Here is a 57671-nt window from a genome sequence, read left to right as displayed (position 1 = left end):
ACAATGCTTGACCGGCTTTTACCGTGTCGCCCCCTTTTACATATTTTTCAACAACTCGACCGGATACATTCGCTCGAATCACAATAGAATTTTGTGCCAATACAGTACCATTGAAAGATTCTTGTACATTTGTATCAGTAGCTGTGATTTTATAGGAGTTAACCTCCGTTGGACCTTGCCCCGGAGCTTGTCCACCACAACCAGATACAAGTACAAGGGCTGCCAAGCTAGCTGCCACTAAACCATTATACGCTTGTTTTTTCATTCATTTCACCCTTATTTGTAATACCCTGTAATATAACTGAAATAACCTTTGGCATATATTTATAAATATCCTCATGATGATTGGAGCTTTCAAACACAATGCGTCGTACAGCACCTTGCAACATCATAATGATAATATCAACATCCACATAGCGAGCAATAGTTCCTTGCTCTTGTTGGTGTAGTAAATAGTGTTTAAGTAAGTCCCAATCTTTCTTGAACAAAGTTTTCAACGTTTCTTGTAGTTGCGGTATATATAAGAAGATTTATATGAAAGATTCTCCACTGAAAGCCGCATACAAATTTGATCGTACTTTAAAATACCTATCTAATACTTCTTCTACAGTAAGACTTTTATTGTTCACAATATTCTCATGCTGTCTGTAAAAATCTTCTGCCCCATGGACTAAAATGGTTTCTACAATTTCATGTTTAGAACGAAATTGTTCATACAACGTACGTTTACTGATAGTCAGTGCTTTTGCTAAATCATCCATGCGGAATGATATGCCTTGCTCTTCAATCATTATGGCCGCCGCTGCTAAAATTTTCTCTTTAACCGTAACCAATATAGCCCTCCTTTCATACTCTCTTTTATATCTATTAAAACTCAAAGTATACTACTCAGTACTACTCTTTAGTTTACTTAAAATAGGAACAAATGTCAAACTAAGAAACTCATCAATTCGATGATGTCTATATACCCCAAACTTTCATTTTTAGAAAGTTTAGGGTATGAATAACCCAAACTTTTATTTTTAAAGAGTTTAGGGTATGAATAACCTAAATTTGCAAGCAAAAAATGCCACGCCTTAGCGCAGCATTTCTTTGAAAGCAGATTAATTATCCCATACTTTAGGAATATAATACTCAGTAAATAGTTTTATCGCATAGTTATCTGTCAGACCCGCCACATAGTCCACAATATCTTGGTCTGTAATGGGATTGTCATGATGGATTTCATGGCGAATCGCCTCGGGATGTTCTTTATAGTACATAAATAAGTGTTTTACCACATAGTCACCTTTATTCCGATCTGGAATTAACGACGGTGCCCGATAGACACGTTCAAACATAAAACGACGGAAAATATTCATAGTTTCCACACCACGTTCTGACATAGAAATCACCGGTTGATCCATAGAGGATGTCACCATATCTGTGACCATGGCAGTAATCATTTTGGAATGGGTATCTCCGAAGACCTGTACCACTTCTTTCGGTAAATCATTCACCCTGAGCATATGTGCTCGCAACGCATCATCAAAATCATGACACAAATAGGCGATACGATCAGCAGTGCGTATAATCTGCCCTTCCAAGGTAAGAGGCATATGAGAGCCTGTATGCCCTAAAATACCATCACGAACAGCAGTTGTTAGGTTAAGACCTTGTCCATCCTTTTCTATACTTTCCACCATGCGCAAGCTTTGCTCATTATGATTGAAATGACCTACCATATCACGAAGGGCGTATTCCCCCACATGTCCAAATGGTGTATGTCCCACATCATGCCCCATAGCGATAGCCTCTGTCAAATCTTCATTCAACCGCAACGCCCGTGCAATGGTACGTCCAATCTGTCCCACTTCTAAGGTATGTGTCATACGAGTCCGATAATGGTCCCCTGGAGCAATATATACTTGTGTTTTATGTTTTAATCGACGGAAACATTTGCTATGTAAAATACGATCTCGATCTCGTTGAAAATCCGTCCGATATGGATCAGGCTCTTCCTTACGATCTCTTACAGATTCTCTACTTTTAGCCGCATAAGGACTTAACATAGTATATTCTCGTTCTTCTAGCATTTCACGAATACTCATATGACACCTCCTAGCTTAGCGTGTATCCATGACACGATTTTTTTGAATGATTTGCATCACCATACCAGCTGTTTCTTCGATAGATTTATTAGTTACATCAAGTACTGGACAATGCAACCGTCTCATCACAGTTTTTGCATAATTTAACTCTTCTTCAATACGGCTTACATTCGCATAATTAGCGTCCGCATGTAGTCCCATGGTACGAAGACGTTCTTCACGAATATTGTTCAATTTGAAAGGATCAATAATTAACCCCACAATCTTGCGCCCTGGAATTTGGAACAATTCTTCTGGTAACGGTACTTCTGGTACCAATGGTAAATTGGCTGCTTTTATTTTTTTATAGGCTAAGAACATAGATAATGGTGTCTTACTAGTACGAGAAATACCAATAATGACAATATCTGCTTTTTCAAAGCCTTTTGGATTTTTACCATCGTCGTATTTCACGGCAAATTCAATAGCCTCTACCTTTTTGAAATATTCTTGGTCTAATTTATGAATCATACCAGGTGCCAATCTAGGCTCTGTATCTGTCATAGTTCCTACTGCATCCATAACAGGGCCCATAATATCTACGGCTTGCACACCCTGTGCTTTACAAGCTGTATCTAAATAAGACCGCAATGCTGGTGATACAATGGTATGACAGATCACATGTCCGCCGGTAGCAGCTTCTTTTACCACTTCATTTATTTGTAATTCATCATTAATATAGGGCACACGAACGATATCAATCGTTTCCTTATCATATTGACTTGCCGTAGCACGTGCCACTGATTCAGCTGTTTCTCCTAGGGAGTCAGAAATTGCATAAATAATTTTAGCCATAATTACTCCTATCGTTTTCCACAGTCCCAAAATAAACGGGTCACTGTGGTTTTAGAAATACGACCTACTACACGATATTCTTTACTTGTCTCTAATAATACCTTATCTACTACCGGTACGCAATCGATTTCAAAATCAATCATCCGTTCTACTGCTTCCACAACAGGCATATCGGGATATGCCACTACGACTTTACTAGTAGGTGTCATGATCATGGAAATAGGCATAGTATTTAAATCAGACCCACCAAGAGAGGCACGCAATAAATCTTTACGAGAAACCACTCCTTTTAATATACCATCATCGCAGATTAAGATAGTTCCTACATCTTCTGTGAACATGGTAACAATTGTGTCATACACAGATGCTGTGGAACTGACTGCTACCACACTTGACATAACTTGTGCCACAGTAAAACTATTAATCTCAGCCGCTAAGGGATTATTTGCCACTTTACCAACATAGTAATACCCTACCTTTGGCCGTGCATCTAAAATACCCATCATTGTCAGTACCGTTAAATCTGATCGCAACGCAGACCTCGTTAAGTCTAATTTTGTAGCGATAGCTTTACCAGTGATAGGCCCTTCTTGTTGTACAATTTGTACAATCGATTCTTGTCGTTTTGAAAGATTCATATTGTTACCTTTCTATGAAAAAGGAGGCTCCTTCCAGAGCCTCCTCATCTATTACCAATCTAAAGCTTCTGTATTTTGACGACCTTTGCCTGTCAAAGCATCTAACATAATGCGTTGTTCTAATTGTGCCACCATTTTTTTCGTAGACACCACAGCATCTGGATTTACAGAAATAGAGTCAATACCATGTTTTACTAAGAACTCACAGAACTCTGGATATACACTTGGCGCTTGTCCACAGATGGATACTGTTTTGCCATCTTTGTGTGCTGTTTCAATTAAATGTTTAATAGCACGTTTTACAGCCAAGTTTCTTTCATCATAAATATGTTGTACAGTTTCATTATCTCGATCACAGCCTAATACAAGCATCGTTAAGTCATTGGAACCGATAGAGTAACCATCTACATATTGATTGAATTGATCCGCCAAGATAATGTTCGCAGGGATTTCAGCCATCAACCATACTTTGAAGTCCGCATTACGTTGCAAGCCGTGTTCTGCCATAATACGAGTTACTTCTGCTGCTTCCTTCACAGTACGACAGAATGGAATCATAACTTGCAAATTTTTAAAACCGAATTCATTGCGTACTTTTTTAATGGCTTCTAATTCTAACAAGAACGCTGGTGCATAGCGTTCATCATAGTAGCGAGAAGCACCACGGAATCCAAGTAACGCGCTAGATTCTTCTGGCTCGTATTTATCACCACCATTTAAATCACGGTATTCGCTAGATTTGAAGTCACTCAAACGCAATACAACTTGTCGAGGGGCTAAGGCTGCACATACTTTACGCATACCTTCGGCTAAGGTATCGATGGCAAAATCACGACGACCTGTTTCGATTAAATGCATTGGGTGTTCATGAATAAAAGTAGTCCAAATGAATTCCTCACGCATTAAACCAATACCATCACAAGGTAATACGCCATATTTTTCAGCCAAGTCTGGATCGCCTAAGTTCATGTAGATTTTAGTAGCTGTAATCGGTGTTGGCTCTACATATCGAGCTTCTGCTGCCGGTTCTACTTTTTTAGTAGCCTCTTCTAAAATTCCATCATAGACAATACCATTTGTAGCATCTACAGTAATCATTTGACCGTCAGAAATCGTTTTCGTCGCCTCTTCACTGCGAGATTTTGTACCTACAATACAAGGAATCCCCAACTCACGACTTACAATAGACGCATGACAAGTCATACCACCTGCATCTGTGACAATAGCTTTAGCTTTTTTCATTGCCGGTACCCAGTCAGGTGCAGTCATAGTAGTAACAAGGATTTCTCCTTCTTTAAAATCATCGATATCTTCTGGATTTTCAATCACATGAGCACGACCTGCTGCTTTACCAGGGCTCGCAGGAAGACCTTTTACAACAATCTTACGTTCTGTTGTAGTCGCTTCCACTACAGTTTCTTCTTTTTCTTTCTTTTGAGAGAATACAGTTTCTGGACGGGCTTGTAAAATCCATACTTTTCCATCGCGCTCATCGATGCCCCATTCCATATCCATATAGCAACCATAATGTTTTTCAATTGCTTTTGCATAAGTTGCTAATTCGATAACTTGTTCGTCTGTGATAACTTGTTGACGAGCTTGGTCTTCAGGAATTTGAATTTCAACGCAATCCCCTTCTGGTTTACGTACTAATGCAAGATTTTTATCATTAATCATACGATCGGTAATTTGCATTGTTGCTTTATCTACAGTGAAATTATCTGGTGTCACTGTACCTTGCACTACATACTCACCAAGACCCCAAGATCCTTCGATAATAATGGATTTATCATCACCATTCATAATATTCACAGAGAACATAACGCCTGCAGCTTTAGAGTATACCATCATTTGGATGGCTGCTGACAAGGCTACTGTCATATGATCGAAACCTTGTTTTACACGATAGTAGGTAGCACGGTCAGTGAAAGTAGATGCATAGCATTCTTTTACTTTAGCAATGATCATATCTGCACCACGAACATTTAAGTATGTATCTTGTTGACCTGCAAAACTAGCATCTGGCAAATCTTCCGCAGTGGCACTAGATCTTACCGCTACAAATGGGTTCTCTTCCCCTACTTTACGTGCTAATTCTTCATAGCCTTCACGAATAGCCTCAGCTAATGGAGCTGGCATTTCCTCATCCATAATCATTTGACGTACTTCTGCAGTCACCTTACGTAACAACGCAGAGTTTTCCACATCATGCAATTCTTCCAATTTAGCTTTAATTCGATCTACTAAACCAGTTTCTTCCATAAAATAACGATAGCCATGGGCTGTAGTAGCATATCCATAAGGAACAGGTACATTCGTAGAAGAAGTCATTTCTCCTAAAGAAGAAGACTTACCACCAACAATATCCACATCCTCACGATGCAATTCATCAAACCAAAGAACATATGCAGTATCACGACTCATGATTATCCCTCCATTAGATATAGTGTTCATAATTTAACTATATAGTACAACACATATAATAAATAGTCAAGCATTATTCTATATGTATACCTAATTTAGTTAGCAAATTAACGCCATTTTTGAAATATAGAGGAATATATATTGCTATACTAAGCCTAATCTTTTTAAAATATCTCTAAGTATTATAAATGCCATCATAAAGTATACAGAAATGACGATATAAAGATGTAGAACTAATAAAAAAGCACCCTATACGGGTGCTATCAATAAATTGACTAGGTGGGAGTCGAACCACACGCTTATCCACAGAGGAACGCAGTTAGACGTAGTAGCCTTGTGGCGTCTCTTACTACCTAAATCACTCAAACACAAGAAGACCGTAACATACCCCTGAACAAACATAACCACTGTATAGTTTGAGAAGGGGTGTGTTACGGTCTTCCCTTTATCTTATTTAGTTAAAAACGCCACAGCCTACATAGACTAACAAGAGACGATTTTAATGAATTTACGTTTCCCAACTTGCAACACCATACCATCTTTCAATACGATATGTTCTTCGTTGCATTTTTCACCATCGATTTTGAAAGCTCCAGCTTTAATAGATCGTCTTGCTTCCCCATTACTTGCTGTTAAGCCTGCATCAGATAATAACTGTGGTACAAACACAGGTTCTTCTGTGATTGCCACTTTATATTCTGGAATATCTGTTGGCATCGCATGTTTTTGGAACACACGCACAAACTCATCTTGTCCAAAATTGGCAGCTTCTTCTCCATGATATAGACGAACGATAGTATGAGCCAATTTCATTTTTACATCTCTAGGATGGGCTGCACCAGACTCTAAATCCTTACTAAGTTGTTCTTGTTCTTCAATGCTCATGTCTGTTACCAACATAAAGTAACGCATCATCAACTCATCTGGAATAGACATCGCTTTACCATACATTTCAGATGGAGCTTCACTAATACCAATGTAGTTGCCAAGAGACTTACTCATTTTTTGAACTCCATCAAGGCCTTCTAAAATTGGCATTGTAATAATGGTTTGCTCGGGCATCCCCTCTTCACCTTGTAAATGGCGTCCCATTAACAGGTTAAATGTTTGGTCAGTACCACCAAATTCCACATCAGCTTTCAAAGCGATAGAATCGTAACCTTGCATCAATGGATACATGAACTCATGAATACTAATAGGACGACCTTCTGTATATCGTTTGTGGAAATCATCTCGCTCCAACATACGAGCTACTGTATATTTGGAGGCTAACTTCAATACATCCGCAAAATCCAATTTACTTAACCATTCACTATTGAAACGAACTTCTGTTTTTTCAGGGTCTAAGACTTTAAAAATTTGCTCTTGGTATGTTTTCGCATTAGTAATCACTTGTTCTTCTGTCAACGGTGGACGAGTTACGCTTTTGCCAGTTGGATCACCAATACGAGCTGTAAAGTCACCAATTAAAATGATAACTTTATGTCCAAAATCTTGGAATAATTTAAGCTTACGCAAAACAACAGTATGGCCCAAATGAATATCTGGAGCTGTTGGATCTAATCCTAATTTGACAATCAATGGCGTATTCGTTGCCACGGATTTTTCTAATTTCTTTTTAAATTCATCTTCTGGTAAAAGATCAGCTACCCCATGGGAAATGAGGCGAAACTGTTCTGCTGCACTAATCATGATTATCTCCTATGTTACTGTGAATTTTTAGATGATCTAGGAGCAACAACTGGCTCCTTCCCTTTATTACTTTTAGATTTAGATGGGCTTTCATCATTGGATGTTGTACTAGTATCCTCCTCTACATCTCCATCTTTTTTATCTTTTTTGTCTTTCTCATCTTTTTTCTTATCTGTAGCTGGGTTTGTATTGCCTGCATAAGCCTCAGGACCTACCCCCTCTGGCACTGTAAAGTTAGATGCTGGAGTATCTGCTAAAGCTGCTTGCATGTATTGTCTCCAGATGATAGCTGGTGTTTGACCACCTGTGGTACCATGTAAAGTTTCAGATCCACTATCATCACCCATCCAAACCACTGTCACTAAATCAGGCGTATAACCTGCAAACCAAGCATCTTTTTCTTCATCGGTAGTACCAGTTTTACCTGCTACTGGACGACCAAAATAAGCATTACCACCTGTACCAAATTTAATTACAGATTCAAGCATATTTGTCATCATATATGCATATTTTGGCTCTACAACACGAGTTTCCTCAACAGAACCTTCCTCTACAATATTACCATTACGATCTATAATTTTCGTAATAGCTACAGGCTTAACTTTCACACCGTTATTGGCAAGCACCCCGTAGGCTACCGCCATATCCATAGGTGTCACACCTTTTGTCAAACCACCTAATGCAACAGCTAAGTTATCATCACCATGTTTATCTAATGTAGAAATCCCCATTTTCTCAGCTAGGTCCAACACATTTGACATACCCACCTTATCTGCTGCTAATACAGCTACTACGTTATTAGAGTGAGCTACTGCATTACGCATTGTCATAGCGCCTGAATGTCTACGAGAATAGTTTTGAGGCTTCCAGCCATTAAATTCAGATGGTTTATCTACATATACTGTACCTGGAGTATCTCCATTTTTCAAAGCTGCCAAATATACAAATGGCTTAAAGGCTGAGCCCGGTTGACGTACCGCCATAGTAGTACGATTAAAGGAATCTGTACCACGGCCACCCACCATAGCTACGATATGACCATTATGAGGATTAATAGAAATCAATGCCCCTTGTGGCTGCTGTAAGCCATTTTCATCCGTATAATAATTTGGTAAGTTTTCCATAGCCTGTTCAGCAGCCCTTTGTGCCTTCATATCAATGGTAGTATAAATTTTCATACCTTCTTTATAAATTGCATTATCACCATATCGTTCTGATACTTCATTAATAACATAATCTACAAAGTAACTCATTCTGCCATATCCATTAGAAGATTTTGGTTTATCTAACAAGTGTAAGTCCGCATTTTTGGCTTCTTCTGCTTGATCAGCTGATAGATAATCATATTTCACCATCTGTCCCAATACAACAGCCTGACGCGCTTTAGCTGCTTTTAGATTATTAAATGGAGAATAATAATTTGGACTTTGCGGTAAGCCCGCTAAAATTGCCATCTGCGCTAATGACAGGTCCTGCACATCTTTATCAAAGTATACATGAGACGCTGTTTGTACGCCATATGCACCTTGACCAAAATAAATTTGGTTCATGTACATTTCTAAAATTTCTTGTTTTGTATAGTGTTGTTCAATACGCAATGCCAATAAAGCTTCCATAATCTTACGTTTAAAGGTACGATCCTGTGTTAAGAAAGCATTTCGTGCTAACTGTTGTGTAATCGTAGATCCACCTTCTGCAACACCGTCATGAATAATATTTACCCATACAGCGCGTAAGATACCAATAGGATCGATACCATGATGGCTATAGAAACGATTATCTTCTGTAGCAATAAAAGCATTCTGAAGGTTTTTTGGAACTTCTGACAACTTCACAGGTAATCGATTTTCTTCTGAATGGACTGTAGTAATTAAATCACCATTCGCATCATATATTTGTGAAGATGCTGCTGGTTTTACATTAGCCACGTCCGGTAAAGAAGACATAGTGGCACCTAAAAATCCACAACCTGCACCTGCTACAATCAATATAAATAAGATAAAGAAAATCCAAAAAGAACGTTTCCAAGATGATTTTTTCTTTATCGGTTTCTTTTGCACTACCCGTCTCCTAGGAGGAATGGGTCTTGATGAACTAGGATTCATATGTCACCTCTCTAAAGCTCATTATTTCCTATAGAACTCCCTTAATTATACTCTATTGCAGATTTTTGCACAAATTAGAATTCCATAAAGGATTCATTTATAGGATTACAGTCGTCGCTCCTGCACCACCTTCATCTAAACTAGCTAGGTCATAACTTTTAATACCTGGCAAGGTCCTTAAATAATCATGAACTCCAGACCGTAAAGCTCCCGTTCCTTTACCATGAACAATACGCACCGAATTTAATCCAGCTAGTATAGCTTGGTCAATGAATCTTCCTACTTCTACAATAGCTTCATCCACAGTTCTACCAATAATATTTAACTCAGTAGAGGCTTGTTGTTGACGAATGACCGCCATACCAGATCGTTTCCGCTGACGATTGGACATAGGTACAGGATTTTCTTTACGCAATAAGGCACTGGCTTCCTCACGAGTGGCTGCTAATAAATCCTTTTCTTTCACAGTCACTGTCAGTCCATTCATGTCAACTTGAATCCGTTTTCCTTGAATAGCCAATATAGTGCCTAAAGATTGTAAGTTATCTAGGAACACAACATCGCCTACTTTTACCTTAGTCACATCTAAAGGATCTCGTTTTTCAATAGTCCCTGTTGGAACAGCTACATTGGATACGCCTTTTCTAGCTTTAGATATAGCATCCTGACGTTTTTGCTTGTCCGTTTCATTAAAAGAACCTTTTAACTCTTTAATGATTTGTTCACTTTCAATACGAACAGATCGTTTCATATTTTGCGCTTCTTCTCGAGCTTTTTCTAAGATGACCTTTTTCTTATCTTGTAATGCTTTTTTATCACGCATCACTTGGGTACGCATACGGCGCACTTCTTCTTGTTCTTTTTTCAAAGCTCGTTCCCGTTCTTGCGTTTTTCTAAGCTCTTGATTTAAGTCACGAAGCATATCTTCCATAGCACTACGTCCATTCAGTTCCCATTGTTTGCGAGCTAAGTCCACCACATCTTGCGGTAATCCTAAGCGTGCTGCAATGCTAAGTGCATGTGAACTACCTGCTACACCAATATGTAATCTGTAGGTTGGTCGCAATGTACGTTCATCGAACTCCACATGACCATTTTCGACACCTTCCGTTTGATACGCATAGGTTTTCAACTCATTATAATGCGTGCTCACCATCATGAGTGCTCCTTTTTTACGGAAGTATTCAATGATTGCAATCCCTAAGGCACTTCCTTCTTCTGGATCCGTACCAGAACCTAATTCATCTAGTAATACTAAATCATTTGGTCCTACCTTTTTCAGTATCCGAATTACCTGCGACATATGGGCAGAGAATGTACTCAAACTGGCTTCAATGCTTTGTTCATCTCCAATATCTGCATAGATATGGTGAAAGATTGGTAAAGCAGATCCGCTGTCAGCTGGAATACATAAGCCACTTTGATTCATTAACGCCAACAATCCCAATGTTTTTAGAGACACTGTTTTACCACCAGTATTGGAACCTGTAATCAACAAAATACGATACTTCGTCCCTAAAGTGATGGTAGTAGGAACTACCACATTCGGAGCTAGCATAGGATGACGCGCTTGTAGTAAGTTCACTTCTCGACCTTGACTAATGATGGCACGGACAGCTTTCATCCGTATGGCTAATTCTGCTTTTCCATAGACAAATTCTACATGGGATACACGTTTACATGCATCTAATAATGTGTCTGCATGAGTTCGTACCAACTCTGTTAACTCTTTGTAAATACGAAGTACTTCTTGTTCTTCTGCCAAGATAGCTTCTTGTAATTCATTATTTAAGTCTACCAACCGCATCGGCTCAATATATAAAGTGGCACCTGTAGCAGATCTATCATGAATAAGACCAGGAAATGCTCCTCGATATTCTTGTTTTACAGGAATGACGTAACGATTATTACGCATAGTAACGATAGCTTCTTGAAAGTATTTTTGATTATCCTTATCCTGTAATATTCGCTGTAAATCATTTTTAATAGCATTCTTTGTACGACTCATGGTCATTCGCAACTGTTGTAGTTTAGGTGTAGCGCCATCCAGTAACACACCATAGGCATCAAAAGTTCGTTCAAAGCGCTTGGTCAGCTTATCATGACTTGGCAAATCCTGTACCCACAAAGATAATAATGGGTAGAGCAGATACTTTTCTTTAAAAAAACGATGCATCCGATTATATGCCAAGATAGTAGTATGCAAGTCCCAAAGCTCTTCACGAGTCAAAATAATTTCTTTACGACTTTTCGTACAAGTTGTACGAATATCTTTCGTGCCACTGATGGGTTGCTCCACTTCTTGCTCTAAGGAGCGCATAGCTTCCACGGTTTCATCTAGGGCATCTTCAATTTTTTGACGGTTGTGCATAGGTTGCAAATTCAGTGCATATTCTTTAGCTATGGCAGAGGAACACACATCTGCCAGCTTTTGCCGTATATGTTGAAAGTCTAAGACTTGTTCACTATTCATTATGATTCCCCTAATATTCCTTTAAAAAAATGTCCCCGTGTGATATGAGTAGCTCCTTCTTTGCTCGGTGCTTCCACAGCCCCCTCTAGTAATTGACGATACATACTCACCTCTTTAGCAATCCATTTAGGACTTCGTTGTCTTCCGTCAAGGACTAGACGTTGTAACCTAGAACGTCGTAAGTCATCGATATAGCTTTTCATATCTAACTCACGGCTATTCATAATATGGGTACGACAGAATGGATCTGTATAAATTGGAAATAGTTCACCCTTTCTATCCTGCAAAGCATAGTCTTGTTTCGTACACACCACAGGACAACCTCGTTTATAACCTGTACCGGCAAAACTGCTGATAGGACAATACTCAGAAATCATCAATTCTACACGGCCTTGCACAATAGCTCCAATAGGCATAATATTTTTACTTGCCATCGTATTCATTTGATGTAAGGTAGCCTCTAAGGACACATTGACAGTACTAAATCCTAAGTCATTAAGTATGCCCAAGGTGTGAGAGTTAAAGATTTGCAATCCTGTATCACCTTCCACCACACCTGTATATCCCAGTTGATGTAATATTTCCAAAGCCCCCAAGAAATGTACTCGAATCCCATCTGGATTGGCTTGTACCATATGGGCTACCATATCCCTAAAGGCTGTACTTTCATTATCCTTAATCACCCTTGGAGTACTAAATATAATTTCTTTATTAGCCTCACGGCACATTTGTACAGCTTCTTGATATACAGGATATGCTACTGGGATTCTGTGTAATGGATCGCCAAACACAATACGGTCTACTGGCGTCATGATTGCCTGCTGCAGACCTTCTAAGGAATCCACTAAGATTTCTAATTGTTTTGTATTAGATTCTAGGGTATGCGCCTGTGTAAATCCTAACACCTGCCCCACAGTTTTTGTCATGTCTCCTAATAATTCCATCCCTGTGGGCAAGTTCGCTTTACGTGCTTCCCATGATGCCACGTATTGTTCTATTAGCAATTCTTCCATAGCCTCCACAGCATGTCTACGAAGACTATTTAAGACACTGCTAGGCCACATAAAAGAACCTTCTGGAACCGTCACATGATCTAAGTCAAATAAAGTATTCCCTAATCGACCTAATTGTTCTGTAATTTTCTCCACAGAAGTAGGTTTATGATTAGCCATTTGTAATACATATTCATCAGTGACTGTTACCGTTTGACCAGAATCTAACATCATCGTCAATGACACAGTACTACCTTCTTCACCATGTAAGAACATATAGGATTTGTATTTACGAGTAAAATCTTTTAAGCCTCGTTGTTTCGTATATCCCCCTTGACTGGCACGATAGACCTTGCCTGCACTAATAGTTTCTGCAAGTGGAATGCGATATATATTACGATCAAAAGTCATATCCGCCGTCACCGTAATGTAGTGCACATCTCCCGTATGGGCGATAACTTTCAGTAAGTCGCCTTCTGCTACAGCCTCCTTAGTGCGCAAGACCAGCATACGGCCTTTTACCTGACCTTCTCCCAAGTATTTTCCTAAATGATTAGGCGCACTGATAGTCATCATAGACTTGGAACCATTATTTTCTAAATAAGCCGTAGAGAACCCACGATTAAACCCTTCTTCTAAGCGAGTAAAATCTGCCTCTGTGGCTTGTCCAGATCTATCGATGATAGTCCGATACGTACCGATGACTTCATGCACATAGGATACCTTTTTCATGCGTCCTTCTACTTTGAATGAAGCTACGCCTGCTTCGATGAGCTCTTTCATATACGCACTATAGTTTAAGTCCTTAGGGCTCATGATATAGGTCTCTTTATCATGAGTAATTTGTTTACCATCTAAAGTAACCAATTGGTATGGCAAGCGACATGGTTGGGCACAAGACCCACGGTTGCCACTACGTCCACCAATGAAACTACTCATCAAACATTGTCCAGAGTAGGAAATACAAAGCGCTCCATGAATAAACACTTCAATTTCAGCCTTCGCATGTTTACAAATATGACGAATTTCATCTAAGCTCAATTCTCTAGATAAGACAACTCGAGTAAACCCCAATCGTTCTAAAAATTGTACAGTCTCCAAATTAGTAGCTGTCATTTGTGTACTACCATGAAGCTCTAAGGTAGGCGCTACTTGACGCGCTATTCTTGCAACACCAAGATCTTGCACAATAATGCCGTCTACACCAATGCATTCTAGCTCCCGTAGATGCTCTGCTAAGGCTTTACTTTCACGGTCACCTACCAAGATATTCACCGTTACATAGATACCCACCTGTAATATATGGGCTAATCGCAAAGCCTCACGCAATTCATCATAGTCAAAATTTCCTGCATGAGATCGCGCATTAAAGACCTTACCGCCTAAATAAATGGCATCAGCCCCTGCTTCAAGGGCGGCCATAAAGTTTTCCATTGTCCCTGCTGGGGCTAATAATTCCATCACAACTCCTTATAATAAATCGGTCATCCCATAAGAGAGATGACCGATTGTTACATCCCGTAGGATTTACGTATTATCGTAAAGTGCAACCTTTGTCTGCTAATGTTGCTAACATCGCTTGGATTCTATCTTCAATATCAGCATCTACTAATGTACCTTCATGAGAACGGAACGACAAGGTATACGCCAAGCTACGATATCCTTCTTGGATATGTTCCCCTTCGTATACGTCAAAGATACGAACACTCTCAAGATATTCGCCGCCTTCTTGTTTCATCACTTCTAACACATCAATAGCTTGCACATCTTTTGGTGCTACAATCGCTAAGTCACGACTAGTACCAGGGAATTTAGAAATTGCTGTGAAAGAAATTCCTTTGCGGTTCACTTGTAACAATGCTTCTAAATCCATTTCAAATAAATATGCTTTACCACTAATGTCATAATGACTTGCTACTTGTGGATGTAATTCACCAAAGCGTACAATTTCAACACCCTCTACGGAGATACTAGCACTCACACCTAGATGTAAATAATATTCTTTACTACGGCTAATTGCATAATTTTCAACACCAAGATTAGCGAGTACAGATTCAATAATACCTTTTAAATCATAGAAATCTACGTTTCTAGCCTGTACATTCCATTCTTGGCGATTCCATTTTCCTAGGATAACCCCTGCTGCCATCATCCGTTCGTTTGGTAATTCTGTAAGCGGCAATGCCTTAGGTTCGTACACAGTAGCCACTTCAAAAACGGCTAAATCTAAATTCTTTTGAGCTACATTGCGTTTTGCTGTTTCTAAGACGCTAGGTACTAAAGTAGTACGCATCACCGGAAACTCTTCGGAAATTGGGTTTAGAATAGGAATCGCTTGATGTCTGCTATCTGTTTCAGGAATTAACAAATCTTGCAAACTATCTTTATGCATGAAACTAAAAGTAATAATTTCATCTAAACCCGATTCAGCCAAAGCATGTTTCACATCGTGTACTAATGCATGCATAGGAGATACTGTACCCGTTTGGATTCGTGCCAATGGCGTAGTAGGTACAATATTATCATAATTATGAATGCGTGCTACTTCTTCCGCAATATCCGGCATGCCTGTTACATCATCACGCCAAGATGGGATAGTAGCCACCAATGTCTTACCATCAACTTTCACGCCGAAGGATAAGGTAGTTAAAATACTAACCATCTCTTCTTCTGCAATATTCGTACCCAAGTACGCATTCACAGCTTCACTTGTGAAAGATACTGTACGTACTTCTTTCGCAGTTGGATATACATCGATTACACCTTTTGCTACCGTAGCACCTGGTGTAATCTCCAATAACAATTGTGCTGCTCGATCTAAAGCTAGTGGTGTCACTTCGCTGTTCACACCACGTTCAAAACGGCCAGATGCTTCAGAGCGTAAACCTAATGCACGAGAAGTACGACGAATGGATGCTCCATTAAATACAGCAGCTTCCAATACAACCGTTGTTGTTTCATTGGATACTTCACTATCAGCACCACCCATCACACCAGCTACCCCTACAGGACGGTCAGCATCAGCGATAACAAGCATAGTATCTGCTAATGTGCGATCATTGCTGTCTAAGGTTTGAATTACTTCTCCCTCTGTAGCCTTACGAGCTACTAAACTATGTCCATGAAGATGATCATAGTCGTAAGCATGCATTGGTTGACCTAATTCTAACATCACATAATTTGTTACGTCCACCACATTATTGATAGGACGAATACCGCAATTACGCAAACGATTTTGTAACCATAATGGAGATTTTTGAACTTTTACATTTTCAATCAAACGTCCCATGAAACGAGAGCATAACTCTGTATCAGCAATAGAAATATTCAAACGACCTTCAATAGATGGTCCCTCTTCTTGTACGGTTACAGCTGGGAATGTAGCCTCTGTTTTATCTAATACGGCAAACTCACGGCTTAAACCAACCATGGAGAAACAATCTGCACGGTTTGGTGTTAATTCAAATTCGTAGACTACGTCATTAAGACCTAGCACTTCTTTTACATCTTGGCCAATAGCTGTGCCTTCCGGGAAGATATAAATACCAGTAGCTTCTTCTGGCAATACAACATCTGTAGATAAGCCAAATTCTGCTACAGAACAGAACATGCCTTCTGATGTTTGCCCACGAAGTTTACCTTTTTTAATTTCTGTACCATCTGCTAAACGAGATTTATGGTATGCCACAGGAACGATTTGTCCCACTGCCACATTGGTTGCGGCTGTTACGATTTGTTTCGTCACAGGCTCCCCTTCTTCTGTTAGGCATTCCACCTGACATACTTGTAATTTATCTGCATCAGGATGTTTTGTAATTTCTACAATTTTCCCTGTGTATATCTTTTTAATACCTGTATCACAGTTGATGACTTCTTCTACTGGAATCCCTGCTTGTGTTAAAGCATCTGCAAACTCTTGAGGATTTTCGCCGATATTCACAGATACATAGTCTTTCATCCATTGTAAACTAGCTTTCACGATAACCTCCTAGAATTGCGTTAAGAAACGTTTATCATTTTCATAGAATAAACGTAAATCATTAATACCATATTTCAACATTGCAATACGTTCTACACCCATGCCGAAGGCAAAACCTTGCACTTCATTAGGATCGTAACCATTCAATTTCAATACGTTTGGATGTACCATACCACAACCAAGAATTTCTAACCAACCTGTATGAGAACATACACGGCATCCTTCACCGTGGCACATGCAACAAGAAATATCTACTTCTGCGCTTGGTTCTGTGAAAGGAAAGAAACTTGTACGGAAACGTACAGCTGTATCTTCACCAAACATTTTTTTCAAGAACAATTCCAATGTACCTTTCAAGTCAGAGAAAGTAATATTCTTATCAATAACAAGCCCTTCTACTTGATGGAACACTGGAGAATGTGTAGCATCATAGTCCCAACGATACACTTTTCCCGGTGCAATCATACGGATAGGTGCATTTTTTTCACTACGTTGTAAGGTTCTAGCTTGCACTGGAGATGTATGAGTTCGAAGTAATACGGAATCTGTAATATAGAAAGAATCCTGCATATCACGTGCTGGGTGATCTGCAGCTAAATTCAAGCATTCAAAGTTAAAATAGTCTGATTCAATTTCAGGACCTTCTTCTACAGCATAACCCATGGACACAAAGAATTGTTCAATTTCTTCATTGATTTGTGTCAGTGGATGTAAATGACCTTTATGAACAGGACGGCCTGGTAAGGTAATATCAATGGTTTCTTGTTCTATTTTAGCCGCCAGCACAGCAGATTCCATGCGTTGCTGTACTGCTTCTAATGCTTCTTCCAAAGCCACACGCACTGTATTTACCAAGGCCCCCATAGTAGGACGCTCTTCTGGAGATAATTTACCCAATCCTTTTAATAAGGAGGTAACTTCTCCCTTTTTACCTAAATAGGTAACACGAATATCTTGTAATTTCTGCAAGTTCGCAGCCCCTTGAATTCGGGCGATTGCTTTCTCTTGCAATGCTTGCAATTGTTCTTTCATTGATTCCTATCCTCCAACTATTCTTCATCTAACAACGACCATGGTAATTCTGGTAATACCAAATCGTCAAGAACCATAAAAGTTCCACTTCCCATATAGACAAGTTCTCCCATATCATTATACAAACGACATGTTGTAACCATCGTACTTTGACCTTTGTGTTCCACATTGGATACACCACGGATTCTTGCATTGTTTGGCAATGATTTTACAAAATTACCATTGATTTGTGCTGTTGTCACTTGCTTTCCTAGTGTAATACAAGCCAATCCCATGAGATAATCTGACAAACTCAAATGTACCCCACCATACACATCGCCTCGCGGATTACTGTGCAATTGTTCTTCACTGTGAAAATCTAGTTCCACATGTCCTGGTGACACATTCTTAAGTGTGACATGATGTAGCACCTCAAAAGGATGTGAACTTGTATGCTCTTGAAAGTATTCTAATAATGTTCTATGTTCCATATAGCTAACCTTTCTAAGCTTATCTTTTTATTATAGAGGAAAGTCTACCTCATTATCAATAGATAGCTTAGAAATCCTTGATTAAATCTAATAATCCTTGTTCATCCATGACAGGGATACCCAATTGTTCTGCTTTCGTTAGTTTACTACCTGCATCATCACCGGCAATGACCAAAGTAGTTTTTTTACTGACAGAACCTGTTACCTTCGCTCCATGAGCTTCTAGGATTGCCCCTGCTTCAGAACGTCCCATGGAAGTAAGCTTACCAGTCAATACAATGATCTGTCCTTCCAGTTCATTGCCAACGGCTTCTTGCACTTCCTCTTCTAACCGTACTCCCGCATGACGTAACCCTTCAATCAATTGGCGATTTCGTTCATTTCCAAAATATTCTACCAAACTTTTCGCCATGGTAGGTCCTATTTCATCAATATTAGTCAACTCATCTATGGTGGCATTCATTAAGCTATCAATGGAAGTAAAGTATTTCGCAATGGTTTGCCCTGCTTTTGCACCAATTAAACGTATACCCAGTCCAAATAACACTCGACCTAAGCCGCGTTGTTTAGAATCGTCAATCGCTTTTAGTAAATTTTGGGCCGACTTTTTGCCCATTCGCTCTAAGGATGTAATATCCTCTTCCTTCAAATGATACAAGTCCACTACCGTTTCAATACGATGATTTGTCACTAGCGCTTCTACAATACTAGGACCTAATCCATCAATGTTCATGGCATCACGGGATGCAAAGTGAATGATACCTTCCTTCTCTACCGCTGGGCAATGTTCATTACTACAATAAATAGCCACTTCTCCTTCACGGCGCACCGTAGGAGATTCACACACCGGGCAAGCATTGGGCATTTCATAAGGCACAGAATTCGATTTTCGTTTATCTACTACCACAGAAATTACCTCTGGAATGATTTCTGCAGCTTTATGAATACGTACCGTATCACCAATACGAATGTCTTTTTCTTTAATAAAATCTTCATTGTGCAAAGTTGCCCGTGATACATTCGTACCAGATACGAACACAGATTCTAATTCTGCCGTTGGCGTTAATACCCCTGTGCGTCCTACATTGATTGTAATATCCTTCACAATCGTTTCCACTTCTTCTGGTGGATACTTGAAGGCCGTCGCCCATTTGGGGTCCTTCGCTGTGGTCCCCAATGTCTCTTGGTCTTCAAAGTCATTCACTTTGATAACCATTCCATCCGTATCATATGGCAAATTGTGACGTTCTACATCCCAGTAATGAATGTGTTCTATCACCTCTACGATGGAACTACACAATTTATAATGAGGATTCACATGAAATTTAAAAGCTTCGAGTTGCTCTAATAATTCCTGTTGTGTATGTATGTTAGATCCTTCTGATGAACCAATCGCATAGGCAAAAAAGTCTAAATTTCGACTCGCCGTAATGGCTGGATCTTGTTGGCGCAACGATCCTGCTGCCGCATTACGAGGATTTACAAACGTTTGCAAACCTGCTTCTTCTCGTTCTTCATTGATTCGTTTGAACTCCTTATGCGGCATATAGGCTTCTCCACGAATTTCAATGAAGGGAGGCGCATTATCAATGATTAGTGGAATAGACTGAATGGTTTTTACATTCGCTGTTACATCTTCCCCTACACGACCGTCACCACGTGTGACCGCACGTACAAAGAGACCATTTTCATAATGTAGGTTAACCGCTAAGCCATCAATCTTCAATTCCACTACATATTGCGGCGCATGGCCCAACTCTTTTTCACAACGCACCCCAAATTGTTCCACTTCAGCATCATTAAATACATTACTTAAGCTTAGCATTCGTTGTCCATGTACTACTTTTTCAAAGCTACCTTCCACCTTGGCTCCCACACGTTGTGTAGGAGAGGTCGGCACAATATACTCTGGATGTGCTGTTTCTAACTCTACTAATTTTCGATATAATACATCATAGTCATAGTCAGAAATAATGGGAGCATCTTTCACATAATATAAATACGCATGATGGGCTAATTCTTTTTGTAATTGTTGAATGTCTTCTTGAATACTCATTGTATGATTTCCTTATTTTTTTCGTATAGGAGCGAACTTAGCCATAATTTGTCGCAATCCCTGTGTAGGGAACTCAATTTTTAATTTTACATTGGCCCCTTCACCAACTACATCCACTACAGTTCCTTCACCCCATTTAGCATGGATAGCAGTATCTCCCACAGTCCAATCTACTACTTGTGGATTTCGAATCATAGGTTTTGTAACAGGTCGATTCGCTACAGATTGATGAAATGGTACATTTCGTTGTAATTCTTCCTTCACAGTTCGTTTTGTCCGTACTTCTTCCATGAGTTCGCTAGGAATTTCTTTCAAAAAACGAGATGGTAAATACCCTGTAGTTTTACCAAATACAGTCCGTGTAGTGGCATTGGATACATATAGCTCTTCTTCGGCTCTAGTAATCCCTACGTAGGCAATACGGCGTTCTTCTTCTACTTCCTCAGGATTCATCAAGGTACGACTATGCGGAAATAATCCTTCTTCTAAACCAGCTAAGAATACCACGGGGAACTCTAGTCCCTTTGCAGCATGCAAAGTCATTAACGTCACTTTGGATTCTTCTTGTTCAAAGGAATCTACATCATTCACCAATGCTACTTGCTCAAGAAAGTCTTGTAAAGTACCTTCTGGATTTGTATCCATAAACTCTTTGGCTACCGACACCAACTCACCAATATTTTCCAGCCGAGCTTGGTCTTGTGGGTCTGTACTATTCTCTAGTTCCACTACATATCCAGTCCGATCTAATACGGCCTCAATAATACCTTGTACGGAAAGCTCTGTGGCCTCGTTGACTAAGGTAAAAATTAAACCCATAAACTCTTCTAACTTTTCTTTCGTTTTACCTTTTATAGTAGGAATTTGGTCTAATTGACTCAATGTCATAAATAGTGAATTATTCGTTTCTCTTGCAAAATCCTGTAATTTACCGACTGTAGTTAATCCAATACTACGTTTTGGCACATTAATAATACGTTGCAAGCAGATATCATCAAATGGATTGATTAAAATACGTAAGTACGCCAAAATATCTTTGATTTCTTTACGATCGTAGAACTTAGTACCTCCTACCATTGTATAAGGAATCCCACGTTTAATCATGGATTCTTCCAGCACACGAGACTGTGCATTGGTACGATATAAAATAGCCATCTCTCCATAACTACGATTGTGAATTTCCTTTTGTTTTTTGATGGTATCTCCTATGAAAGCTCCTTCTTCTTGTTCGGATTGAGCTTCAAAATGACGAATTTTGGCACCTTCTCCTTTATCTGTCCACAACACTTTTTCAGGGCGCCCCTCATTGTAATCAATGACCGCATTAGCCGCCTCTAAAATTGTTTTCGTAGACCGGTAGTTTTGCTCTAATTTAATAAGCTTTGCCTTAGGATAATCTTTTTCAAAGTCCAAGATATTTTGAATATCAGCACCACGCCATGCATAGATACTTTGATCCACATCACCTACCACGCATAAATTATTCCATTTAGAAGCTAATAAAGATGCTAATGTATACTGTGCATGGTTTGTATCTTGATACTCATCGATCATAATATAACGGAAACGATGACTGTACTTTTCTAGTACGGCTGGATTTTCTTGTAATAATTTAACAGCTACTAGCAATAAATCATCAAAATCTAAAGCATTATTTTTTCGCAATTCGGCTTCATAATAATCGTACACCTTAGACACTTGTTGTGAATAAAAGTCACGAGCTTCACTGCGGAAATCCTTAGCTAATTTCATTCTATTTTTTGCATCGCTAATCTGTGATTGCATAGCCCCTACAGGGTAATATTTATCATCTAAATTTAGTGCTTTAATTGCTTGTTTAATAACTGCTTGAGAATCACTAGAATCGTAGATGGAAAAGTTTTTACTATATCCCATGAAGGAATCTAGTTCAAAGCGCAAAAATTTAGCACAAAAAGAATGGAATGTACTAAGCCAAATACGGTGTGCTGTATCCCCTACTAAGGTTTCCACACGTTCTTTCATTTCTTTTGCTGCTTTATTGGTAAATGTGATGGCTAAAATTTCATAGGGGCTTACCCCTTGTGTCAACAAATAGGCGATACGATATGTTAACACTCGTGTTTTACCTGATCCAGCACCAGCCAATATAAGAAGAGGCCCTTCAGTTGCGTATACTGCCTCTTGTTGCTCTTTATTTAAACCGTCAAATATCATAATACCTCTCTTGCATATAACAAGGGTGCGCTGTGTTTCACTACAACGCACCCCCTATTATAGATTAGCCTTTCATAGCACCCACAATTGGTGGTACTACTTGTTTTTTACGGGATAATGTATGTTCTAAATATACTTCATTGTCCACAGGTTGTGCATTAAATGCGGCTGCTACCACATCATTCGCATCTCCAACAAAGATTAAGTTTGTTGCTTCTGTTAAGATATTTGTAATCATCAAGTAAGAAGCGCTGTAATTATTGGTACTACGCAATGTTTCCATAGCTTTTAACAAGCATGCTTTACGGCCCAAAATATCTGTAGTATCCATTACTTGGATTTGTCCAATACTGATGATTTTGCCATTTGCTTCAAATTCTTTTAAATCTGTACGCACGATTTTTTCATCGGAATAATCAGATACATCAGAACCGGCTTTCAATAATTCAATACCATATTCTTCTAAGTTAACACCAGCAATAGTTGCTAATTTTTTAGCCGTTTCTTTATCTTTTTCAGTGCAAGTAGGAGAACGGAATAATACTGTGTCAGAAATAATGGCAGATAGCATTAAGCCAGCAATATTTTTAGGAATCTCTTGGCCATATTGCCAGTATAAATTAGCAAGAATTGTACAAGTACATCCTACAGTTTCATAATGAATAAAAATAGGATTGTCTGTTACCAACCCACCAATACGATGATGATCGATATTTTCGATTAATTCTGCTTCTTCGATATCGTCAATAATTTGTACTTTTTCATTGTGGTCAACAAGAACAACTTTTGTTTTTTGCTTTGGAGCTTCTACATTAGAACGAATGATACCTAAGTATGTACCATTGTCTACTACAGGATATCCACCGATGTGGGAATTAGCTTTGAAGTCACGTAATTTCGTTTCTTTGCTAATCACTTGGCAAGAAGTTTTTGTGCAAATCTCACCAGCTGTTACATTCACATTGCCACCCATAGCACCTTCTAAAGCATCAATTAAGCGTTGTGCCGTAATCGTACCCACATAAGTAGTACCATTTTCTACCACTGGAATGCGGTTCATTTCATATTGTTTACGCCATGCTAACACATCTTGTAACGTTGCTTTTGCATCGACTGCTGGAATTGTTTCTAGTACATCTTCTACTGTTACAGCAAAAGAAGTTACAATTTCTGGATGTTCAAAGCCAAAATACTTTAACGCAAAAGATGTTTCTTTATTAGCTTGACCCGCACAAATTGGTTGTGCTGGAAAGCCCATTTGATTTTTTAAATTTGCATAGGAAATAGCAGAACAAATAGAATCTGTATCTGGACTCTTATGTCCTGTTACTAAAATTGTATCTCTTAACATAATGTCACCTCTTATAATCACCACTTGAGTTATTTATTAATGTTTCTTTATTATACCATAATTAGGTATAAAATGCATACAAAAAAGACCTCGTAAACAACAGTTTACAAGGCCTTCTCATTCGTTTCTATTACGCATTTTTAGAAACTACTTGTTCTCCTTTGTAAGAACCACATGTTGGGCAAACGCGATGCGGCATCATTGGTTCGTGACATTGTGGACAAGCTACATAACCAGGTACTTCTAATTTCCAGTTAGCACGACGACGATCTCGACGGCATTTGGAAAGTCTACGCTTTGGTACTGCCATTATCTGCACCTCCTTAACATAATCACTAGGTATTAATCATCATTTTCTTCCTTCAGCAATGTTCTTAGCACTGCTAATCGAGGATCTACCACAAAGGATTCACAAGAGCATGGTGAAACATTTTGATTAGCTCCACACTGAACACACAATCCTTTGCAATCATCCTGACATAACACTTGAGAGGGCTCATTGATGATTAATGTTTCCCGAATGGTCTCCGTTAGATCGATTTCTTCCCCATCGAAAGAAATCACATCACCGTCTCCACTGTTGGAATGTGTAACACCAAAAGTCTCTTCAAATGGAACAGTATGGGTATAATTAGTATCGGTTAAGCATCTTGAGCACTCATATTGTCCATTTGTTGTTATGGTACCATTCACCACATAATGTTGACCATCATAACGAAGCTCACCACTAATGGTTATATCATGACGGCTCCAAGGAAAAGCAGATACGTCACCAAGATCATCACCTGATGTCGTACATAGAAAAGGGACTACCCGTCCAATCTGTTCTTTTGCTTGCTCTACTTGCAGTTTCATAATTTTACCTCGACTATACTATTATAGCTACCTATACTATCTTTGTCAAATACTAGCCCTATATGTTGTTGAGTTTTCAGAAAACTCATACAAGACTTAGCAATTAACTCTCATGTGAAAAAGAGCTCTCCTATAGGAGAGCCCTTATGTATGTGGATTAATTTATCGAAAAATTAATTACATTTCTTCGAATTGGTCTTTACCAACCCCACAAACTGGGCAAAGGTAATCAGCTGGTTGATCTTCGAATTTAACGCCTTCAACAGCTTCGTCATAAACCCAACCGCATACTACGCATACGTATTTTTTATCCATTGTGTGCACCACCTTTCGTACTATAAGATTTGTCTCAGATACTTTATCTATAATCAGTATACCACTACAATCGAAAACTTTCAATATATTCTCAATCATTTTCTATGTTATTTTTAGATACCTATTTGCAAACTACGCATAATAGGGACATATTACATCATGATATCTACATTTAGCAAATCTATATCTATTACCATCGACGGCTCGCACCGCCACCACCAGAAGATCCACCGCCGAATCCACCAAAACCTCCACCGCCTGAACGGCCAGAGCCACCACCTCGACTAGAAGCTAATACCCATAATAAAGATTGTGTAATAGCGCCACCAAATACAGTGAAGTCCAAAATGAGTAACAAGAGAATACCTCCACCTATAATCAACATTTGAAAAGGCGTTAATTCCTCTACATTTTGTGTTTCATAGGTACGACTTCCGTCAATGGTGATACCGTACTCTTTAGCCGCTTCACCTACTAAGATAGCATAGGTATTTACTACTCCTTTACCTATTTGACCTTGTTTAAAATACGGTATGGCATAGTCATCTAAAATTTGGCCCGCTTTGGCATCATTGATTGCACCTTCTAAACCATAGCCAACTTCAATACGCATTTGTTTATCTTTAAGGGCTATCAAGAAAAGAATACCATTATTTTTATCCTTTTCACCGATGCCCCAAGAACGAAACACCTTGTTTGCATACTCTGTTACATCCTCACCATCTAAAGTAGGGATGATCAGAACCGCGATTTGAGCCTTTGTCTTTTGCTGTAACTCAAACCCCATACGATTCATCTTCTGAACATCTTCTTTAGTCAAGGTCCGTGTTTGATCCAAAATATACCCATTTTTTGGTGGACTCGGTACATCTAAGGCAAAAGCAGATAGGTTACCCCAAAATAAAACTATTGTTACAAATAAAGCACTGAGAATAGTAGTCCATGTATATTTTTTTCTCATCCTACCTCCTCATGAAAGATACCCTTTTATATCGCACTATAGCTCAATTCCTTCCAACGATACATAGTCATTGTAAGTACATATGTTAAAAGGATTAAAATTGCACTTTCGGCGCACTTTGTGCCCCTTGATCTGCTTCAAAATATGGTTTCACCTGAAATCCCATAGGACTAGCGATGATGGATGTAGGTAAGGTACGAATCTTCATATTATAGGCTTGTACACTGCCATTATAATCCTTACGTGCTACTGCAATACGATTTTCTGTACCTGCTAATTCATCTTGTAAAGCTCTGAAATTAGCATCTGCTTTTAAGTTCGGATAGTTTTCTACTACCACTAACAAACGACTTAGGGCACTACTTAATTCTTGGTTCGCTTTCGCCGTTTCTTCTACCGTTTTGGCACCACCTAATTTTGCCCGTGCATCTGCTACTGCTTGAATTGTTTCTTTCTCATGGGTCGCATAACCTTTTACAGTATTCACTAAATTCGGAATTAAATCAGATCGACGTTGCAACTGCGTTTGCACTTGTGCCCATTGCCCATTGACTTGTTCTTCCGTTTGTACTAATCCATTGTAGGAACTAAATATCCAAATCAGAAGTACACCTACAATACCTAAACCAATTAACCATGACTTTTTCATAAGTCCTCCTTTACACTATAATTCTTATATACCTAATTTGCCATAATATACATGAGCTTTATAGATAACTTTTTTAAGCCTAATAAACTCATATACAAGCATATCACTATTTTACATTCATTAAAATACACATATGTATTGGGATCATTTTAATATCATATATGCACCATGTGCCACATATCTCTTAGTGATAAGCTTAGTTATATTATACATTGTTTTTATCATCTTTTACAGCAACTATATTTTTTCATTCTATTAAGCTATAATGAAAGCATGTTGAAAGCTCCAGTGATTTAAATAAATGAATCACTATTCTATATAGGAGGAATTATGAAAACTAGTTTAACAGAATTATTAGGCATTCAATATCCTATTATTCAAGGTGCTATGGCTTGGACATCTGAGCACACCCTTGCGGCCGCAGTAGCCAATGCTGGTGCTACTGGTGTTATCGCTACAGGCGGTCGTGACACAGAATGGGTTCGCCAAGAAATCCGTCAATGCAAATCCTTAACTGACAAACCATTCGGTGTAAACTTAATGTTAATGGCACCTAACTTAGATGATATCTTAGCCGTTATCGTAGAAGAGAAACCTGCTTTTGTTACCTTAGGCGCGGGCAATCCTGTTCCTTTCATCGAACCATTACACGCAGCAGATATCAAAGTAATTCCTGTGGTTCCGAATGTAAAACTTGCTAAACGTGTGGCAGTTGCAGGGGCCGATGCCATCATCATCGAAGGTCAAGAGGCAGGCGGTCATATTGGTACACAAACAACGATGGCCTTACTAGAAAACGTTGTGCCAGAGGTTGATATCCCTGTAATTATCGCTGGCGGTATTGTAGATGGTCGTGGACTCGCTGCTGGTCTTACTATGGGTGCAGCTGGCGTTCAAATGGGCTCTCGTTTCATCTTAGCGGAAGAATGTAAAATGCATCAAAACTGTAAAGAAGCTATTATCAACGCTACAGATACTGACTCCACTGTGACAGGTCTTACTTTCAATCACGGAGTACGTGGTCTTAAAAGTGAATTTACAGCTCGTTATTTAGAAGCTGAATACAGTTGTGCCCCTAAAAGTGAATTGACAGCTATGGCTATCGGTACAAATAAAAAGGCTGCCGTTGATGGAGATACTGTAAACGGCGTTGTTCAAGTTGGTCAAGGTCTGAACCGCTTAACACAAGTAGAGCCTGCGAAAGCCATTGTAAAATCTGTTATCGCAGAAGCAAAAGAAGCGATTAAAAAAGCACAACAGTTTATCTAAACCATACATATATCTTCTACTAGTATCATTTATACCATTTACATCCCCTTGGCTTAGTACCTTAACCCAAGGGGATTCATTAAATAACACTATCGTATACAAAATAATATAGGAGGTTTCTATGTTACCATTTAAAGGAAAATATCCAAAATTAGATCCAAAAAGTCACGCTATGCCAGGTGCTGAGCTTGCTGGCGATGTAGAACTAAAAGAATATGCCTCTGTATGGCAAAATGTATCCGCTCGTGGGGACGTCAATAAAATTGTAGTAGGCCGCTACTCGAATGTACAAGACAATTCTGTACTTCACGTAGACGATGACCACGCTTGTATCCTTGGTGACTTTGTAACCATTGGTCATAGTGCTATCATCCACGCCTCTACCCTAGAGGACCACGTATTAGTGGGTATGGGGGCTATCGTTCTTAGCCGTTGTCACATCGGCCGTGGCTCCATCATCGGTGCGGGCGCTCTCGTGCTAGAAGGCACAGAAATTCCACCCTACTCCCTAGTAGTAGGTAGCCCTGCCAAAGTCATCCGTACAGATGAAAAAATGATTGAAAAAATCCACAACCAAGCTGTGAAATACAAAACACTGTGGACTAAAGAATATGGATTTTTACCAGATGCTGATGGTGAAGTGTGGGATCCTAGCCAAACTATTGTATAAATATATAATTAAATGCTAAAAAGAGCTCTATGGCAATTGCTATACAGCTCTTTTTTAATTTACAATTTATATCCTATTATCTTGTAATTGTGTATACCTATTGTCTTATATCAGAACATAAATTGTTAGACGTATCCTCGCCTTTTATAAAACACCTATTATAATTATTTTACTCTCATACACATTTAATTTGAATATCAGTCAATATAAAAACGGATATTTGACATTACAGTTCAAATATCCGCTATTTTATAATATTAACTTAGCTAGCTCATGTTATTCCATATACAAAACTACTTCTCCACTTTGCAAAGACTTTTGTATATCAATAATCCGTTGATTACTACTACCCCTAAATGCTAATCCTGGATCTCGTAAATCATCCACGAATTTCCCATCCACTAAGATATGGCACCGATCTAACAATTGTCGTTTATTAGGGCAATCCAATATTTCTTCATAGGTATATCCCGAATAGACCCAAATTGGTTTCTGCGGTGCCACCTCTAATACTCTATCCACTAAGGGTACCAATCCGTCAATATTTTGAAACGGTTCTCCCCCTAGTAAGGTCAATCCACTGCATGCAGGCGCACTGACATAGGAAAGTAATCTCTCTGTATCTGATTCTGTCCATTCTTGGCCAGCAGAAAAGTCTTGATACTCTTCGTTAAAGCAATTATAACAACCATGAGTGCAGCCAGTAACGAATAAGGATGTACGAATACCTTCACCATTAGCAATATCATATTGTCTAAGCTGTCCATAGCGCATTGTACATCCTTCTTTCATCATCTTATTAAATATGCATTACTCGATCTTTAATTTCCTTCGTACGACCTTCATTCCAAAAATTTTCCCCTAAATAACCGCAAGTTCTACGAATTACCGTCAAAGTATCACGATTCGTATTGTGACAACGAGGACATTCCCATTGCACTTGATCATTAACGATAATCTCACCATCAAAGCCACATTCATGGCAATAGTCTGATTTTGTATTAAATTCTGCATAGGAAATAGTGTCGTAAATATACTGCATCATCGTCAATAAAGCAGGGATATTATTATTCATATTAGGAATTTCCGCGTAGGAAATGCATCCCCCAGTGGATAACCGTTGAAACTCTGACTCAAAGGCAAATTTATCAAACACATTGATTTCTTCACGTACATTCACATGATAACTATTAGTGTAGTATCCTTTATCTGTAATATCCGGAATCTCACCAAACCGAGCTCTATCAATGGAGGAGAATCGGTTGGTTAAACTTTCAGCTGGTGTGCCATAGAGGGCAAACCCGATGTTGTGTTTACTGCGCCATGTTTCTGTAGCATTGTGCAAACGTTCCATCACTTTTCTAGCAAACTCATGGCCCTTTTCCGATGTATTGGAATCTCCTACAATTAGCTTGGTCGCCTCATATAAACCGATATATCCCAAAGAAATCGTCGCATATCCACCTTCTAATAATGGTCGAATCGGAGCCCCTTTAGGAAGGCGTGCAATGGCTCCATATTGCCAGTGAATAGGAGATACATCACTGGTCACATCTTTCAATAGTTCATAGCGGAACAACAATGCTTTTTCAGCTAATTCTAAGCGTTTTTCCAAAATCTCAAAAAAAGCATCTTCCTTACCTTGTGCTAAAATACCAATTTGAGGTAAGTTAAGACTTACCACACCTATATTAAAACGACCATTAAATACATACTCACCTTGCTCATTTTTCCAAGGAGATAAGAAGGAACGACACCCCATAGGAGCAAATACATTACCTTCATAGATTTCTTTCATCTTTTTCGCAGAAATATAGTCAGGATACATGCGTTTCGCCGTGCATTGAGCAGCCAGTTCCGTCAAATAATAATATTCACTATTAGGATGTACATTATGTTCATCCAACACATAAATCAACTTAGGGAAGGCTGGTGTAATATATACATCTGCCTCATTTTTGATGCCTTGTATACGTTGTTTTAGAATTTCTTCATCAATTAAAGCAGCTTCTTTTGCTAGTTCACTATTCGGATCGAAGTGCATAAACAATGTTACAAAAGGCGCCTGTCCATTCGTAGTCATTAAGGTGTTAATTTGATATTGGATAGTTTGAATCCCATCTTTTACCTCTTTTTTCGTCCGTTGCCAAGCAATTTCCTCTGCCTTTGCTACATCTGGAGCCATACCATACACTTCGACCTGCTCTTGTAATGTTAACTCTAAATATTTATCATAGGATTTTCTTACATAAGGCGCCAAAATACGATCAATCCCATTAATGCTTTGACCTCCATATTGGCCAGATGCAACCTGTGCAATAATTTGTGTAGTTACCGTACATGCTACTTGAAATGACTTTGGTGTATCAATACGTTTACCATTAATAACAGTCCCATTTGTTAGCATATCTTCTAAATTCACTAAACAGCAATTGAACATAGGTTGGATGATATAATCCATATCATGAAAATGAATAGCACCGCTGTCATGAGCTTGTACGATATCTGTAGGAATTAGCTTTCTTCGTGCAATATCTTTACTTACTTCTCCAGCAATTAAATCACGTTGGGTAGATACAATAGAAGCATCTTTATTGGAATTTTCATCAAGAACTGCTACATTTGATTTATTCAATAAACCAAATACATCTTTATCTGTGGTATTCTCTACACGCTTGAAAGCTTGTACTGCTTTATAATTTTCATAGGCTCGAGCCGTTGCAGGATTATTATTTTCCAGGAGTTTATAATACACTTGATCTTCAATAGCATAGATTGTAATATTGCGTCCCATTTTTTCTGCATAAGACTCAATTTCATTAGCAATTTGCAAAGCCAATCCAGGCGTATATACACCTGTACTACTATGCATAGCTTTTTCTATAGCAATAATAATTTTTTCTTTATCAAAATCAGCTATAGTACCATCTCTTTTTATTACATGTATCATAATACAGCCTCCTATATACTAATTACACCGCACATAACAAACTATACGGTGTATTAGATTTAGTATGAATCATACAAACAATGCATAAGCAAAAAATTAACATATGCGGTGCACATTTAAATCAAAATATGGACATATAAAAAGAGCAATTTCTGCTCTATCCATACTGTATCTACACATGTAGAAAATTCGTACTGCTTTTTTAGTGTATAGTCATTTCATAAGCACTGAAACAATTAATCGTTTTATCAAATGCTTAGTAACCTGTCTAACAATCAAATATATAACTTTGTAGATTACCACTATTTTGTACCCTTTATGGATATCACTAGATTCAGTTTACAACATATTGTAGTTTATTTCAACAAAAACCACTATATCATGTATACCAATTAGATATAGTAAACTTGTAAAAATAGGAGAATCCTCTACTTTTACACATTTATATTCATATTTTCTTACCTGAATTGCCTAGGTAAAAGACTTTTAAATAATGAGTAATTGATATGGGAGGTCAGTTGACATCCTTACACAACAAAAGCGACCAAATCCAAAAGGATTTGATCGCTATTCTACTTAGATAACTAGAATTTAATTTTCGTAGCAATCCAAGCAGATAGAATTGCTTTTACAATATCACCAATGATAAATGGATAGAACAAAATTCCTAAGGCTTTTTGTAATCCATCAGCAGTGAATGGTATATTTGCAACAGACATGAAGTACGGCACTGCCGCTACATAAGTAATCACAATACTCACTAGTGTAGCTACTACAGCATATCTAAGAAAACTTTTTTCTGTTCCCTTTAAGCAACTAACTGCAGTATAGGCAATAGGCCAAATCAAAATAAACCCACCTGTAGGACCTAGTATTTTTCCCATACCACCAGTAAATCCAGTAAATACAGGTAATCCAACTGCTCCTAATAATACATAGACTAATAAAGTCAAAAATGCCTGCTTTGGTGGCAATATCAAACCAATCAAACATAATGCAATGGTAATTAAGGAAATCATTCCCACACCCATGGGGTTCGGAACCGATAATTGTGCCATTACACAGGCTAATGCCACTAACAAAGCCATTTTTGTCAAATCTCTAGTCTGTAACATTCATTAACTCCTCTTCATAAATCCATTTGCAGTGTGCACGCCCACCATGAGTTCCAACTAGTTCGCACTCACCAATTTGCGTATGCTTATCTGAATGGATTATAAGCTTTTCTACAGAAATAACATCTCCACCATAAAATGGTGCAGAAAAAGTGATATCTAATTGAAGTAACATTGCTTCATCTAACACATGATGTGCCATATGTGATAAAACCATTAATTCTGGTACTACTGGTACCTCTTCCCGATAGATGGAATTATCATCTTGAATAGCCTCAACAAACTCAAGTATGGATTCAGGTGTAAACACGAATTTTGTTCTTGTTCTATCTTTTAATTCACCTGTCCAAACCCTTGGCATTTCCCCCAATGAAACTTCATCATGGTGGCTCCTTTCGGAGTCAAACCGTTCTAACATCGTGGACACTAAAGTGCCTTTTGAATTACAAACAGTCACTATATGTTCTTGCTTTCTTGGGGTATAGTTAATTTGTAACTGTGGTGATCTTGTAGTTCGTTTATATTGTACATTACGTACAATCACGGTATTAGGAATTTCCCTTACACTTGTCAAGCCCTTACATAGTGTATGCATAGTGCCTCCTCCCCATGATATGGGTATACTGGATCTTACAAGCTTACATGATTCTTACATTCTGTTACAACTTTATTATAATTAATCAAGTTCAAAATAGTCAACCTATTTTTCAAATTATTCGTTAACATATACTGATTAACTGTTCACATTTATCACATAAATAAATTAAAAGGACTGCAATACAAAGTAAACTACTATGTATTACAGTCCTAATATATTATCTACTATTTTTCAACAGATATCACTCTTTTCAATTAGAAAGAATAACCTACACCTGCATGCAAGCCTTTTACATCTGTTTTGTTTTGATTCATACTGTATTTATCATATTGATAATATACATTTAAATCAACATCTGGACGCAATCCATAAGAAGCGCCTAATTGATAGGTTCCTTTGATATCATTTCCGAAACCGATTTTAGCAAAACCTTCAATTTTATCAGCTAATTGAGTATGTCCAATTACACCTGCTTGGTATCCAAAACCACTTTGTTTAGGTCCCATATCTACGTATGTACCAGCACCATAGACGTTCACATTAGGATGTACTGCATAAGCACCTGCTAATTGATGATCTTTGATATCTGCGCCTGTACGACGAACTTTATTAAAAGAATATTGTGCAGCTAATGTATCAGATAGCCCTTGTTGTGCTGACACACCAAAACCATCTTTACGTTTTGTATCTTGTGCTGTTTTTTTAGACAAAGAATACTCTGCGGCTACTTTTGTTTCGCCTACATTAATATTAGTTACAGGCACAGCAGCTGCAAATGCAGAGGCACTAAATGCGGCTAATACCGCTGTGGCTACTAAAACTTTTTTCATAATATCCTCCTTATATGAGAATTTTATCGTTTCATGAAAGCTGGTACTTCTGGAGAGTTACCTGTAGCTCCAAATGGGCTTTTACGAGCAAATCCATTAGTAGAACCTTGGTCACCAAAACCTGTAGCAACAACAGTGATAAACACTTTGTCCCCTACGTTTTCATCAATAACAGAACCGAAGATAATATTTGCTTCTGGGTCCGCTGCTTCAGAAATAATTTCTGCTGCTTCATTGATTTCAAATAAGCTTAACTCTTCACTACCAGTAATATTTAACAAGATTCCTTTTGCACCGTCAATGGAAGTTTCCAATAATGGGCTATTGATTGCTTGTTTAGCAGCATCTACAGCACGGTTTTCACCTTCACCTACACCGATACCCATCAATGCTTCACCTTGGTTTGTCATGATAGTTTTTACGTCAGCAAAGTCAAGGTTGATTAAACCTGGCTTTGTAATTAAGTCAGAAATACCTTTGATACCTTGACGCAATACTTCATCAGCTGTTAAGAAAGCATCTTTTAAGGAAGTTTTACGGTCAATAATACCCAATAAACGGTCATTTGGAATTGTAATAATTGTATCAACTTTACCAGTTAATGCTTCAATACCACGTTCAGCTTGTTCTTTACGTTTTTTACCTTCAAAGCCAAATGGTTTTGTTACAACACCTACTGTCAATGCGCCAGCTTCACGTGCACATTCTGCTACTACTGGAGCTGCACCAGTACCAGTGCCACCACCCATACCAGCAGTTACGAATACCATATCAGCACCTTGCAATGCTTTTAAAATATCTTCACGACTTTCTTCTGCAGCTTCACGGCCTACTTCTGGGTTAGCGCCCGCACCAAGACCTTTAGTAGCTTTTTCACCAATTTGAATGCGAACAGGTACATTTGTACCATCTAAGGCTTGTGTTTCAGTATTAGCTACTAAGAAATCAACATTTTCCAAGTCGCTACCGATCATGCGAGATACGGCATTTCCACCGCCGCCACCAACACCAATTACTTTAATTTTTGCGAACTCTGACATCGAATGATCCTCCTCTTTACTAGAGATATATTTCATATTATTGTTACTATGACATTATATTACTAGTCTATCTTATCATTATAATTTGCTTTTATTTTACAATATATTTTATATTTTTTCAATGAAAGTCAAGAAATGACTTTATTTTTTCTATGTATGTAGTCGTTTTGTTAATAATAATCTACGTATAGCTGCCGTATTTTGAAACAGTCGCAACCCAAATGAAATCAATGCTACATAGTATAAGTCTATACCCACTGCATTGCCTAAGAATACTAAGACCGCAGCTAGTAAGGAATTAGAAAAGAACCCCGTAATAAAAATAGATAATTGAAAAGTTCTTTCAATAGCTGCTCTAGTGCCGCCAAAAACAGAGTCTAATGCTGCTAATAGGGCGACAGAAGTATATTTTGCATACGATACAGGCACATCAAAAGGGCTTATGATTCCAATAGCAACCCCTAAGACTAAGCCCCCTAGAATCCATACATATACCATCATTGTCCTCCCTTCACTTTGATGTAATTTTGTTTCATTGTTCCATCATAAGCAGGGACTGTTATATGAGCTTCATCTTGAATTTTTACTTCAATCCCCCAATATTTGAGAGACTCCACCACTCCACCGCGCATGGTCAAAGAGGAGTGTAATGTTTTAGTATCACCAATAGCTTTTATAATAAAAGGAGGAGCAAAAATCTTTCCATTCACGGTAATCGTAGGACCAGAACAACGTATTTCTGATGTTCCTATTAGCCGTTGATCATTAATAGAGATTGCCTCTGCACCAGCTGCTCTTAGTTCATTTACAATACGCAACATATCTTCATCATGAATTAAATATAAATTTGGGTTTTCTCCATCTTTTACGGGAGTCTTACTATCCGTTATTGTTAAGACAACTCCGGGTCCTTCTACATCGACTAAGGAAGCCCTAAGAGATAATACTCTATTTTCTTCTTTAATTCCCTCTAAACTTCCTTCTTCTTTCATAGTAGCAATTTGCTTTCTTAGACCTGCTCGTTCTTCTTGAAGTGAATTAATCTTTAAAGCTAATTCTCCACTTCTTTGCAAGTTTACATTGCCTTCCGCAATGGTTTGTGTCATTTTGTACTGCGTAACAAGCATAACTCCTACAATCATACTCACTACAGCTATGGCTATTCGCCCTTGTTTCAACTTTATGCTCCTTTATTGTGTTTTAATAAAAGGGGTTTTAATATTAACATCAATATATTCAGCATTGACATGACGCTGTGCAATATCTACTAGCATATCTGTCGTTATTTTTGCTTTTTCTTCTAAATTGTTTTGATCACCAATATGAATTGGCAACCCATCAACTGTATAGGCAATGATTTGTTCAGCATCACCTACATTAATTTCACCAATTTGTTTGCGCTTATCCTCAGTGAATGCTTCCATATATGCAATAGCTACTCGAATACCCGCTGCTTCTATAGTATCACCTAATAATGCATTTCCTAAACGAACGCCTGAAATAATAGGAACTGTGGTATCTGGAATAGTAGGGCTACTAGCAATAACCATCCCCTGTCTATCCAATGCTACAAATCCAAATTGTGATGGCACTACAACTACGGCTTTACGAGCTTTTATATCAACTTGCAATGTCAACGGTAAGGCATAGGACACATGCGCAGTATCTACCCTCATATCTTTTTGCAATCGTTCTTCTAACGCACCTGTTCGTACGCGCAAAATATTGACTGGATATCCTAAATCACCAATAGCTACCACATCTTCCGAAGTTAATTGTTCTGTTCCATTAACCTGAATTTGTCCAATAGGTAATGGTAATGTAAAAATACCAATTAAAATGAATGCTCCTACTACAATTTTCCAAATTGCTGGTTTGGATTTTCGTGTCGGTTTTTGTTTTCGTCTACGTCGTACACGTTTAGGCCCTTCAGGTGTATCTATAGTGACAACTTCCCAAGGATTATCTTCCTCTTCTATAGGATGGATTGGTCTTTCACTAGTTGGATGTTCCCTATATGGAGGCACTCTTTGTCCCCTCTGTTCTTGAAATCCATTTACACTCATAGCTACTCCTAAAATTTATGCAATCCAGCTGAATGAAGAATTTGTTCGCACAATTCAGGAAATTCAATTCCTATAGCTTTTGCTGCTTTAGGTACTAAAGATGTAGCCGTCATACCCGGTACTGTATTATATTCCAGTACAAACATATCATCTGTGCTGTTCATCATAATGTCCACACGAATTACACCAGCGCATTGCATTTGTTGATATACAGCTTCGCCAATGCGTTGCATAGTAGCAGCTTGTTCTTTTGTAATTGGTGCTGGCACTAAATAATCCGTAGCACCAGTTGTGTATTTAGAAGCATAATCATATTCACCAGAATGTGGTCGAATTTCAATCACTGGTAAAGCTTTACCATCTAATACAGATACAGTAAATTCTCTACCATCTACAAATTCTTCTACTACGATGACATGGTCTATGTCTAATACTTGTTTTACTTCTGCATCAACAGTGGCTTCATCTTTAATAATCGCTACACCAATACTAGAACCTTGACTAGCTGCTTTGACCACAAATGGCACTTTAAAGTTAGCGTGAATATCTTCTAGGATTGCATCCACAGATTCTAATTGATTATCATAGGATTTTGAATTTGCTGTGGGAATCTGAGCCCCCAAAAATACATGCTTGCTCATCTTTTTATTCATACCTACAGCATGCGCCATAACACCGGAGCCTGTATAAGGAATACCTGCCATTTCAAGGGCCCCTTGCAAGGCTCCATCTTCACCATATTTGCCATGAATCGCATTAAATACAACATCACAATTTAAATTTTGTAAATCTTGTACTACTGTACTAGGATTGCATTCTAATGTTGTAGCTGCATACCCTTTGCTTTGTAATGCTTCTGCAATAGCCGTAGCCGTCCTTCTAGATACATCAGCTTCTTTTGATGGTCCTCCCATGAGGACAATAATACGTTTATCCTTCACTTTATTTTTCCTCCAATAAAGCTAATAATTTAGGTCCAAATTGATTAATATTACCTGCCCCCATAGTGATGACTAAATCATTGGGTTGAACATACTCTAACACAGTTTGTGGCAAGTCATTTACATCTGCCACATAATGAATCTCTTTACCTGTCAATTCTTTAATCATCAATGGAATGGACATACCATCAATCCCCGCCTCAGGTTTTTCACCAGCACTATAAATATCTGTAATGAAAACTAAGTCAGCTTCTTTAAAGGCGGTCCCAAATTCACGCAGCAACAGCTTTGTACGACTATACCGATGTGGTTGGAATAAAATCACAACACGATGATCTTCCAAAGATTTTGCCGCTTTAATTGTGGCTGCAATTTCTGTAGGATGATGTGCATAATCATCTACAACCCAAACATCTTTTACATGCCCTTTTGTCTCAAAGCGACGCTTAGCCCCAATAAATTTACGCAATGCTTGAGCAGCTACTTCAAAGGAGATTCCTTCTCCCAAAGCTACTACAAGTGCTCCTAGTGCATTCAACGCATTATGTTGACCTGGTACCGCTAATCGTAACGTGCCTAACACGGCATCTTTATGGACTACTTCGAAGGTAGTAATCCCTTGTTCAATACGTAAGTTGTCAATGCGATAATCGTTGCCTGCTCCTAAACCATAAGTAATACATTGACGTTTAATATCTGGCATAATCCGTCGAATCGAAGGATTATCACCACATACCACAGCAATACCATCTTCTGGTAACTTCATAGAAAACTCTGTGAAAGCTCGTAATAAGTTTTCTACCGTTCGATAATGGTCCATATGGTCATTTTCAATGTTCGTGATCACAATGCGTTTAGGATTTAAATGCAAGAAAGACCCATCACTTTCATCAGCTTCAGCGATACTATATTTACCTGTACCTACATGGCTACTACCATTTAAATAATCAACTTCTCCACCAATGATGATGGTTGGATCTTGGTTTGCTTCCATAAAAATTTGCCCAATCATAGACGTAGTTGTAGTCTTACCATGCGCACCAGCAACAGCAATGCCATAGGTTTCATCTAACACTGCTTTCACCACATCAGAACGGTGTAAAATTGGAATATTTCGTTCTCTAGCCCCTAGAATTTCAGGATTATCATCATTGATAGCAGTAGAGCGGATGACCACATCTACTCCTTCTACATGTGCAGCATCATGCCCCATAAAAATAGTAGCCCCTGCTTGTCTAAATTTTTCTGTAATAGCAGATTCTTGAATATCGGAACCAGATACAATAAACCCTTTTTCAATCAATACATGTGCAATAGCACGCATGCCAGAGCCTGCAATTCCGATTAAATGTATACGTTGATAGGTATCTAACATAGAGATACTCCTTCCTATAATCTCTTAATGGATAGAGCCAATGTAGCAATTTCTATAGCTGCCTTAGGCTTTCCTAATTCTAATGTAGCTTGGGCCATGCGTTGGCGACATTCTTGATCCTCTAACATAGCATCTACCGATTGTAATAATCTTGTACCATCTAATTCTTTATCTACTATCATCGTAGAAGCACCTGCCTCTACAAATGCTTTTGCATTGAAAGTTTGATGGTCGGCAGCTGCATAAGGGTAAGGAATTAAAATAGATGGTATACCACGTACAGCCAATTCTGCCAAGCCAATTGCTCCTGACCGGAAAATAGCCATATCTGATGCAGCCATGGCCATATCCATATTGTCTAAGTAAGGGACAATATGTGATGTTGGGCTGTAAACTTCTCCCTCTTGTATACCTAAGCTTTCACAAACACGACTGTATTCATCAGTTCCTGTAGCATGAATAATTTTAATATCCTCTCTACCTTTATAATGTTTATGGACAGCTAGCATAGCCTTATTAATACTCCGTGCACCACGGGATCCACCAGCTACTAAAATAGCTGTTTGTGTTTCTTGTAAGCCAAAATACGCCCTAGCTTCTTCTCGATTCGCAGTCACCACATTGGGGCGCACAGGGTTCCCTGTATACACTACTTGCTTTGCATTCGGAAAATGTGGAGTCGCTTCTTCATATCCTACAGCTACCACATCTACAAAGCGACTTAAAATTTTATTTGTTATACCTGGCACTACATTTTGTTCTTGAATTAATGTAGGAATTCCACGCAAAGCAGCTGCTAATAATAGAGGACCACATACATAGCCACCAGTACCAATCACAATATCTGGTTGAAACTTAGAAATTAATCGATTCGCTTTCCATAAAGACGATATCGTTTTTCCTGCAGTAACCAATGTATCTAAAGATAATGTACGCTGTAAACCTTGCACCGGCAATGTAGTAAATGGAATTCCTTCTTTAGGAACAATGCGGGACTCAAGGCCTCTTTCAGTTCCTACATAGAGAAAGTTAGCATCTACCATTGTTTCTAATGTTTTATAAATCGTGAGGGCTGGATAAATGTGTCCTCCAGTACCGCCACCTGAAATCATGATATTCATGTATATCCCCTTACAATCGTTCTACCAATCTTCGGAAGTGATCTCCTCTATCTTCAAATCGTGCATACCAATCGAAACTTGCACAAGCTGGAGATAATAATACTACATCCCCATCTGCCGCTATACGAGCACTTAAGGATACTGCCTCTTCCATGGATTCACAACGATGAATGTGTGGCACTCCCACTTTTACAGCAGCTTCTGCAAAACGTTGTGCAGCTTCACCAATAAGAATTAGCTCTTTTACATTGGTTTTCACTAACTCCATCATTTCTTCCAGATCTGTCATTTTATCTTTACCACCTGCAATCAACACAAGAGGTGAGTTAAAGGATTCTAAGGCTTTAATAGTGGAGTCCGTATTAGTTGCTTTAGAATCGTTATAATAGGTAACTCCATGTAAGGTGCGAATGCGTTCCAAACGATGGGCTACACCATGAAACTTTGCAATAGCCTGATGGATATCTTCTACATCTACACCCAATGCATACGTTAAGGCAATGACACTCAGAATGTTTTCAATATTATGAGATCCTGGAATATGAATATCTTTTGTAGTGATAATTGGAACTGCTTTCCCTTGCATCACTGCATAACATGTATTATTTTCAAAATACGCTCCATCTGTGACAGGTCGTTGTTGACTAATTCCTAACACATGTCCTTTTACTCGTTTTGCCATATCTGCCACAATCGGAGAATCAAAGTTTAATACTGTCCAGTCCCCTAATTCTTGGTTGCGGAAAATATTTTCTTTTGCCTCTTGGTATCGTTCCATGGTTTTATGGCGCAACAAATGGTCTGGTGTCACATTTAGTAAGATAGCCCCTTTAGTGCGAAACTTATCTATACTCTCTAATTGGTAAGATGAAAGTTCTGCCACTAATACACCCGTTTCAGGTACTGCCAAGGCTTGTTCACTCAGAGAGTAACCAATATTACCGCCTACATACACATCCCATTTTGCTTCTTTCAATACTTCTGCCAACAAAGAAGTCGTTGTCGTTTTACCATTCGTACCTGTGACGCCTAAAATTGGAGCTTTTGATACTTCATAAGCAATTTCTACTTCCCCTACCACGGGAATATTTCTTTTTTTCGCCTCTTGAATAATAGGTATCTCCAAAGAAATACCAGGTGATACAACCACTCTTGTAGCTGTATCAAGCAACACAAAATCTTGTTGCCCTGTAATCACTTCTATATGACTCTTTGCCAAACGTTGACTTTCAGTCTGATCAAAATCAATTTTTTTATAATCATTAAGCGTTACAGTAGCGCCTAATTTAGCCAATGTATGGGCTACACCAATACCACTAAGTCCCGCACCTAATACCAATACATGAGAACCTGAATAATCCATTCTAACCACCTAACCCTATATGCAAGAATAACGGCCCTTACTAGTAGAGCCGTAATCTATATTATTTCATGCTTAACAGTACTATACCTAAGAAAGCCATTACCAAAGAAACAGCCCAGAATACATATACTACTTTTCGCTCACTCCAACCACCTAATTCAAAGTGATGGTGAATTGGACTCATACGGAAAATACGAACCCCTCTAGTTTTAAAAGATGCTACCTGTAAAATAACAGATAATGCTTCTACTACAAATACAAAGCCTATCACAATTAATAGAAGTTCTGTTTTTGTAGCAATAGCCATCCCTGCAAAAGCACCACCTAATGCTAAGGAGCCTGTATCACCCATAAACACTTTAGCTGGATTCGCATTGAAATATAAGAATCCTAAGCAAACTGCACTTACGACAATACCAAAGAAGGTAACACTTAAAGAACCTACTAATAATCCTACCACTGCAAAGGCAGCCCCTGCAATAGCAGAAATACCAGTTGCTAATCCATCTAAGCCATCTGTTAAATTAACAGCATTAGTAGTCCCCAATATAATAATAAAAGCTAGCGCATAATAGGCATACCCAAGATCTACAGTGATATCCACTAAAGGAATCCACAAAGTAGTTGGCAAGGCTGCATAGGCGATTGAGATATAACAAAATATGACAGCCAATACCGCTTGACCTAGTAATTTTTGTTTTGCCGTTAATCCTAAGTTACGACGTTTGACAGCTTTGATAAAATCATCACTAAATCCTAATGCACCATGGCCTAAGGTTAAAAATAATAGCATCCACAATGTTACAGAATAGGGTGGTACTATGCAAACTGTAATGACTAAAGCTAGTATCATAAATAATCCGCCCATTGTTGGTGTCCCAGCTTTAGCTAAATGTGCCTGAGGTCCATCTTCACGAATCGACTGTTGTGCTTTCAATCGCTGCAATAGAGGAATCCCTATTTTACCGAATACTAATGTACTTACTAGGGCTAAGCCAAAGGCTAATGCATAGTCCATATTCATGTCACATGTCTCCTTACTTATTCATGTCGTTCTTTAAAATCTTCTATAATACGTTCCATTTTAAGACCACGAGATCCTTTCACTAGAATCACATCGCCATCTCGTTTTACATCATAATAGGCATTGGCAATATCAAGATGACTTTTCCCGACATACACATAAGGAACACCCACTTGTTTAGCTATAGAAGCAGTGGTTTTCATCATATCACCAAAAGTAAATACCATATCATAGTGCTCTTCTCCAAGAAGTTTACCAATCTCTTCATGAGCTAGTTTAGAATGGTCTCCCAATTCTAACATATCTCCTAGCATAGCTATTTTACGAGCTCCTTGTAATTGACTCATGGCACGAATGGATTCTGCCATACTATTTGGGTTCGCATTATACGCATCATTCAGAACTGTAAAGGTTGGAAATGCTACAATTTCTTGACGCATTGGAATTCCTGGAAATTCTTTAAAAGCTTCCACAATTTCAGCTTTTGGTACACCCAAAATCGTGCCAACTGCAATAGCGGATAAAGCATCATATACATTGTGAATACCAATCATTGGCAAAAATACTTTCCATTCACCAGAAGTATCACGAACAGTAAAATTAATGCCTTTTGATGTATATTCTAATTGAGTCCCTTGTACGTGAGAACCCTCTTGCATACCATAGGTCATAACCTTTGCATCCGTTACCTGTTCCATAGGCAATACAAAAGAATCATCATGATTCAACACAGCTGCCCCCGTACTCGGTAATGCTTCTATCAATTCTTGCTTAGCTTTTCCAATATTTTCTTGAGACCCTAATAGTTCAATATGGCTAGTACCTACATTAGTAATAACTCCTATTGTAGGTTCTGCAATCTCCGCTAATTCAGCAATTTGACCAAGCCCACGCATCCCCATTTCAAGAACGCATACATCATGATCTTCCGTCAATTGCAATAACATCTTTGGAACACCAATTTCATTATTATAATTTTTCTCTGTTTTTAATACTGTAAAAGCTTTCTCCAATACAGCACTAATCATTTCTTTTGTTGTTGTTTTCCCAGAGGAACCAGTGATTCCAATAATAGGGATAGGAAAGCGTCTACGATGATAGGTTGCTAACTGCTGATACGCCTGTAGTGTATCTTCTACTTCAATACAGACTAAGCCCTCTATCGTTTTTCCTCGTTTTACTACAGCACCTGTAGCACCACGTTCTTTGGCAACTGTTAAGAAGTCATGACCATCAAATGTCATTCCTTCCAAAGCAATAAATAATCCATTTTTTCCAATTGTACGGGTATCAGTTGATACATCAGCAAAGGAACAAGTACTTGTTCCTGCATAGAACCCTTGTGTTGCCTCTAGAACTTCTTGCACTGTAAATTGTGCCATATTATTTCTCCTTCAAGGCTTCTCTTGCCACTTCACGATCATCAAAATGAATCGTTTCATCTTTTAAAATTTGATAATCTTCGTGACCTTTACCAGCAATAATAACTACATCTCCAGTAGTCGCCTCTCCGATTGCTTTATGAATAGCTTCACGGCGGTCTACAATCACTTCATAAGTCACAGCATCTTGTAATCCTTCTTTCACCCCTACTTCTACATCTTTTACAATTTGTATAGGATCTTCTGTACGTGGGTTATCGGAAGTCACAAACACTCGATCTCCAAACTGTGCTGCAATACGCCCCATGATTGGACGTTTGGTAGCATCTCGATCACCACCGCAGCCAAAAACAACTAAAATACGGTTATCAACAATTTTCTTCGCTGTTTGTAAAATGTTCTCTAGTCCATCTGGTGTATGTGCATAATCAACAACCACTGCAAAATCTTGTCCCTCTTCAATGAGCTCAAAACGTCCTGGCACGGCTGTAAAAGTAGTTAAAGCATTTACAATCTCCTCCATCGTCAATCCTTCATATAAAGCCGCTCCTACCGCAGCCAAGGTATTATACACATTGAACATACCCGCAATTTTCGTGGAAATTGAATAGTTTTTTCCATCATAGGATAAAGTGAATTGGGAAGATTTAGCAGTAATCACCAAATCAGAAGCATTCATTGTACCTTTGCCTTCTGTACTGTAAGTAATCATAGGTGCTGTAGTCACATCTACAATCGCTTGACCATAGGCATCATCTACATTAATAACAGCGCCCTTACCTTCTTTCACCTGATAGGATGCACTTACTTGTTTAAATAGCTTAGATTTTGCTGCTAAATAATTATCGAATGTCTTATGAAAATCCAAATGATCTTGAGTTAAATTAGTAAATACAGCTGTATCGTACTCTACCCCCGCCGTACGACCTAATGCTAGCGCATGAGAAGATACTTCCATAATACAATGTGTCACACCAGCATCCACCATTTGCTGTAAAATTTGCTGTAAATCCGCTACATCTGGAGTTGTATTATGAATTGGATAGGATTGATCATCAATCAAAATATGAACTGTACCAATAATCCCCACTGTATAACCTTGGGATCGTAGCATATGTCCAATAATATGTGTAGTTGTAGTTTTACCATTTGTTCCGGTTACACCAATCATCCGCATTTTAGAAGCTGGATAATCATAGAAGAATGGAACAGCATCTTGCAAAGCTTGACGCGTATCGTCTACGTATAGAACGGTTACATTATCTGGTACTATGACTGGTTTTGATGCAATAATCGCCACAGCCCCATCCTCTATAGCCTTATTCACAAAGCTATGACCATCGACAGTAGCACCTACTAAACATATAAATAAACTTCCTTCTTGCACTGTTCTGGAATCCGCAGTAATATGACTTACTACAGATGTTACAGGACCTTCTACCTTCTTAGGAGATACAATTTTTACTATTTCTTCCACTCGTTTCATCTGCATTCCTCCAATCAAAGTGAAAGCAGCCCAAAAGGACTGCCTTCATTATTCTCTAATATCCTTTTTCATCGTAACATTACGTTCTTCCACTGTATTCTTGCTAGTGTAAACGAAATTATCTGGTAATACCATGCCAAGTTTTTGTTGTGCAATCTTTTGAATGCGTGTAGGAGATTTTAACTCTGCTAATACTAGATTATACTCATAATTAGTGCGATTTTCTAAAACTATTTGATCTTGTAGATTGACAGTTTCTTTTCTTGTATTTTCTGTGACACCAGTTAATAGCAAACAAATCATACCGAATACAATTCCCATAAGAACTGTAGCCAAACAGTGTCGCATATCTGGCGTAAGATCCATAATAAAGTCAGGGGCATTGGATTTCTTTCTTCTGACTGGTTCAACATAGGGCGCTGATTGTTCCCAATACGCGGCCTTTCGCACTAACATAAATATTCCTCCTAACTATAATTTTACGGCTACCCTTAACTTGGCACTACGGGACCGTGGATTTACTCCTACTTCTTCTTTGCTTGGCTCTACAGCCTTATTCTTAGCTTTCACTGTTGGCACATGATGACATACACAGACTGGTAAATTAGGTGGACATGTGCAACCTTGAGATAATTCTTTAAAAGTTTGTTTGGTGATTCTATCCTCTAGGGAGTGGAATGTAATCACAGCTATTCTTCCATCAGGCTTTAGCATGGATGTAGCATCTACAAAAGCATCATGCAAAATTTGAAGTTCCTGATTCACTTCGATACGAAGTGCTTGAAAGGTTCGTTTTGCTGGATGCGGACCATCTTGTCTAGCCTTTACAGGTATGGCACGTTTGATGATATCCACCAGCTGAAATGTAGTCACTATAGGCGATTCTTCTCTAGCTTCCACAATAAATTGAACAATTCGTTTCGCCCAACGCTCTTCCCCATAGTCCCAGATAATGCGATACAAGTCATCACTCGAATAGGTATTCACTATTCTTTCTGCCGTTAAGGATCCACTTTGATTCATACGCATATCCAAAGGTCCATCTTGCATATAAGAAAACCCTCGATCTGCCGTATCTAATTGATGGCTAGAAACCCCTAAATCAAATACAAATCCATCTACTTCATAAATGCCTGACTCTTGTAAAGCTTGTTTTAAGTTAGAAAAGTTTGTTTGAATCACTTTCACCTGACAAGACAAATCAGATAATCTCTGAGAGGCTGCCTCTAATGCCGCTACGTCTTGATCTAAACCAACAATCATACCTTTTGAGGATAACCGTTCTCCAATGGCATGGGAATGTCCCCCACCACCTAATGTACAATCCACATAGGTTCCATCTGGTTTAATTGCCAATCCGTCTAGCGTTTCACTGAGTAATACACTCACATGATGAAAGTCCATAATGCCTCACTTAAAATCCAATATCATCCAAATCAAGTTCTTCTGCCATCGCCTCAATATTACCGTAAATTTCGTTGTTATAAGCTTCCCAACGAGTTTTACTCCAAATCTCGATGCGTTCACCATTACCAACTACAACTACATCTTTTTTTAACTCCCCATGAGCACGAAGATTGCTAGGTATTAATACACGACCTTGTTTATCAAACTCAAGGTCAGCAGCACCACCTACAAAAAAACGCACTAATCCACGTTGGTTGGCTTTATTAGAGCTTTGAGAACTTAATTTTTTTGCAATTTCATCAAACTTTTCTTGTGTGTAAATAGCTAAGGTGTTATCAAAATATCTAGTAACAACACAGGTATCACCTAGTTGTTCACGCATTTTGGCAGGAACTATCATACGTCCTTTACTATCAATTGTATGTGAAAATTCACCTTTAAACATAGCAAGGACACCTCCTTTTCCTACACCTTCTCGCCCTTATTACCACTATATGGTAAATTTTACCACAATTCCCCACTTTTAACAACAAACAAATACTAATTTAATAGATATTTATACAAATTATTTTCTTATACTCATTACTACCGAACATTATTGCTAATATTTATTAATATGTTCGTATAATTCACTTTAATATCGAACATTCTATTATTTAAAAAAGGTGGTAAAAAGTGGGAGTAATTTTACATATTTTGCCAATATTTATATAAAATGATATCCAATTAAACAGTGCATCCCTAATCCTTATACTTACTAATTTTAAAACAAAAAAAGATAGCCAAATCATTGATTCAACTATCTTTTTATCACTTCTATAGTAACTATTCTATTGTCTCTATTTTTTCTCTTAGTTTATAATTGCCCCACTCGTTTCATAGCATCATAAATTCGTTGTGCCAATCCAGTAATTTGTCTTTTAGGAATCGAGCATACAGCAATGCGAACACCACCTGATACAGGAATTAAAAATACATTTTCTTTTTTCAATTCATCTGCCAAGGCCTTTGGATTATCGCTTGGAATTGTTGCAAAGAAACCACCCATGTATGGCAACATTGGTAAGCCAATCGCTTTTCCTTCACATTCCAAGATACCTGCCCGTTCTTCTACGAGACGAGAGTAGCAATTACGTTCCTCTTCATAACGTTTTAATTTTTCAGGATCAAGCACGATATTAGCAACCGTACGCATAGCAGGTCTATTAATATTAGACCAAGTACCACGAGATGTCATTTGGTTAATATCAAAAAACTCCTGTGCCACTTCTTTATCAGAAGTAATACCTAACATACAACCAACACGTTGACCATACATGGTGAATCCTTTTGAAATACTATAGCATACAACTGTTAAAATATCTTTTGACAAATGCTCAAACTTTTTAAAGAATCGACGTACATCTTCTTTAGGTCCGGAGAAATCAATATACGCAGCATCTACACCAATAATAACTTTATTTTTACCTGTATTCACTATACCTTTCACTAAGTCTAATACATTATCCCAATCGCTGTCGCACAAGGAAAACCCTGTTGGATTATTGCCAGGTGTGTTAAAAATAACTACCACATTTTCTTGTTTCTCAGCAATATCTAGCACTAAAGATTGCAAAGCTTCAAAATTGAACTTATAGTTCTCATCAAATAATGGGTATGTAACTAATTCTCGTCCATTATCTTGGCATATTTGCTTGTATGCCCCCCAGTACCAATCAGCGGTAATTACCTTATCACCTAGTTCTGTATAATTGTGAACCAAGTGATGAATACCACCTGTACCACCCGCTGTGGCTATCCCTTCAATATAGGCATCTGGCCGAGATTGTCCAAAACATTCTTGTTTACATGCTTCCACAAACTCTTTTAACCCTTCAATCGGTGCATATGCAACATATTCATTACGTGGCAAATTACGAAACTCATCTTCTACCACCTTCAAGAAAACAATATCGCCATTTTCATCTAGGATAGATCCGACAGTTCCAATTAATACATTTTCTTTGCAATATTGTTTCGCTGCCTCTTGAGCTTGTGAATTTGTCGCAAAGATAACATCATTTGCTTTTTTCCCACGCGCTTGTTTTGCTGCCATACTCATAGTAAACACCTTCCTATATTAGTTATATATTTTATATTTATAATACTAGTTTACAAGAAAAATCATTCTCCTACAAGACATGTAGCTCATGTATACACAATAGTTTTTATCACCATTCAATTTTCTTTATATTGTAAAGAATAGATTCTGCACACTCTTATGATAGTATACATATAGTCACTTTCTATCGGCAGCAACTACAAATCGAAAACACTTAAACTAAAAAGCAGATACACAACCACAACGGATTGTATATCTGCTATCTTTTTATAGTGTATTATTCCACTTTACCACCTAAGTATGCTTCCATAACTCTAGGGTCGTGGCGAATTTCTTCTGCTGGTCCTGAAAGAACGATTTTGCCTGTTTCTAATACATATGCATAGTCAGCGATTTTCAAAGCTTGACGTACGTTTTGCTCTACTAACAATACTGTGGTCCCTTCGGCACTAATCTCTTTGATAACTTCAAAGATTTCATTCACTACCAACGGCGCCAAGCCCATGGATGGTTCATCTAGTAACAACAGTTTAGGACGAGCCATTAAAGCACGACCAATGGCAAGCATCTGCTGTTGTCCACCAGATAAAGTACCACCTAATTGGTAACTACGTTCGTCAAGAATAGGGAATCGTTTGAACACTTTTTTAATATCATCGTTGATTTCAGCATCCTTACGAATATAGGCTCCCATTTCTAAATTTTCGTAAACACTCATATCTTGTAATATTTGGCGCCCTTCTGGAACGAGGGAAATACCAGATTTCACAATATCATGGGTTTTCATAGATGTAATATCTTTACCTTCAAAGGTAATACGACCTTCTGTAGGTTTTACTAAACCCATGATAGAACGCATGGTTGTCGATTTACCAGCACCATTGGCACCAATCAAAGATACAATAGAACCTTGAGGAACTTCTAAGTTAATAGATTTTAAGGCTGTTATATGACCATAACCAGCTACTACATTTTCAATTTTTAACATATTATTCCTCCTTTCCTAAGTACGCTTCGATTACATCTGGATTGTTTTGAATTTCTTGTGGAGTTCCTTCTGCAATCTTTTTGCCGAAGTTCAACACTGCTAAGCGGTCACAAATATTCATCATCAACGCCATATCATGCTCGATGACCACCACGGTAATACCTAAATCACGGATTTTCCCGATCAATTGGCGCAACATCTCTGTCTCACTATCGTTCATACCTGCCGCAGGCTCATCCAATAAAATCAATTGTGGATGCGTTGCTAAGGCACGAGCAATTTCCAAACGACGTTGCTTACCATATGGTAAAGATGTAGCTACTTCTTCAGCATCTTCCTCTAACCCAACCAGTTTTAAAAACTCATAGGCAATACCACGACAACGCTCTTCTTCAATGCGTTGGCGTTTTGTACGGAAGAAACTAGACAACACTCCAGAACCTGTGCGACAATGCATACCTGTCAGCACTGTCTCCAACGCCGTCATATTACCAAAGAGACGAATATTTTGGAACGTTCTAGCAATGCCCATTTCTACTGTACGATGTGGTTTTATGCCCACTACATTCATACCATCAAAGACAATATTGCCAGTACTTACAGGGAACACTCCAGTAATTAAGTTGAATAACGTAGTTTTACCAGCACCATTAGGTCCAATAACACCAAAGACTTCCCCTTGATTCACTTGGAAGGTAACCCCTGTCAAGGCAGCCACACCGCCAAAGCTTTTACTTACATCATCTAATTGTAATAGCATGGTTACCTCCTATTCTTGACCAGACTTGCTCTGTGTTTTATAAGCTTCAAAGCGTTCTGTTAATACTTGTGATTCTGGAATGTATGGTTTCTTGTTTACACCTAATTTACGATAAATTTTATCCATCAAATCTTCTGTTAAAATACCGTCTGGACGAACAGCCATCAAGATGACTAATAGGGCACCGTAAATAATATCGCGATAGTCTGCTAAGAAACGCAATACTTCTGGTAACAATGTTAAAATGAAAGAGCCTAGTACAGAGCCCCATACCACATTGGAACCACCAAATACTGGGAATAATAAGATTTGTACTACTTTGTGGTAGCTAAAATCTGTAGGGTTGATGAAGTTTGTAATATGTGCATACAAACCGCCGCCAATGCCCGCAATGAAAGCACCGATGACAAAGGCTAACATTTTGTAATACACCACATTGATACCCATCAACTCTGCTGCATGGTCATCTGCTTTAATCGCTTGGAATGCACGACCTACACGACTATTGTGGATGCGTAAGCAAAACAGAATAATCAATGCTAAAATAACCAGCAAAATGATGATGGTCAACAAGTTACCCCATGTTAATGCATCGATATCTAACAAACCGTCCATATCAAATTCATACACATAGTTTGTCAATTCTTGCGCAATCGCTGGAATCCCCGAAAGTCCTAGTGCACCATGTGTCACTTCTAAGTTCAAGAAAATAACACGCACTACTTCACCAAAGCCTAACGTTGCAATCGCCAAGTATAAGCCTTTCAAACGTGTCGTAGGTAAACCAATCACAATAGCTACTAAGGCCGCTACGATACCACCAATGAAGATGGCAATCGGAATCGGTAGCTCAGCTTTCAGAGTAAGCAAAGCGCCCACGTAGGCACCTACGCTCATGAAACCCGCTGCACCCAATGTCAACTGCCCTGTAGAAAGGGTGAAGAAAATGGAAATACCCATAATGGCATTGATAATGAAGAACATTACAATTTGTAGATAATATGGATTTAAAATTTCACTCATGGTCGTCCCCCCTTATCTTTGGATCCGAATAAACCTTGTGGTCTCCAGAACAATAAGAGAATGATTAACCCAAAGGCTACAGCATCACGGTAAGAAGATGCTCCATAAGCAACAGAGAATACTTCAGATACACCTAAGATGAATCCACCTACCATGGCACCGGTAATATTTCCAAGACCACCCAGGATTAATACAGCTAATCCTTTAAATCCGATGACAACACCCATCATAGGCTCTACGGCATCGAAAGATAAGCCAACTAATACACCAGCTGCAGAACCTAACGCAGAAGCGAGCATCACTGTTACAGAAATAACCAAAGTAGGGTTAATACCCAATAGAGATGCAGTTTCCGTACTCAAGGATACAGCACGAATGGCTTTACCGATTTTAGTTTTTTTAATGAGTACATTTAAAATCAACATTAACACAATAGATACGCCAAGACCAATGATTTGAACCATAGAGATTTTGAACATACCAAAATCAATAAGTCCACCAATAAAATCTGGTGGGAAAGAACGTGTTTGTGGGCCCCATACAAGCAAGGCTATACTTTCAATAAAAATAGATACGCCAATTGTGGAAATCAATGGCGCCAAATGGGATACATTTTTCTTACGAAGTGGACGAAGTGCCACAAACTCTAACAAATATCCAAGAATTGCCCCTACGAGCATAGCCACAAGGATGGCTACGAAGATATTAGCTTCAAAGACTGTCACCATAAATAAACCCACGAAGGCACCTATCATAAAGATGCCTCCGTGAGCCATGTTGATGATGTTCAACACACCAAAAACCAGTGTCAATCCGATTGCTAATACTGCATAGAGACTGCCTAAAGTAAGGCCATTCACTAATTGCTGTAAAAACATCGTGTAACTCCTATTTTTGTAATGCGTCGAACTGACCGTTTTTAATTTGTAAAACTTGAACTTCCATAGATGGATCACGTTTTTCGTTGAATTGGAATTTACCAGTTACCCCTACGAAGTCTGTAATGCCTTTTAAGGCGTTACGGAATTTTTCACGATCTGTTGTAGAACCTGCTGCTTTTAAAGCTGCTTCGTACAAGAATACAGCATCATATGCTTGTGCTGCAAATTGATCTGGTTCATGACCATATTTTTCTACATAAGCTTTGCGGAAGTCGCGAACTTTTTGGTCATCTTTGTTAGGGAACCAAGGTGTACCAACGATAGCACCATCAGCAGCAGCGCCAGCATTTTTAATGAACGCTGGGCTGTTGAAACCATTGGAACCTACCACTGGTTGGTTCATGCCAAGTTCACGCATTTTTTTCATAATCAATGCACCTTCTTGGTACAAGGATGCAACGATGATGATATCAGGTTTTGCTTGTTGAATTTTAGTCAACTGTGCAGAGAAATCTGTATCTTTATCAGCAAATGTTTCTGTCGCTACAATTTGAACCCCTTCAGATTCCAATGCTTTTTTCGCTGTATTGTTTACAGAAACCATTTGGTCATTGTTGTTGGAATACATAATCGCTGCTGTTTTGAAACCTAATACTTTATGAGATTGACGAATTGCTGCATCTACTGCCAAAGATTCTGGTACAGCATTACGGAAAATGTAATCTCCGATATCAGTGATGCCTTCTGCAGTTGTAGAAGTACCCAATGCTACGACTTTATTTTTGTTAGCAATCGGTCCTGCCGCCATCATTTCACCAGATAACATAGGTCCGATGACAGCTACGACTTTATCTTTAGCAATCACTTTGTTCATCGCATTGATGGCTTCATTTTTGTCACCTTTTGTATCTTCCACTAACAAATTAATTTTTACATTGTTAGCATCTGCGTTAATTTGTGCTACCGCTAACTCTGCACCATTCTTAATAGATTCACCATAGGCAGCTGCCGCGCCAGACGTAGTTGTCAGTAAAGCTACTTTTGCTTCATTTGCATTGTTTGTTGATGAACTATTGCCACCGCAACCAGCGATCGCTGCGGCTAAAATAGCTGTAGCACCCAATGCTAGTGCACGTTTGAACATGGATTTTTTCATGTTACACCCTTCCTTCTTAAAAACTCCTCATTTGGATTTTCTTACTGTGAAAGTCACTGTTATCTTTTTTACTTTACCACTATAAAGAATAAGTGATTATTCTATAGAAAATCTATGCTTTCCTATTATGAATGTAACATGAGTAGTTTGTCAAATATAAATATAAGAATTTAGTTATGAGTTTATTTAGTAAACCCACAGCGCATCTTTTTCTTATTTTTGTATTTATACAGTAGACAAATATCTTTTTTGAATAGCAAATATAGGAATAGATAGGTTCTGATAGCAATTATATTCTTTTAGAAATATGATCCAATCTACTACTTAGGCATATTAAAACTGGCGACGAAAGTTAGCATTTTCATCGCCAGTTTAACACAGTTGAACTTTTATTTACTTAGTATCATTAAATTTTCACCACTATTAATTCACAGTATACAAATAATCGTATTGTTCCTGTGTTAACGTATCTAAGTCATAGCCCATGGATTGTAATTTCAATTTCGCAATTTCTGCGTCTACTTCATATGGTAATACATGCACATCATCTGCCATATCTGCGCCATGATGTATGATGTACTCCGCCGCTAATGCCTGCATAGCAAAGGACAAGTCCATAATTTCTGCTGGATGTCCATCCCCTGCTGCTAAGTTCACAAGTCGACCTTCTGCTAGTACATACAATTGACGACCGTCTTGCATATGGTAGGCTTCGATATTTTGACGTACTCGTTCATGAGATACAGCCATTGCTTCTAAATCTTTTACATTCACTTCGCAATCGAAATGGCCTGCATTACAAAGTACAGCGCGGTCTTTCATCACGGCATAGTGTTCTTCTGTAATAACGTCTTTACAGCCTGTGACCGTACAGAAAATATCGCCAATTTTAGCAGCTTCCACCATTGGCAATACTTTGAAACCATCGAATACAGCCTCGATTGCTTTAATTGGATCTACTTCTGTGACATATACGTGAGCCCCCAAGCCTTTTGCACGAAGTGCCACGCCTTTACCGCACCAGCCGTAACCAGCAACCACCACATTTTTACCTGTTACAGTTAAGTTCGTAGTGCGCATAATACCATCCCAAACAGATTGGCCAGTACCATAGCGATTGTCAAATAAATACTTACAATTAGAATCGTTAACAGCGATCATTGGGAATGTCAACTGTTCCGCTTCAGCCAAAGCTTTCAAACGGTGTACACCTGTTGTGGTTTCTTCACTACCGCCCAACAAACGTTCTTTTGCATCAGTTCGTGTTGTATGTAACAAGCTTACTAAATCTCCACCGTCATCGATGATGATATGAGGTTTATGATCCAGTGCTTTGTTCAGGAACATCGTATACTCTTCGTCTGTACAATTGTACCAAGCATATACAGTTAAGCCCATATCTACCAGTCCTGCTGCCACATCATCTTGCGTAGACAATGGGTTGGAACCTGTAACGATCACATCTGCACCACCACGTTGCAACACCGTAGATAAGTACGCAGTTTTCGCCTCTAAATGGACGGACACAACGATAGTTTGACCTTTGAAAGTTTGCTCTTTTTCAAAACGGTCCCCTAATGTGTTCAAAGTAGGCATGAAATTAGCTACCCAGTCGATTTTTTTACGACCTTCAGCGGCTAATGAAATATCTCGAATTAAAGATTGCATTGGAGTTCTCCTTTTAGATTCTTCACCATAGATTATAATTGAAAGCCACCATATTCAGCCATACGATGATGCGCTGGATAGTCTGCATTCACATCGATGCCTTTAATAACTTCTTTAACAAGGGATTGCAATTGTTCTGCCATTTGTTGCATCATGTCTACCACTTCGCCATGGGTCAAAGCAGATTCAGAAATACCTGCTGCGTAGTTTGTGACCATGGAAATTGTCATATATGCCATTTCCCCTTCATTCGCTAAGGTCACTTCCGGTACATTTGTCATACCCACTGTTTGACCCCCTAACATAGCATACATGCGGATTTCAGCCGGAGATTCAAAGCGAGGGCCCTCTGTACATACGTAAGTTCCACCATTGTGAACCGTTAAGCCTAAGGATTTAGCTGCGCTTTCTACAATACCTCGCAACTCAGGGCTATATGGTTCTGTCACATCCACATGCGCCACCGGACGATCGCCGCCTTCGTAGAAGGTATTCACACGGTTTTTAGTGAAGTCTAGGAATTGGTCGGTCAACACAAAATGACCCGGTCCAAAGTTCTCATCCAAAGAACCTACTGCTGTAGTAGATACGATGAATTTAACACCTAATTTCTTAAGGCCCCAAATATTGGCACGATAATTAATCTTGTGCGGTGGAATCGAATGATCTCGACCATGACGAGCTAAGAAATATACCGTCTTGCCTTCATACGTACCGCATACATAGTGAATCTCACCATAGGGCGTCATAAGCGAAGATTCCGTCATAGTTTCAAACATATTTGGGTCGTACACACCGGTACCACCAATAATAGCAATGGATGACATGTCGTTCCTCCTTGTGAAAGATAGAATTCATATTACATAACTAGTATATCATATACGACCCTTAATCCAGATATCGTCGATTATATATAAAAGCTTTTATGGACTATAAAAAATACGTATAGGAAATTATTTCATCAGTCCAAAATACTGTATGATTTTATCATTTATTAAGATATACACTAGCTTTAACTGTGGCTTTGGAATATTCATATATTGTTCCATCATAGAACGCATATTAGCTAAGATTTCTTGGCAGTCTTTGCCTTTACTAGCTCCACGTATATCCTCTTGAGTAATAGTAGCAATTTCATGGGCTACTATATTTCTGATATTCTTTAATATCGGTATGAATAGTTTTAAACTATTCACTAAATCTGAACGAGTATAGGGATGGAATTGTATCATATTAAGCATATGAAAAAAAGATAGTTCAAAATCTTTAGTTTCATAATTTAATTGATTCATAGAACTTTCCCAAGACTTATACAGTTCGGGATATTCTTTAGATAGTTTATAAC

52 protein-coding genes (1 of these 52 running past the window's edge) are annotated in these 57671 nt (G+C 38.5%); 2 read left to right on the top strand and 50 right to left on the bottom strand.

What is annotated here, in order from left to right; translation table 11 throughout:
• The 22 genes from EO119_RS00260 to EO119_RS00155 form a co-directional block, all read right to left on the bottom strand.
• Positions 1-265, bottom strand: partial view of an efflux RND transporter periplasmic adaptor subunit gene (locus EO119_RS00260; RefSeq protein ID WP_009354038.1) — the 5' portion only. The gene continues 902 nt to the left of window position 1, outside the view; 265 of the gene's 1167 nt are visible here — the first part of the coding sequence; it begins with the start codon at positions 263-265; its stop codon lies off the left edge, out of view.
• Positions 246-497, bottom strand: a complete 252-nt coding sequence (locus EO119_RS00255; RefSeq protein ID WP_062402931.1) for a hypothetical protein — start codon at positions 495-497, stop codon at positions 246-248. Before EO119_RS00255 ends, EO119_RS00260 begins: the two co-directional genes overlap by 20 nt.
• 33 nt (positions 498-530) lie before the next feature.
• On the bottom strand, positions 531-833 hold the full coding sequence (locus EO119_RS00250; RefSeq protein WP_126940250.1) for a TetR/AcrR family transcriptional regulator: 303 nt from the start codon (positions 831-833) through the stop codon (positions 531-533).
• A gap of 270 nt (positions 834-1103) precedes the next feature.
• A complete protein-coding gene (locus tag EO119_RS00245; RefSeq protein WP_062402936.1) occupies positions 1104-2090 on the bottom strand; it encodes a deoxyguanosinetriphosphate triphosphohydrolase in 987 nt (328 codons plus the stop codon).
• Positions 2091-2105: 15 nt separating this feature from the next.
• The gene (locus tag EO119_RS00240; RefSeq protein ID WP_062402939.1) at positions 2106-2924 is read right to left on the bottom strand and encodes a pyruvate, water dikinase regulatory protein; all 819 of its coding nucleotides are present in this window, start codon (positions 2922-2924) and stop codon (positions 2106-2108) included.
• Between the two features lie 8 nt (positions 2925-2932).
• Positions 2933-3562 carry a CBS domain-containing protein gene (locus tag EO119_RS00235; RefSeq protein WP_009354020.1) on the bottom strand — a complete coding sequence of 210 codons (630 nt, stop codon included), beginning with the start codon at positions 3560-3562 and terminating at the stop codon, positions 2933-2935.
• Positions 3563-3613: 51 nt separating this feature from the next.
• Positions 3614-5986, bottom strand: coding sequence for a phosphoenolpyruvate synthase (gene ppsA / locus EO119_RS00230; protein ID WP_126940249.1), 2373 nt, complete (start codon positions 5984-5986; stop codon positions 3614-3616).
• Positions 5987-6469: 483 nt separating this feature from the next.
• Positions 6470-7678: a tyrosine--tRNA ligase gene (gene tyrS, locus EO119_RS00225; RefSeq protein ID WP_126940248.1), complete on the bottom strand. Its 1209-nt coding sequence runs from the start codon at positions 7676-7678 to the stop codon at positions 6470-6472.
• Positions 7679-7692: 14 nt separating this feature from the next.
• On the bottom strand, positions 7693-9783 hold the full coding sequence (locus tag EO119_RS00220) for a penicillin-binding protein 1A (protein ID WP_126940247.1): 2091 nt from the start codon (positions 9781-9783) through the stop codon (positions 7693-7695).
• 97 nt (positions 9784-9880) lie between these two features.
• Positions 9881-12256, bottom strand: a complete 2376-nt coding sequence (locus tag EO119_RS00215) for an endonuclease MutS2 (RefSeq protein ID WP_126940246.1) — start codon at positions 12254-12256, stop codon at positions 9881-9883.
• Entirely contained in the window at positions 12256-14709 is a 2454-nt protein-coding gene (locus EO119_RS00210) for a DUF3656 domain-containing protein (RefSeq protein ID WP_126940245.1), read from the bottom strand. The genes EO119_RS00215 and EO119_RS00210 overlap by 1 nt, the downstream gene beginning before the upstream one ends.
• 73 nt (positions 14710-14782) lie before the next feature.
• Positions 14783-17227 (bottom strand): phenylalanine--tRNA ligase subunit beta, encoded by a 2445-nt coding sequence (gene pheT, locus EO119_RS00205; protein WP_126940244.1) that lies wholly within the window; start codon positions 17225-17227, stop codon positions 14783-14785.
• Between the two features lie 9 nt (positions 17228-17236).
• Positions 17237-18259, bottom strand: coding sequence for a phenylalanine--tRNA ligase subunit alpha (pheS, locus tag EO119_RS00200; protein WP_126940243.1), 1023 nt, complete (start codon positions 18257-18259; stop codon positions 17237-17239).
• A 17-nt stretch (positions 18260-18276) separates the two neighbouring features.
• The gene (locus tag EO119_RS00195; RefSeq protein ID WP_126940242.1) at positions 18277-18729 is read right to left on the bottom strand and encodes a PaaI family thioesterase; all 453 of its coding nucleotides are present in this window, start codon (positions 18727-18729) and stop codon (positions 18277-18279) included.
• A 67-nt stretch (positions 18730-18796) separates the two neighbouring features.
• A complete protein-coding gene (gene ligA, locus EO119_RS00190) occupies positions 18797-20785 on the bottom strand; it encodes an NAD-dependent DNA ligase LigA (RefSeq protein ID WP_126940241.1) in 1989 nt (662 codons plus the stop codon).
• A gap of 12 nt (positions 20786-20797) precedes the next feature.
• Complete coding sequence (gene pcrA / locus EO119_RS00185) at positions 20798-22981, bottom strand: DNA helicase PcrA (RefSeq protein WP_126940240.1); 2184 nt, start codon at positions 22979-22981, stop codon at positions 20798-20800.
• Positions 22982-23045: 64 nt separating this feature from the next.
• Positions 23046-24332, bottom strand: coding sequence for a manganese-dependent inorganic pyrophosphatase (locus EO119_RS00180; protein ID WP_126940239.1), 1287 nt, complete (start codon positions 24330-24332; stop codon positions 23046-23048).
• Positions 24333-24462: 130 nt separating this feature from the next.
• Positions 24463-24642, bottom strand: coding sequence for a 50S ribosomal protein L32 (rpmF, locus tag EO119_RS00175; RefSeq protein WP_009354192.1), 180 nt, complete (start codon positions 24640-24642; stop codon positions 24463-24465).
• Between the two features lie 32 nt (positions 24643-24674).
• A complete protein-coding gene (locus EO119_RS00170) occupies positions 24675-25187 on the bottom strand; it encodes a DUF177 domain-containing protein (RefSeq protein WP_009354204.1) in 513 nt (170 codons plus the stop codon).
• Positions 25188-25364: 177 nt separating this feature from the next.
• Positions 25365-25502: a rubredoxin gene (locus EO119_RS00165; RefSeq protein ID WP_009354175.1), complete on the bottom strand. Its 138-nt coding sequence runs from the start codon at positions 25500-25502 to the stop codon at positions 25365-25367.
• Positions 25503-25692: 190 nt separating this feature from the next.
• Positions 25693-26463: a YgcG family protein gene (locus EO119_RS00160; RefSeq protein WP_126940238.1), complete on the bottom strand. Its 771-nt coding sequence runs from the start codon at positions 26461-26463 to the stop codon at positions 25693-25695.
• Positions 26464-26557: 94 nt separating this feature from the next.
• Positions 26558-27112 (bottom strand): LemA family protein, encoded by a 555-nt coding sequence (locus EO119_RS00155; protein WP_009354181.1) that lies wholly within the window; start codon positions 27110-27112, stop codon positions 26558-26560.
• Between the two features lie 330 nt (positions 27113-27442).
• On the opposite strand from EO119_RS00155, the gene EO119_RS00150 reads away from it, so the two are divergent.
• Complete coding sequence (locus EO119_RS00150) at positions 27443-28381, top strand: nitronate monooxygenase (protein ID WP_126940237.1); 939 nt, start codon at positions 27443-27445, stop codon at positions 28379-28381.
• Between the two features lie 121 nt (positions 28382-28502).
• The gene (locus EO119_RS00145) at positions 28503-29051 is read left to right on the top strand and encodes a gamma carbonic anhydrase family protein (protein WP_126940236.1); all 549 of its coding nucleotides are present in this window, start codon (positions 28503-28505) and stop codon (positions 29049-29051) included.
• A 276-nt stretch (positions 29052-29327) separates the two neighbouring features.
• Here EO119_RS00145 and nrdG read toward each other — a convergent pair whose 3' ends face one another.
• The 28 genes from nrdG to EO119_RS00005 all read right to left on the bottom strand — a co-directional run.
• Positions 29328-29825, bottom strand: a complete 498-nt coding sequence (gene nrdG / locus EO119_RS00140; protein WP_126940235.1) for an anaerobic ribonucleoside-triphosphate reductase activating protein — start codon at positions 29823-29825, stop codon at positions 29328-29330.
• A gap of 25 nt (positions 29826-29850) precedes the next feature.
• Positions 29851-32001 carry an anaerobic ribonucleoside-triphosphate reductase gene (nrdD, locus tag EO119_RS00135; protein ID WP_126940234.1) on the bottom strand — a complete coding sequence of 717 codons (2151 nt, stop codon included), beginning with the start codon at positions 31999-32001 and terminating at the stop codon, positions 29851-29853.
• 584 nt (positions 32002-32585) lie between these two features.
• On the bottom strand, positions 32586-33116 hold the full coding sequence (locus EO119_RS00130) for a biotin transporter BioY (protein WP_126940233.1): 531 nt from the start codon (positions 33114-33116) through the stop codon (positions 32586-32588).
• The gene (locus tag EO119_RS00125) at positions 33103-33711 is read right to left on the bottom strand and encodes a hypothetical protein (RefSeq protein ID WP_126940232.1); all 609 of its coding nucleotides are present in this window, start codon (positions 33709-33711) and stop codon (positions 33103-33105) included. The genes EO119_RS00130 and EO119_RS00125 overlap by 14 nt, the downstream gene beginning before the upstream one ends.
• A gap of 257 nt (positions 33712-33968) precedes the next feature.
• The gene (locus EO119_RS00120) at positions 33969-34544 is read right to left on the bottom strand and encodes an outer membrane beta-barrel protein (protein WP_009354179.1); all 576 of its coding nucleotides are present in this window, start codon (positions 34542-34544) and stop codon (positions 33969-33971) included.
• 23 nt (positions 34545-34567) lie between these two features.
• Complete coding sequence (gene ftsZ, locus EO119_RS00115; RefSeq protein ID WP_062402999.1) at positions 34568-35584, bottom strand: cell division protein FtsZ; 1017 nt, start codon at positions 35582-35584, stop codon at positions 34568-34570.
• A 150-nt stretch (positions 35585-35734) separates the two neighbouring features.
• Positions 35735-36085, bottom strand: a complete 351-nt coding sequence (locus tag EO119_RS00110) for a small basic family protein (RefSeq protein WP_062403002.1) — start codon at positions 36083-36085, stop codon at positions 35735-35737.
• Positions 36082-36762, bottom strand: coding sequence for a DUF881 domain-containing protein (locus EO119_RS00105; protein WP_126940231.1), 681 nt, complete (start codon positions 36760-36762; stop codon positions 36082-36084). Before EO119_RS00105 ends, EO119_RS00110 begins: the two co-directional genes overlap by 4 nt.
• Before the next feature lie 12 nt (positions 36763-36774).
• Entirely contained in the window at positions 36775-37650 is an 876-nt protein-coding gene (locus tag EO119_RS00100; protein ID WP_126940230.1) for a cell division protein FtsQ/DivIB, read from the bottom strand.
• Positions 37651-37658: 8 nt separating this feature from the next.
• Positions 37659-38591: a D-alanine--D-alanine ligase gene (locus tag EO119_RS00095; protein ID WP_126940229.1), complete on the bottom strand. Its 933-nt coding sequence runs from the start codon at positions 38589-38591 to the stop codon at positions 37659-37661.
• Position 38592: 1 nt separating this feature from the next.
• Positions 38593-39966 (bottom strand): UDP-N-acetylmuramate--L-alanine ligase, encoded by a 1374-nt coding sequence (murC, locus tag EO119_RS00090; protein WP_126940228.1) that lies wholly within the window; start codon positions 39964-39966, stop codon positions 38593-38595.
• Between the two features lie 14 nt (positions 39967-39980).
• On the bottom strand, positions 39981-41087 hold the full coding sequence (gene murG, locus EO119_RS00085; protein ID WP_126940227.1) for an undecaprenyldiphospho-muramoylpentapeptide beta-N-acetylglucosaminyltransferase: 1107 nt from the start codon (positions 41085-41087) through the stop codon (positions 39981-39983).
• Positions 41088-41097: 10 nt separating this feature from the next.
• On the bottom strand, positions 41098-42450 hold the full coding sequence (gene murD / locus EO119_RS00080) for a UDP-N-acetylmuramoyl-L-alanine--D-glutamate ligase (protein WP_126940226.1): 1353 nt from the start codon (positions 42448-42450) through the stop codon (positions 41098-41100).
• A gap of 61 nt (positions 42451-42511) precedes the next feature.
• Positions 42512-43474, bottom strand: a complete 963-nt coding sequence (mraY, locus tag EO119_RS00075; RefSeq protein ID WP_126940225.1) for a phospho-N-acetylmuramoyl-pentapeptide-transferase — start codon at positions 43472-43474, stop codon at positions 42512-42514.
• Positions 43475-43491: 17 nt separating this feature from the next.
• Complete coding sequence (gene murF / locus EO119_RS00070; RefSeq protein ID WP_126940224.1) at positions 43492-44856, bottom strand: UDP-N-acetylmuramoyl-tripeptide--D-alanyl-D-alanine ligase; 1365 nt, start codon at positions 44854-44856, stop codon at positions 43492-43494.
• 1 nt (position 44857) lies between these two features.
• On the bottom strand, positions 44858-46342 hold the full coding sequence (locus EO119_RS00065; RefSeq protein WP_126940223.1) for a UDP-N-acetylmuramoyl-L-alanyl-D-glutamate--2,6-diaminopimelate ligase: 1485 nt from the start codon (positions 46340-46342) through the stop codon (positions 44858-44860).
• A 48-nt stretch (positions 46343-46390) separates the two neighbouring features.
• The gene (locus EO119_RS00060; protein ID WP_009354187.1) at positions 46391-46798 is read right to left on the bottom strand and encodes a cell division protein FtsL; all 408 of its coding nucleotides are present in this window, start codon (positions 46796-46798) and stop codon (positions 46391-46393) included.
• A 15-nt stretch (positions 46799-46813) separates the two neighbouring features.
• Positions 46814-47746, bottom strand: coding sequence for a 16S rRNA (cytosine(1402)-N(4))-methyltransferase RsmH (rsmH, locus tag EO119_RS00055; protein WP_126940222.1), 933 nt, complete (start codon positions 47744-47746; stop codon positions 46814-46816).
• Positions 47747-47756: 10 nt separating this feature from the next.
• Entirely contained in the window at positions 47757-48194 is a 438-nt protein-coding gene (mraZ, locus tag EO119_RS00050) for a division/cell wall cluster transcriptional repressor MraZ (RefSeq protein WP_009353022.1), read from the bottom strand.
• 411 nt (positions 48195-48605) lie between these two features.
• Positions 48606-49850: an aminotransferase class I/II-fold pyridoxal phosphate-dependent enzyme gene (locus EO119_RS00045; protein ID WP_126940221.1), complete on the bottom strand. Its 1245-nt coding sequence runs from the start codon at positions 49848-49850 to the stop codon at positions 48606-48608.
• A gap of 277 nt (positions 49851-50127) precedes the next feature.
• On the bottom strand, positions 50128-50838 hold the full coding sequence (locus tag EO119_RS00040; protein WP_009353026.1) for an ABC transporter ATP-binding protein: 711 nt from the start codon (positions 50836-50838) through the stop codon (positions 50128-50130).
• A 1-nt stretch (position 50839) separates the two neighbouring features.
• The gene (locus EO119_RS00035; protein WP_126940220.1) at positions 50840-51598 is read right to left on the bottom strand and encodes an ABC transporter ATP-binding protein; all 759 of its coding nucleotides are present in this window, start codon (positions 51596-51598) and stop codon (positions 50840-50842) included.
• Positions 51599-51607: 9 nt separating this feature from the next.
• Complete coding sequence (locus tag EO119_RS00030; RefSeq protein WP_126940219.1) at positions 51608-52621, bottom strand: branched-chain amino acid ABC transporter permease; 1014 nt, start codon at positions 52619-52621, stop codon at positions 51608-51610.
• Positions 52618-53499, bottom strand: coding sequence for a branched-chain amino acid ABC transporter permease (locus EO119_RS00025; protein WP_009353024.1), 882 nt, complete (start codon positions 53497-53499; stop codon positions 52618-52620). Before EO119_RS00025 ends, EO119_RS00030 begins: the two co-directional genes overlap by 4 nt.
• 10 nt (positions 53500-53509) lie before the next feature.
• The gene (locus EO119_RS00020) at positions 53510-54658 is read right to left on the bottom strand and encodes an ABC transporter substrate-binding protein (RefSeq protein ID WP_126940218.1); all 1149 of its coding nucleotides are present in this window, start codon (positions 54656-54658) and stop codon (positions 53510-53512) included.
• Between the two features lie 423 nt (positions 54659-55081).
• Positions 55082-56326, bottom strand: a complete 1245-nt coding sequence (locus EO119_RS00015; RefSeq protein WP_126940217.1) for an adenosylhomocysteinase — start codon at positions 56324-56326, stop codon at positions 55082-55084.
• 32 nt (positions 56327-56358) lie between these two features.
• The gene (gene mtnP / locus EO119_RS00010; protein WP_126940216.1) at positions 56359-57153 is read right to left on the bottom strand and encodes an S-methyl-5'-thioadenosine phosphorylase; all 795 of its coding nucleotides are present in this window, start codon (positions 57151-57153) and stop codon (positions 56359-56361) included.
• Between the two features lie 126 nt (positions 57154-57279).
• Positions 57280-57671: hypothetical protein (locus EO119_RS00005; RefSeq protein WP_206168780.1), on the bottom strand; the 392-nt coding region annotated here is incomplete at its 5' end.

The organism is Veillonella sp. CNR 79/14, from assembly GCF_003992185.1.
In the GTDB taxonomy this organism is placed as follows: Bacteria; Bacillota; Negativicutes; order Veillonellales; family Veillonellaceae; genus F0422.
The sequence above is the reverse complement of the archived record's forward strand: the minus strand, read 5'-3'. Positions and strand labels throughout refer to the sequence as shown.

Excerpts from the sequence above, each read along its gene's own strand:
- EO119_RS00245 (WP_062402936.1), bottom strand. The coding sequence starts at position 2,090 with ATGAGTATTCGTGAAATGCTAGAAGAACGAGAATATACTATGTTAAGT.
- EO119_RS00240 (WP_062402939.1), bottom strand. The coding sequence starts at position 2,924 with ATGGCTAAAATTATTTATGCAATTTCTGACTCCCTAGGAGAAACAGCT.
- EO119_RS00235 (WP_009354020.1), bottom strand. The coding sequence starts at position 3,562 with ATGAATCTTTCAAAACGACAAGAATCGATTGTACAAATTGTACAACAA.
- ppsA (WP_126940249.1), bottom strand. The coding sequence starts at position 5,986 with ATGAGTCGTGATACTGCATATGTTCTTTGGTTTGATGAATTGCATCGT.
- tyrS (WP_126940248.1), bottom strand. The coding sequence starts at position 7,678 with ATGATTAGTGCAGCAGAACAGTTTCGCCTCATTTCCCATGGGGTAGCT.
- EO119_RS00220 (WP_126940247.1), bottom strand. The coding sequence starts at position 9,783 with ATGAATCCTAGTTCATCAAGACCCATTCCTCCTAGGAGACGGGTAGTG.
- EO119_RS00215 (WP_126940246.1), bottom strand. The coding sequence starts at position 12,256 with ATGAATAGTGAACAAGTCTTAGACTTTCAACATATACGGCAAAAGCTG.
- EO119_RS00210 (WP_126940245.1), bottom strand. The coding sequence starts at position 14,709 with ATGGAATTATTAGCCCCAGCAGGGACAATGGAAAACTTTATGGCCGCC.
- pheS (WP_126940243.1), bottom strand. The coding sequence starts at position 18,259 with ATGAAAGAACAATTGCAAGCATTGCAAGAGAAAGCAATCGCCCGAATT.
- EO119_RS00195 (WP_126940242.1), bottom strand. The coding sequence starts at position 18,729 with ATGGAACATAGAACATTATTAGAATACTTTCAAGAGCATACAAGTTCA.
- ligA (WP_126940241.1), bottom strand. The coding sequence starts at position 20,785 with ATGAGTATTCAAGAAGACATTCAACAATTACAAAAAGAATTAGCCCAT.
- pcrA (WP_126940240.1), bottom strand. The coding sequence starts at position 22,981 with ATGATATTTGACGGTTTAAATAAAGAGCAACAAGAGGCAGTATACGCA.
- EO119_RS00180 (WP_126940239.1), bottom strand. The coding sequence starts at position 24,332 with ATGTTAAGAGATACAATTTTAGTAACAGGACATAAGAGTCCAGATACA.
- rpmF (WP_009354192.1), bottom strand. The coding sequence starts at position 24,642 with ATGGCAGTACCAAAGCGTAGACTTTCCAAATGCCGTCGAGATCGTCGT.
- EO119_RS00170 (WP_009354204.1), bottom strand. The coding sequence starts at position 25,187 with ATGAAACTGCAAGTAGAGCAAGCAAAAGAACAGATTGGACGGGTAGTC.
- EO119_RS00165 (WP_009354175.1), bottom strand. The coding sequence starts at position 25,502 with ATGGATAAAAAATACGTATGCGTAGTATGCGGTTGGGTTTATGACGAA.
- EO119_RS00160 (WP_126940238.1), bottom strand. The coding sequence starts at position 26,463 with ATGAGAAAAAAATATACATGGACTACTATTCTCAGTGCTTTATTTGTA.
- EO119_RS00155 (WP_009354181.1), bottom strand. The coding sequence starts at position 27,112 with ATGAAAAAGTCATGGTTAATTGGTTTAGGTATTGTAGGTGTACTTCTG.
- EO119_RS00150 (WP_126940237.1), top strand. The coding sequence starts at position 27,443 with ATGAAAACTAGTTTAACAGAATTATTAGGCATTCAATATCCTATTATT.
- EO119_RS00145 (WP_126940236.1), top strand. The coding sequence starts at position 28,503 with ATGTTACCATTTAAAGGAAAATATCCAAAATTAGATCCAAAAAGTCAC.
- nrdG (WP_126940235.1), bottom strand. The coding sequence starts at position 29,825 with ATGCGCTATGGACAGCTTAGACAATATGATATTGCTAATGGTGAAGGT.
- nrdD (WP_126940234.1), bottom strand. The coding sequence starts at position 32,001 with ATGATACATGTAATAAAAAGAGATGGTACTATAGCTGATTTTGATAAA.
- EO119_RS00130 (WP_126940233.1), bottom strand. The coding sequence starts at position 33,116 with ATGTTACAGACTAGAGATTTGACAAAAATGGCTTTGTTAGTGGCATTA.
- EO119_RS00125 (WP_126940232.1), bottom strand. The coding sequence starts at position 33,711 with ATGCATACACTATGTAAGGGCTTGACAAGTGTAAGGGAAATTCCTAAT.
- EO119_RS00120 (WP_009354179.1), bottom strand. The coding sequence starts at position 34,544 with ATGAAAAAAGTTTTAGTAGCCACAGCGGTATTAGCCGCATTTAGTGCC.
- ftsZ (WP_062402999.1), bottom strand. The coding sequence starts at position 35,584 with ATGTCAGAGTTCGCAAAAATTAAAGTAATTGGTGTTGGTGGCGGCGGT.
- EO119_RS00110 (WP_062403002.1), bottom strand. The coding sequence starts at position 36,085 with ATGATGGTATATGTATGGATTCTAGGGGGCTTAGTCTTAGGGGTTGCT.
- EO119_RS00100 (WP_126940230.1), bottom strand. The coding sequence starts at position 37,650 with ATGAGTGTAAATGGATTTCAAGAACAGAGGGGACAAAGAGTGCCTCCA.
- murC (WP_126940228.1), bottom strand. The coding sequence starts at position 39,966 with ATGTTAGATACCTATCAACGTATACATTTAATCGGAATTGCAGGCTCT.
- murG (WP_126940227.1), bottom strand. The coding sequence starts at position 41,087 with ATGAATATCATGATTTCAGGTGGCGGTACTGGAGGACACATTTATCCA.
- murD (WP_126940226.1), bottom strand. The coding sequence starts at position 42,450 with ATGGATTATTCAGGTTCTCATGTATTGGTATTAGGTGCGGGACTTAGT.
- mraY (WP_126940225.1), bottom strand. The coding sequence starts at position 43,474 with ATGAATATGGACTATGCATTAGCCTTTGGCTTAGCCCTAGTAAGTACA.
- murF (WP_126940224.1), bottom strand. The coding sequence starts at position 44,856 with ATGGCACAATTTACAGTGCAAGAAGTTCTAGAGGCAACACAAGGGTTC.
- EO119_RS00065 (WP_126940223.1), bottom strand. The coding sequence starts at position 46,342 with ATGAAACGAGTGGAAGAAATAGTAAAAATTGTATCTCCTAAGAAGGTA.
- EO119_RS00060 (WP_009354187.1), bottom strand. The coding sequence starts at position 46,798 with ATGTTAGTGCGAAAGGCCGCGTATTGGGAACAATCAGCGCCCTATGTT.
- rsmH (WP_126940222.1), bottom strand. The coding sequence starts at position 47,746 with ATGGACTTTCATCATGTGAGTGTATTACTCAGTGAAACGCTAGACGGA.
- mraZ (WP_009353022.1), bottom strand. The coding sequence starts at position 48,194 with ATGTTTAAAGGTGAATTTTCACATACAATTGATAGTAAAGGACGTATG.
- EO119_RS00045 (WP_126940221.1), bottom strand. The coding sequence starts at position 49,850 with ATGAGTATGGCAGCAAAACAAGCGCGTGGGAAAAAAGCAAATGATGTT.
- EO119_RS00040 (WP_009353026.1), bottom strand. The coding sequence starts at position 50,838 with ATGTTAAAAATTGAAAATGTAGTAGCTGGTTATGGTCATATAACAGCC.
- EO119_RS00035 (WP_126940220.1), bottom strand. The coding sequence starts at position 51,598 with ATGCTATTACAATTAGATGATGTAAGTAAAAGCTTTGGCGGTGTGGCT.
- EO119_RS00030 (WP_126940219.1), bottom strand. The coding sequence starts at position 52,621 with ATGAGTGAAATTTTAAATCCATATTATCTACAAATTGTAATGTTCTTC.
- EO119_RS00025 (WP_009353024.1), bottom strand. The coding sequence starts at position 53,499 with ATGTTTTTACAGCAATTAGTGAATGGCCTTACTTTAGGCAGTCTCTAT.
- EO119_RS00020 (WP_126940218.1), bottom strand. The coding sequence starts at position 54,658 with ATGAAAAAATCCATGTTCAAACGTGCACTAGCATTGGGTGCTACAGCT.
- EO119_RS00015 (WP_126940217.1), bottom strand. The coding sequence starts at position 56,326 with ATGCAATCTTTAATTCGAGATATTTCATTAGCCGCTGAAGGTCGTAAA.
- mtnP (WP_126940216.1), bottom strand. The coding sequence starts at position 57,153 with ATGTCATCCATTGCTATTATTGGTGGTACCGGTGTGTACGACCCAAAT.